General features: G+C 58.5%; 52 protein-coding genes and 1 tRNA gene (1 of these 53 only partly in view). 37 read left to right on the top strand and 16 right to left on the bottom strand.

Features of this window, described 5'->3' with window-relative positions:
* Positions 1-52: 52 nt before the first annotated feature.
* The 3 genes from QYQ93_RS20135 to QYQ93_RS20125 all read left to right on the top strand — a co-directional run bounded on the left by QYQ93_RS20135 (position 53) and on the right by QYQ93_RS20125 (position 2,224).
* Complete coding sequence (locus tag QYQ93_RS20135) at positions 53-1,216, top strand: MFS transporter (protein ID WP_338475347.1); 1,164 nt, start codon at positions 53-55, stop codon at positions 1,214-1,216.
* Entirely contained in the window at positions 1,213-1,743 is a 531-nt protein-coding gene (locus QYQ93_RS20130; RefSeq protein WP_338475346.1) for an acireductone dioxygenase, read from the top strand. Before QYQ93_RS20135 ends, QYQ93_RS20130 begins: the two co-directional genes overlap by 4 nt.
* Positions 1,744-1,954: 211 nt before the next feature.
* Positions 1,955-2,224 (top strand): response regulator transcription factor, encoded by a 270-nt coding sequence (locus tag QYQ93_RS20125; protein ID WP_043047637.1) that lies wholly within the window; start codon positions 1,955-1,957, stop codon positions 2,222-2,224.
* Positions 2,225-2,282: 58 nt separating this feature from the next.
* On the opposite strand, the gene QYQ93_RS20120 is transcribed toward QYQ93_RS20125, so the two are convergent.
* Positions 2,283-2,561: a DUF3509 domain-containing protein gene (locus QYQ93_RS20120; protein WP_003172952.1), complete on the bottom strand. Its 279-nt coding sequence runs from the start codon at positions 2,559-2,561 to the stop codon at positions 2,283-2,285.
* Between the two features lie 402 nt (positions 2,562-2,963).
* Here QYQ93_RS20120 and QYQ93_RS20115 point away from each other — a divergent pair, with 402 nt between their 5' ends.
* From QYQ93_RS20115 to QYQ93_RS20100, 4 genes are all read left to right on the top strand, one after another.
* Positions 2,964-4,790 carry a long-chain-acyl-CoA synthetase gene (locus tag QYQ93_RS20115; protein ID WP_338475345.1) on the top strand — a complete coding sequence of 609 codons (1,827 nt, stop codon included), beginning with the start codon at positions 2,964-2,966 and terminating at the stop codon, positions 4,788-4,790.
* A gap of 106 nt (positions 4,791-4,896) precedes the next feature.
* Positions 4,897-5,412, top strand: coding sequence for an ankyrin repeat domain-containing protein (locus tag QYQ93_RS20110; RefSeq protein WP_046071865.1), 516 nt, complete (start codon positions 4,897-4,899; stop codon positions 5,410-5,412).
* A gap of 40 nt (positions 5,413-5,452) precedes the next feature.
* On the top strand, positions 5,453-5,983 hold the full coding sequence (locus QYQ93_RS20105) for a hypothetical protein (RefSeq protein WP_338475344.1): 531 nt from the start codon (positions 5,453-5,455) through the stop codon (positions 5,981-5,983).
* A 68-nt stretch (positions 5,984-6,051) separates the two neighbouring features.
* Positions 6,052-6,243, top strand: coding sequence for a PLDc N-terminal domain-containing protein (locus QYQ93_RS20100; protein WP_003172956.1), 192 nt, complete (start codon positions 6,052-6,054; stop codon positions 6,241-6,243).
* 170 nt (positions 6,244-6,413) lie between these two features.
* Here QYQ93_RS20100 and QYQ93_RS20095 read toward each other — a convergent pair whose 3' ends face one another.
* Entirely contained in the window at positions 6,414-7,718 is a 1,305-nt protein-coding gene (locus QYQ93_RS20095; RefSeq protein WP_338475343.1) for an MFS transporter, read from the bottom strand.
* Positions 7,719-8,290: 572 nt separating this feature from the next.
* On the opposite strand from QYQ93_RS20095, the gene QYQ93_RS20090 reads away from it, so the two are divergent.
* The gene (locus tag QYQ93_RS20090) at positions 8,291-10,378 is read left to right on the top strand and encodes an LTA synthase family protein (protein ID WP_338475342.1); all 2,088 of its coding nucleotides are present in this window, start codon (positions 8,291-8,293) and stop codon (positions 10,376-10,378) included.
* A gap of 70 nt (positions 10,379-10,448) precedes the next feature.
* On the opposite strand, the gene QYQ93_RS20085 is transcribed toward QYQ93_RS20090, so the two are convergent.
* Entirely contained in the window at positions 10,449-10,601 is a 153-nt protein-coding gene (locus tag QYQ93_RS20085) for a DUF3309 family protein (protein ID WP_015885095.1), read from the bottom strand.
* A gap of 327 nt (positions 10,602-10,928) precedes the next feature.
* Here QYQ93_RS20085 and QYQ93_RS20080 point away from each other — a divergent pair, with 327 nt between their 5' ends.
* Both QYQ93_RS20080 and csrA read left to right on the top strand, forming a co-directional pair.
* Positions 10,929-11,744 (top strand): SDR family oxidoreductase, encoded by an 816-nt coding sequence (locus tag QYQ93_RS20080; protein WP_043047621.1) that lies wholly within the window; start codon positions 10,929-10,931, stop codon positions 11,742-11,744.
* Positions 11,745-11,871: 127 nt separating this feature from the next.
* The gene (gene csrA / locus QYQ93_RS20075; protein ID WP_043047620.1) at positions 11,872-12,075 is read left to right on the top strand and encodes a carbon storage regulator CsrA; all 204 of its coding nucleotides are present in this window, start codon (positions 11,872-11,874) and stop codon (positions 12,073-12,075) included.
* 10 nt (positions 12,076-12,085) lie between these two features.
* Here the strand turns inward: csrA and QYQ93_RS20070 are convergent, their stop codons facing one another.
* The 4 genes from QYQ93_RS20070 to QYQ93_RS20055 form a co-directional block, all read right to left on the bottom strand.
* Complete coding sequence (locus tag QYQ93_RS20070) at positions 12,086-12,313, bottom strand: YheU family protein (protein WP_003172962.1); 228 nt, start codon at positions 12,311-12,313, stop codon at positions 12,086-12,088.
* Between the two features lie 75 nt (positions 12,314-12,388).
* Positions 12,389-13,573, bottom strand: a complete 1,185-nt coding sequence (locus tag QYQ93_RS20065; protein ID WP_043047619.1) for an osmoprotectant NAGGN system M42 family peptidase — start codon at positions 13,571-13,573, stop codon at positions 12,389-12,391.
* Positions 13,574-13,744: 171 nt separating this feature from the next.
* Positions 13,745-15,490, bottom strand: a complete 1,746-nt coding sequence (ngg, locus tag QYQ93_RS20060) for an N-acetylglutaminylglutamine synthetase (protein WP_043047618.1) — start codon at positions 15,488-15,490, stop codon at positions 13,745-13,747.
* A gap of 3 nt (positions 15,491-15,493) precedes the next feature.
* Positions 15,494-17,266: an N-acetylglutaminylglutamine amidotransferase gene (locus QYQ93_RS20055; protein ID WP_043047617.1), complete on the bottom strand. Its 1,773-nt coding sequence runs from the start codon at positions 17,264-17,266 to the stop codon at positions 15,494-15,496.
* A gap of 310 nt (positions 17,267-17,576) precedes the next feature.
* Between QYQ93_RS20055 and QYQ93_RS20050 the strand changes: the two genes are divergently transcribed.
* Positions 17,577-22,394 carry an NEL-type E3 ubiquitin ligase domain-containing protein gene (locus tag QYQ93_RS20050; RefSeq protein ID WP_338475341.1) on the top strand — a complete coding sequence of 1,606 codons (4,818 nt, stop codon included), beginning with the start codon at positions 17,577-17,579 and terminating at the stop codon, positions 22,392-22,394.
* Between the two features lie 7 nt (positions 22,395-22,401).
* Here the strand turns inward: QYQ93_RS20050 and mnmC are convergent, their stop codons facing one another.
* Entirely contained in the window at positions 22,402-24,393 is a 1,992-nt protein-coding gene (gene mnmC, locus QYQ93_RS20045) for a bifunctional tRNA (5-methylaminomethyl-2-thiouridine)(34)-methyltransferase MnmD/FAD-dependent 5-carboxymethylaminomethyl-2-thiouridine(34) oxidoreductase MnmC (protein WP_338475340.1), read from the bottom strand.
* A gap of 153 nt (positions 24,394-24,546) precedes the next feature.
* Between mnmC and pap the strand changes: the two genes are divergently transcribed.
* From pap to QYQ93_RS20030, 3 genes are all read left to right on the top strand, one after another.
* Entirely contained in the window at positions 24,547-26,061 is a 1,515-nt protein-coding gene (pap, locus tag QYQ93_RS20040) for a polyphosphate:AMP phosphotransferase (protein ID WP_338475339.1), read from the top strand.
* Between the two features lie 241 nt (positions 26,062-26,302).
* Positions 26,303-27,487 (top strand): thiolase family protein, encoded by a 1,185-nt coding sequence (locus QYQ93_RS20035; RefSeq protein WP_338475338.1) that lies wholly within the window; start codon positions 26,303-26,305, stop codon positions 27,485-27,487.
* A 168-nt stretch (positions 27,488-27,655) separates the two neighbouring features.
* Positions 27,656-28,612, top strand: coding sequence for a DMT family transporter (locus tag QYQ93_RS20030; RefSeq protein ID WP_124401369.1), 957 nt, complete (start codon positions 27,656-27,658; stop codon positions 28,610-28,612).
* Here the strand turns inward: QYQ93_RS20030 and QYQ93_RS20025 are convergent.
* Positions 28,609-29,991 (bottom strand): class II fumarate hydratase, encoded by a 1,383-nt coding sequence (locus QYQ93_RS20025; RefSeq protein ID WP_124401368.1) that lies wholly within the window; start codon positions 29,989-29,991, stop codon positions 28,609-28,611. The two genes, QYQ93_RS20030 and QYQ93_RS20025, sit on opposite strands and share 4 nt — an antisense overlap.
* A gap of 195 nt (positions 29,992-30,186) precedes the next feature.
* On the opposite strand from QYQ93_RS20025, the gene QYQ93_RS20020 reads away from it, so the two are divergent.
* The 7 genes from QYQ93_RS20020 to QYQ93_RS19990 all read left to right on the top strand — a co-directional run bounded on the left by QYQ93_RS20020 (position 30,187) and on the right by QYQ93_RS19990 (position 37,894).
* The gene (locus QYQ93_RS20020; protein WP_043047610.1) at positions 30,187-30,705 is read left to right on the top strand and encodes a DUF2059 domain-containing protein; all 519 of its coding nucleotides are present in this window, start codon (positions 30,187-30,189) and stop codon (positions 30,703-30,705) included.
* A 6-nt stretch (positions 30,706-30,711) separates the two neighbouring features.
* A complete protein-coding gene (locus QYQ93_RS20015; RefSeq protein WP_043047609.1) occupies positions 30,712-31,008 on the top strand; it encodes a BolA family protein in 297 nt (98 codons plus the stop codon).
* Between the two features lie 118 nt (positions 31,009-31,126).
* On the top strand, positions 31,127-32,068 hold the full coding sequence (locus QYQ93_RS20010; protein ID WP_043047608.1) for a rhodanese-related sulfurtransferase: 942 nt from the start codon (positions 31,127-31,129) through the stop codon (positions 32,066-32,068).
* Positions 32,069-32,071: 3 nt separating this feature from the next.
* Entirely contained in the window at positions 32,072-32,707 is a 636-nt protein-coding gene (locus QYQ93_RS20005) for a DsbA family protein (RefSeq protein WP_043047607.1), read from the top strand.
* Positions 32,700-34,502, top strand: a complete 1,803-nt coding sequence (locus QYQ93_RS20000) for an ABC transporter ATP-binding protein (RefSeq protein WP_043047606.1) — start codon at positions 32,700-32,702, stop codon at positions 34,500-34,502. Before QYQ93_RS20005 ends, QYQ93_RS20000 begins: the two co-directional genes overlap by 8 nt.
* Before the next feature lie 71 nt (positions 34,503-34,573).
* Positions 34,574-37,036 (top strand): EAL domain-containing protein, encoded by a 2,463-nt coding sequence (locus QYQ93_RS19995; protein WP_338475337.1) that lies wholly within the window; start codon positions 34,574-34,576, stop codon positions 37,034-37,036.
* Between the two features lie 78 nt (positions 37,037-37,114).
* A complete protein-coding gene (locus tag QYQ93_RS19990) occupies positions 37,115-37,894 on the top strand; it encodes a TenA family transcriptional regulator (RefSeq protein WP_225924185.1) in 780 nt (259 codons plus the stop codon).
* 21 nt (positions 37,895-37,915) lie between these two features.
* On the opposite strand, the gene QYQ93_RS19985 is transcribed toward QYQ93_RS19990, so the two are convergent.
* Together QYQ93_RS19985 and lldD are read right to left on the bottom strand one after the other, a co-directional pair.
* Positions 37,916-38,842 (bottom strand): GGDEF domain-containing protein, encoded by a 927-nt coding sequence (locus QYQ93_RS19985; protein ID WP_338475336.1) that lies wholly within the window; start codon positions 38,840-38,842, stop codon positions 37,916-37,918.
* Between the two features lie 456 nt (positions 38,843-39,298).
* Positions 39,299-40,429 (bottom strand): FMN-dependent L-lactate dehydrogenase LldD, encoded by a 1,131-nt coding sequence (gene lldD / locus QYQ93_RS19980; protein ID WP_043047602.1) that lies wholly within the window; start codon positions 40,427-40,429, stop codon positions 39,299-39,301.
* 100 nt (positions 40,430-40,529) lie between these two features.
* Between lldD and QYQ93_RS19975 the strand changes: the two genes are divergently transcribed.
* A complete protein-coding gene (locus QYQ93_RS19975; RefSeq protein WP_338475335.1) occupies positions 40,530-41,453 on the top strand; it encodes a LysR family transcriptional regulator in 924 nt (307 codons plus the stop codon).
* A gap of 33 nt (positions 41,454-41,486) precedes the next feature.
* Positions 41,487-41,562 (top strand) — tRNA-Asn (locus tag QYQ93_RS19970).
* Between the two features lie 106 nt (positions 41,563-41,668).
* Here QYQ93_RS19970 and QYQ93_RS19965 read toward each other — a convergent pair.
* Positions 41,669-42,034, bottom strand: coding sequence for a BrnA antitoxin family protein (locus QYQ93_RS19965; RefSeq protein ID WP_043047600.1), 366 nt, complete (start codon positions 42,032-42,034; stop codon positions 41,669-41,671).
* Positions 42,035-42,037: 3 nt separating this feature from the next.
* A complete protein-coding gene (locus QYQ93_RS19960) occupies positions 42,038-42,307 on the bottom strand; it encodes a BrnT family toxin (RefSeq protein WP_422394028.1) in 270 nt (89 codons plus the stop codon).
* 2 nt (positions 42,308-42,309) lie between these two features.
* Between QYQ93_RS19960 and QYQ93_RS19955 the strand changes: the two genes are divergently transcribed.
* Entirely contained in the window at positions 42,310-42,759 is a 450-nt protein-coding gene (locus QYQ93_RS19955) for a hypothetical protein (RefSeq protein WP_338475334.1), read from the top strand.
* Positions 42,760-42,776: 17 nt separating this feature from the next.
* Here the strand turns inward: QYQ93_RS19955 and QYQ93_RS19950 are convergent, their stop codons facing one another.
* On the bottom strand, positions 42,777-43,661 hold the full coding sequence (locus QYQ93_RS19950; protein ID WP_338475333.1) for a LysR family transcriptional regulator: 885 nt from the start codon (positions 43,659-43,661) through the stop codon (positions 42,777-42,779).
* 288 nt (positions 43,662-43,949) lie between these two features.
* Between QYQ93_RS19950 and QYQ93_RS19945 the strand changes: the two genes are divergently transcribed.
* Positions 43,950-45,155 carry an MFS transporter gene (locus QYQ93_RS19945; protein WP_338475332.1) on the top strand — a complete coding sequence of 402 codons (1,206 nt, stop codon included), beginning with the start codon at positions 43,950-43,952 and terminating at the stop codon, positions 45,153-45,155.
* Positions 45,156-45,258: 103 nt separating this feature from the next.
* Here QYQ93_RS19945 and QYQ93_RS19940 read toward each other — a convergent pair whose 3' ends face one another.
* Positions 45,259-45,606 carry a hypothetical protein gene (locus QYQ93_RS19940; protein WP_338475331.1) on the bottom strand — a complete coding sequence of 116 codons (348 nt, stop codon included), beginning with the start codon at positions 45,604-45,606 and terminating at the stop codon, positions 45,259-45,261.
* A gap of 290 nt (positions 45,607-45,896) precedes the next feature.
* Between QYQ93_RS19940 and QYQ93_RS19935 the strand changes: the two genes are divergently transcribed.
* From QYQ93_RS19935 to QYQ93_RS19885, 11 genes are all read left to right on the top strand, one after another.
* A complete protein-coding gene (locus QYQ93_RS19935) occupies positions 45,897-46,571 on the top strand; it encodes a response regulator transcription factor (protein WP_043047594.1) in 675 nt (224 codons plus the stop codon).
* Positions 46,564-47,874: a HAMP domain-containing sensor histidine kinase gene (locus QYQ93_RS19930; protein WP_338475330.1), complete on the top strand. Its 1,311-nt coding sequence runs from the start codon at positions 46,564-46,566 to the stop codon at positions 47,872-47,874. The genes QYQ93_RS19935 and QYQ93_RS19930 overlap by 8 nt, the downstream gene beginning before the upstream one ends.
* A gap of 444 nt (positions 47,875-48,318) precedes the next feature.
* Positions 48,319-49,047, top strand: coding sequence for an SDR family NAD(P)-dependent oxidoreductase (locus QYQ93_RS19925; RefSeq protein ID WP_338475329.1), 729 nt, complete (start codon positions 48,319-48,321; stop codon positions 49,045-49,047).
* Positions 49,048-49,073: 26 nt separating this feature from the next.
* Positions 49,074-49,787, top strand: coding sequence for an SDR family NAD(P)-dependent oxidoreductase (locus QYQ93_RS19920; RefSeq protein WP_043047591.1), 714 nt, complete (start codon positions 49,074-49,076; stop codon positions 49,785-49,787).
* 22 nt (positions 49,788-49,809) lie between these two features.
* Positions 49,810-50,853, top strand: a complete 1,044-nt coding sequence (locus QYQ93_RS19915; protein WP_338475328.1) for a Gfo/Idh/MocA family oxidoreductase — start codon at positions 49,810-49,812, stop codon at positions 50,851-50,853.
* The gene (locus QYQ93_RS19910; RefSeq protein ID WP_338475327.1) at positions 50,834-51,844 is read left to right on the top strand and encodes a zinc-dependent alcohol dehydrogenase; all 1,011 of its coding nucleotides are present in this window, start codon (positions 50,834-50,836) and stop codon (positions 51,842-51,844) included. The genes QYQ93_RS19915 and QYQ93_RS19910 overlap by 20 nt, the downstream gene beginning before the upstream one ends.
* 21 nt (positions 51,845-51,865) lie before the next feature.
* Complete coding sequence (locus QYQ93_RS19905; protein WP_043047588.1) at positions 51,866-52,645, top strand: 1-deoxy-D-xylulose-5-phosphate synthase N-terminal domain-containing protein; 780 nt, start codon at positions 51,866-51,868, stop codon at positions 52,643-52,645.
* 19 nt (positions 52,646-52,664) lie between these two features.
* Complete coding sequence (locus tag QYQ93_RS19900) at positions 52,665-53,594, top strand: hypothetical protein (RefSeq protein WP_338475326.1); 930 nt, start codon at positions 52,665-52,667, stop codon at positions 53,592-53,594.
* A 3-nt stretch (positions 53,595-53,597) separates the two neighbouring features.
* Positions 53,598-54,419, top strand: a complete 822-nt coding sequence (locus QYQ93_RS19895) for a sugar phosphate isomerase/epimerase family protein (RefSeq protein WP_043047586.1) — start codon at positions 53,598-53,600, stop codon at positions 54,417-54,419.
* A gap of 3 nt (positions 54,420-54,422) precedes the next feature.
* Positions 54,423-55,217: an SDR family NAD(P)-dependent oxidoreductase gene (locus QYQ93_RS19890; protein WP_338475325.1), complete on the top strand. Its 795-nt coding sequence runs from the start codon at positions 54,423-54,425 to the stop codon at positions 55,215-55,217.
* Between the two features lie 2 nt (positions 55,218-55,219).
* Positions 55,220-55,657 carry an HIT family protein gene (locus QYQ93_RS19885; protein ID WP_043047584.1) on the top strand — a complete coding sequence of 146 codons (438 nt, stop codon included), beginning with the start codon at positions 55,220-55,222 and terminating at the stop codon, positions 55,655-55,657.
* A gap of 77 nt (positions 55,658-55,734) precedes the next feature.
* On the opposite strand, the gene QYQ93_RS19880 is transcribed toward QYQ93_RS19885, so the two are convergent.
* Entirely contained in the window at positions 55,735-56,391 is a 657-nt protein-coding gene (locus tag QYQ93_RS19880; protein WP_338475324.1) for a TetR/AcrR family transcriptional regulator, read from the bottom strand.
* Between the two features lie 122 nt (positions 56,392-56,513).
* Between QYQ93_RS19880 and QYQ93_RS19875 the strand changes: the two genes are divergently transcribed.
* On the top strand, positions 56,514-56,728 hold the beginning of the coding sequence (locus QYQ93_RS19875) for an MFS transporter (RefSeq protein WP_338475323.1). 1,003 nt of this gene lie beyond the right edge of the window; only the first 215 of its 1,218 coding nucleotides appear in the window; it begins with the start codon at positions 56,514-56,516; the stop codon falls past the right edge of the window.

Raw genomic sequence — 56,728 nt, 5'->3', positions numbered from 1 at the left:
GTGGCGACGAGCGAGCCTGCTCGCGCTGGGCTGCGAAGCCGCCACCCCTGAAATGACCCCACCACTCCCGTACTGGCGCCTCTCCAGCTTCTACCTGTTCTACTTCGCCCTGCTGGGGGCGACAGCGCCGTTCCTGGCGCTGTACTTCGATCACCTGGGGTTCTCCAGTGCGCGCATCGGCGAGCTGGTGGCCATCCCCATGCTGATGCGCTGCGTGGCGCCTAACCTGTGGGGCTGGATCGGCGACTACACCGGCCGGCGCCTGGCCATCGTGCGGTTTGGCGCGGTGTGCACCCTGGTCAGTTTCTGCCTGATCTTCGTCAGCAAGACCTACGCCTGGCTGGCGATGGTCATGGCCCTGCACGCGTTCTTCTGGCATGCGGTGCTGCCGCAGTTTGAAGTCATCACCCTGGCTCACCTGCACAAGCAGACCTCGCGCTACAGCCAGGTCCGCCTGTGGGGCTCGATTGGTTTTATCCTCACCGTGGTGATCATGGGGCGGCTGTTCGACTGGCTGAGCCTGGATATCTACCCGGTGGTGGTCGTGGTGATCATGGCCGGCATCATTGGTGCCAGCCTGTGGGTGCCGAACGCGCAGCCCACCAGCCACGGCAAGCGCCTGGCCGGAGACGGTTTCCTCAAGCAACTACGCAGTCCCGGGGTGTTGGCGTTTTATGCCTGCGTGGCGCTGATGCAAATGAGCCATGGCCCGTACTACACCTTCCTGACCCTGCACCTGGAACACTTGGGCTACAGCCGTGGTGTGATCGGCCTGTTGTGGGCGCTGGGGGTGGTGGCGGAGGTGCTGATGTTCCTGGCCATGAGCCGCATCCTTGCGCGTTTTTCCGTGCGTCGGGTGCTATTGGCAAGTTTTCTGCTGGCGGCGCTGCGCTGGCTGCTGCTGGGTTCATTCGCCGAGTTTTTCTGGGTGCTGCTTCTGGCGCAGCTGCTGCATGCTGCCACGTTCGGCAGCTTTCACGCGGCGGCAATTGCCTTTGTGCAACGCAGTTTCGGTGACCGCCAGCAAGGCCAGGGCCAGGCGCTGTACGCGGCATTGGCCGGCACGGGCGGCGCCCTTGGTGCCCTGTATTCCGGCTATAGCTGGAACCTGTTGGGGCCGACCCTGACGTTCAGTATCGCCAGCGCCGCGGCCCTGGCTGCCGCCATTATCATTGGCCTTCGATTGCAAGAGCCGAACCAAGGAACCATGCCATGAGTTATGTAGCCGTCTACCCCATCGCCACTGCAGATACCCCGAACAAGGTGCTCACCCATATCGATGATATCCAGTCGACCCTGGCCGAGCACGGCGTGCGCTTTGAGCGCTGGCAGCCCAGCCCGGTCGGGAAGGGCTCCAGTGATGTTGAAATGATCGAGGCGTACCGGGCGCAGATCGATGCCCTCGGCTACGCCGCCGTGGAAGTGATTCGCGTAGAGAATGACCATCCACAGAAGGATGAGTTGCGCACCCAGGGCCTGGCCGAACGAACCTACAGTGAAGATCACGTACGCTTCTTCGTCGCCGGCCAGGGGCTGTTCACTCTCCATATAGACGATTATGTGTACGGCGTGCGCTGTGAGAAACATGACCTGCTGATCATCCCGGCAGGTCTACCCCACTGGTTCGATATGGGCGAGAACCCGCACTGTGTAACGCTGCGATTGTTCGACACCGCTCAAGGCGCAGTCGCGCAATGCACCGGCGACGATATCGCCGCTCGTTTCCCGAAATTGGACGACTAAGCATAAAAAATTGAATGTTCAACCCAGGCAAGTTGGAATTTGCTGTGGGAAGAAACTTAATTAGTTGTAGGGCGAAGCTGTTTATTCTGTGCTTTACGCTTTCACTCCATTCGTTATGTAACTCTCTGTTCCGCGTCAATGTTTAAGCCATCTGTCAATAGGAGGAATCCGAAAGGTGGCAGCGCATCAGCAGATATCAAAGGAGAGAGCAATGAATGGCCCAGAGCAGACATATCGCCCGTTGGTGATCGTACCCACGGCTGTCAGGAAACGTCTGAGCTTGTCTGGCAAGCCCCTGACGCCGACGGAGCTGGAAATCCTGCGGTGGGCCTCAGAGGGCAAGACCGTCTGGGAGATCAGCCAGATTCGCGCCACCTCCGAAGCCACAGTGAAATTCCATCTGCGCAATATCTACGGCAAGCTGGATGTCACCAACCGTGTGCAGGCGATGAATGAAGCCTCCCGCCAGGGCTTGTGTTGAAGGCATAAAAAAGGGCCGCGACGCGCAAAAGCGCCGCGACCCTTTTCATGTCGATGTCTTAAGCCGAATGGTAAGTCGGCAGCGCAAAGCGGTTCTGGCTTTGCAGCATCGAAATCTGTGGCAGCTCACTGGCTTGTTCGGCCAGGTCGCGGCGAATGGCGCTGATTACCCAGGTCAGTTGATCAGCGGTGTGCAGCTGCTGGTAAGAGATCGAACGCTTGACCTGCTTACCTTCGCTGTTGCGCAGGGTCAACAGGATGCCGCCGTCTGGACGTGGTTGGGTGGTGACGTCGTAGTTGGAGAATACTGAAGCGAATTTATCTTGGATCAGGCTCATGTCTATCAGCTCCGTTGGCTCAAGTTGGCAAGCATGGAGTGATAGGTGCAGTGATTGTGCCAGTATTGTCCGTCTTAAAAAAACGTTATAAATCAGCTAGTTATAAATTTTCGCAGTTTTCATTTCCGTGCATTTTGCATGAAGGCCCATCGTGCATCCTGCATTTTGCGCTATCGGGTCGAGCAATTTTCACGCTGTGCCGTTTGCCCTTCACACTATTGACCACGATTTTTCCCAGAAAATTCCATCACCAATGGTCACCGTTGCCTGGGATACAAAACTTTTCAAATCCTGCGTGTACAGCCAAAGAATGGCTGACGTATTTTCCTGCGAGCCATTCGGCGAATTCCCATGGGGCCGTCGATGTTTCTGGACCAGACCAAGAATAAGAAAAGGGACGCCATGAGCCATCTGCAAAACGACCTCATCACCTGGAGCATGATGCTGCGCAAGGTGCCTGCTATCGTTCGAGCGCTGCCGCGAGTGGTGCGCGGCATGCGCGCTGCCAATGTCACTGACCCCAGGCAACCTTGCGGCTTGGGCTGGCATTTCGAGCAAGCCGCCGTGCGCAATCCTGACGGCGATGCCTTGCTGTACGCTGACAGCGCGATCAGCTATCGCGACGCCAATCAGCATGCCAATCGCATCGCCCACTACCTGCAGGCCCAAGGCATTCGCAAGGGTGACGTGGTGGCGCTGTTTATCGAGAACCGTCCCGAGTTGCTGTTGAGCGTGTTGGCCGTGGCCAAGCTGGGGGGCATCTGCGCCATGCTCAACACCTCGCAAACCCTGGCGCCACTGGAGCACAGCCTGACGTTGGTCAGCCCGGCAGCCATCGTGGTAGGCGCGGAGCTGTTGAGCGCCTATGCGGCAGTGCGCGACCAGATCGGGATCCCGGCCGAACGAACCTGGTTCGTCGCGGAACAGCCCGGCAGTGCGACACCCGCAGGCTATATCGACCTGATGGCCGCCAGCGCCGACGGCCCGGTAGACAACCCGGCGAGCTCCGCGCAGGTTTTCTTCAACGACCCCTGCTTCTATATCTACACGTCCGGCACTACCGGCTTGCCCAAGGCCGGCATCATGAAACACGGGCGCTGGACCAAGACCGCCGTGAGCTTCGGCAGCATCGCTCTGGACATGGGCCCGCAGGACGTCCTCTATTGCACCTTGCCGCTGTACCACGCCACCGGCCTGTGTGTGTGCTGGGGTTCGGCGATTATTGGCGCGTCCGGTTTCGCCATCCGGCGCAAGTTCAGTGCCAGCCAGTTCTGGGACGATGCGCGCAGGTTCAACGCGACCACCCTTGGCTACGTCGGCGAGTTGTGCCGCTACTTGCTCGACCAGCCACCCAGCGAGCAGGATCGCGATAACCGCGTGACCAAGATGGTCGGCAATGGCCTGCGCCCCGGTGTGTGGGCAACGTTCAAGCAGCGTTATGGGGTCGAGCATATCTGCGAACTGTATGCCGCCAGTGACGGCAATATCGGTTTCACCAATGTGCTGAATTTCGACAACACCATTGGCTTTTGCCTGCAGCATTGGGCGCTGGTGGATTACGCCCACGACACGGGTGAGCCGCTGCGCGGCAGCGACGGGTTCATGCACAGGGTCGCCACTGGCGGCCAGGGCCTGTTGCTGGCGCGAATCGATGAGAAATCGCCTTTCGATGGCTATACCGACCCCGCAAAGAACCGCAAGGTGGTGCTCACTGACGTGTTCAAAAAGGGCGACCGCTATTTCAATACCGGCGATCTGGTGCGTAGCATTGGCTTTGGCCACGCGCAGTTTGTCGATCGCCTGGGCGACACCTATCGCTGGAAGGGCGAAAACGTCTCGACCACCGAAGTGGAAAACGTCCTGCTGCAACACCCGCAGATCGCCGAGGTGGTGGCCTACGGTGTCGAGATCGAAAACACCAATGGTCGTGCAGGTATGGTCGCCATCACCCCCAGCGAGTCCCTGGCCGCCCTGGATATGCGTGAATTGCTGCAATTCGCCCACGGCCAGTTGCCACATTACGCGGTGCCACTATTTCTGCGGATCAAGGTGAAGATGGAAACCACCGGTACCTTCAAGTACCAGAAAGTGAAGCTTAGGGAGGAAGCATTCGACCCGGGCAAGGCCGGCAATGATCCGGTCTACGCCTGGTTGCCGGGCACTGACAGTTACGTGCCCGTCACTGGGCAATTGCTGGTACAGATTCAGGGCGGACACTTCCGTTATTGATTCTGGCTATGACGGCTTTTGACAAAAAAGCCATGACACGGGGGAACTCCCTCGCGACACTGAGCGCCTTATTCAGTTACATAAGCCGTCTCAGCAAGGAGCCCCCATGTCAGACCAGCCCAAACAAATGACCGAAGACGAAGCTGCCGAATTTGCCGAGCAGGTCTTCGACGTGGCCCGCCGTGGCGACGCCGCCATGCTCGCGGCGTTGTTGGCCAAGGGTTTGCCAGCCAACTTCCGTAATCACAATGGCGACACCTTATTGATGCTCGCGGCCTACCACGGCCACCCCGAGGCGGTAAAAGTATTGCTGGAGTTCAAGGCCGACCCCTTGATCGCCAATGACAAGAACCAGTTGCCGATTGCCGGCGCGGCGTTCAAAGGCAACCTGCCGGTGGTGCAGGCGCTGATCGACGGCGGCACGCCGGTTGAGGCGGCGTCGTCGGACGGGCGTACCGCGTTGATGATGGCGGCGATGTTCAACCGCGTTGAGATGGTTGATTACCTGCTCAGCAAGGGCGCAAATCCCAAGGCCACCGATGCACAGGGTGCCACTGCGCTGGCGGCGGCGAAGACCATGGGCGCGGTGGATACGGCGGCGCAGTTGCAGAAACTGGTGTAGGCTACGCGCCCTCGAAAACTCGCCCGCCATAGGATCGCCCATGAAAACCGCCCTCGTCGAACTCATCAGCAAAATCAGCGCCGGCGTCATGGGCGACGACGAGGTCGCGCGCATCGCCGATGAAGCGGCCCAGGCCTACGCGGACCCGGCGGCGTTCCTGGCGGCCAACCCGGATATCAACTACGACGACAGCTTCCCGATCCCACTGGGTGAATGGGTGGTGGTCGGTAGCCTGCCGGACACGGTGTTGTTCCAGGCCGATACCTATGTCGACCTGTTTGCCCAGATCGTCGCGTCGTTCGGCCCGGGCGTGGCGTTCAACCTCAAGCCCAAGCAATTGGCCAAGGCCGAAGACCTGACTGCGCTGAACCGTATCCAGATCCAGATGAGTGCCCTGAGCCCTGAAGACGGCGGTTATGTGCTGATGAACTTCAGCCAGTTGCTGGACGACGAGATCCAGGCGGTACTGGTGTTCGGCAATGACCTGCCACGGGTGCTGGAGTTGTGCGCCGAAGTCGGCATCAAGGCCGAGCCGTCCCTGGAAGCCTTGAAGATTGCCGTACACGTCTGAAAATAAAACGGAACCCCCGCCAGGCCTGGCTATCCTACAAGGGCATGCCCTCACTTAGGAGCGACACCATGGGTTCCACTTTTAATGGCCTGATTGGCCTGATCATCCTCGCGCTGGATATCTGGGCGATCATCAACGTGTTCAAAAGCGGCGCGAGCACGGGCGCCAAGGTGCTGTGGATCTTGTTGATCCTGTTGTTGCCGGTACTGGGCCTGATCATCTGGGCGATTGCCGGGCCACGCGGTAACGTGCGGATCTGAAGCCGCGTCAGAGACGGTTCACCGAGGCTGGGCCTACGGTGCGTCTGATGCACCGCAGGCGCAGCCGCGTTGCTGGCAGTCAGGCTGGCTGCGACAGACGGGCCAGCGCTCTGCGCAAACCTTCTACCGTGTTTGCATCCCGCGGGTTCTGTGGGTAATGACGAGGCGCATCAGCGCGCGAACGCTGCCGGGTATTTGTCCTGGTAGGCATCGTTCAGTTGCGTGTCCTGGGTGCGCATGAACGTTTTGAAGTCGGGTACCAGAAACACCAGCAATGACAACAGCAGCACCATGAAGCCCAGCAGGGTGATGGTCAGCGCGACGCCCAGATGGGCGATCAGGCTGGTCATCGCGAAACTGCCCAGGGGGCTTGCCGCGGCAGAGAGAAACGACACCGTGGCAAAGATCCGGTTGCGATGGAGCTTGGGGGTTGCCAGTAACCTCACGGCCGAGGTGGGGATGTTGATCAGCATCAGGCCGACGCCGCCGCAGAAAAACGCCACTGGCACCAGCAACGACGAAGACACGGTGCCGACCACCACCAGGTTGAACCCCAATAACGCAAAACCTGCCGATACACATAAGTCGCGGGGGATGCGTTCGGATAACCAGCCGATGATCTTGTAGCTGCCCGCCAGAATCCCCAGCCCGAAGCAGGAGTCCAGAAGACCGATGTAAGTGACCGGATAGTGGATCACGTCTTTGACGTAGAGTGGCAGCAGAATGGTGAAAAAGGGAAACAAGGCAAAGTTGATCAGCATCGCGACAATGGCCAGGTAAAATTCCACCTTCACGCCGTACACCACCTTGAAGCCGGAATAGATCATGCGCCAGCCGCTGGCGGCCGGGGCAGTGTCGCTGTGGCTGGTGGCGCCGACGGGGTTGGGTATGGTCGCAATCAGCGCCCCGGCGAAGAGAATCGCGACAAAATCGGCGGCAAACGCAAGTGTGACACCGAACCCATAGATCAACCCACTGGCCAAGACGGGCCCCAGCAGGTTCGAAAAGGACGACATCATGCTTTTGGTGCGAAAGGCCAGGGAGACTTTATCGTCGTGTGCAAATAAAGGAATGATCGACGCCTGGAGCGGATCACGTACGCCCACGATCGCACTGCTGATCATCATCAGCGCGCCCACCGTCCAGGGGTTGAAAGACCCCGTGGCAGACAGCGCCACCATCAGTAAGGCGGTGAGCAAACTGAGCCAGGAAGCCAGCTTGATGATCAGGATCTTGTTGTACTTGTCCCCCAGCCACCCCAGCAGGGGTTTGGCAAATACCTCGGCTGCGATGGAACAGGCAATCATATTGGCAAAATAGACTGCAGACCCGGTTTCCTGCAACGCCCACCAGGCCACCGCCAATTGATTGCAGCGCCCCCCCAGCACCATCAGCAAAAAGCTGAATTGCACTTTCAGCAGACGCCGGTCGATGCCGGGAAAACCCCAGGTGATGCCTGAAGAGTTGGCACTCATTGAGGCGCCTTTGATCCGCAGAGGATGCCTGCGCAATCAGCGGCGCCTTCGACGTGCTGGTGATACAGGGCGGTGGCAAAATCAGGTTGCAGATAAGTGGGCATTCTGTTTTACCGTCTTCGTCCATGGTTTCAGTTTAAGAAAATCGATCAAGTCCAGGCTTTTTATTCTGTAGGCCGAAAAGTTGGCCTGGGTGATTTGCTGCAGGTCCAGTCGACTCATGACCCCCATAATGTGGACGACTGCGCTGGGTAAGTCACTGGTGTAATTGACGGGATCACCGCGTGAGAATGACCGGGCAGTTCGCATTTTGTGTATCGAGATATTCGCTGCACAGAATTTTCACATTCCATCCAAGACAATTCGCCGGCTTTATTCGCCTGGCGAGGCTCTATCCCTGGGGCTTCTAAAGACCCAGCATCGTTGCACGTTCAGTAATTAATAGCCTTGCCGGCCTTGATCGGGCACCATTTGTGCCGCCGCGTTAACCGCCTACCCCAGCCAGCCTGGGCGAGGGACGGACGCCACTGCCTTATTTCGCAACTTAAACTTCCAATGGGTCCTAAAACGACATGGCAAACCCGGACGCCCTGAATCAGCAGCGAGCTGCAAATCGCCTGCTGCAACCGACCGTCAAATCCCATCTGGCTTATACGCTGCTGTGCGCACTGGTCATGATGGTGATGTTCTCCCTGCTGCGCCTGGCGTTGCTGGTCTACAACCGCGAGATGATCCTGGATACGCCAGCCTCGACGTTCCTGGAAGCGTTCGCCAACGGTCTGCGCCTGGACATCCGCCTGGTCATGTACCTGCTGATTCCGCTGTTGTTGGCGCTGTTCAGTGTGCGGGCCATGGCGGCGCGCGGGTTCTTCCGCTTGTGGCTGACCGTTGCGTCGAGCATCGCCTTGTTCCTGGGCCTGATGGAGATGGACTTCTACCGTGAATTCCACCAGCGCCTCAACGGCCTGGTCTTCCAGTATGTGAAGGAAGACCCGAAAACCGTGATGAGCATGCTCTGGTACGGTTTCCCGGTGGTGCGTTACCTGCTGGCCTGGGCCGTGGGCACGCTGATCCTGAGCATGGCTTTCAAGGGCGCCGACCGTGCAACACGCCCGCGTGGCCCGTTCAGCGGCGGCACTATCAGTACGCGCCAGGTGGCACCGTGGTACAGCCGCATCGCGGTGTTCGTGGTGTGCCTGCTGGTCGCCGTGGTCGCCATCCGCGGCACCCTGCGTCAGGGGCCGCCGCTGCGTTGGGGTGATGTCTACACCACCGATTCCAACTTCGCCAACCAGCTGGGCCTCAATGGCACCCTGTCGCTGATCGCGGCGGCCAAGGCACGCTTTGGTGAAGACCGCGCCAACATTTGGAAAGCCACTCTGGAACAGCCCCTGGCCACCCAGACCGTGCGTGACATGCTGGTGTTGCCACAAGAGAAACTGGTGGATACCGACACCGCCGCCGTGCGCCGTGACTTCACGCCACCGGCCGAGAAGACCCTGCCGATCAAGAACGTCGTGGTGATCCTGATGGAAAGCTTCGCCGGTCACTCGGTGGGTGCATTGGGACGTCCGGGCAATATCACCCCGTACTTCGACAAGCTGACCAAGGAAGGCTTGTTGTTCGATCGTTTCTTCTCCAACGGCACCCACACCCACCAGGGTATGTTCGCCACCATGGCCTGCTTCCCGAACCTGCCGGGTTTTGAGTACCTGATGCAGACCCCGGAAGGCAGTCACAAGCTGTCTGGCCTGCCGCAGTTGCTCAGCGCCCGTGATTTCGACGATGTGTATGTCTACAACGGCGATTTCGCCTGGGACAACCAGTCGGGGTTCTTCAGCAACCAGGGCATGACCAACTTCATTGGCCGTAATGACTTCGTAGACCCGGTGTTCTCCGACCCGACCTGGGGCGTGTCCGACCAGGACATGTTCAACCGTGGCCTGGAAGAGCTGAAAGCCCGTGAAGGCGGCAAGCCGTTCTATGCGCTGCTGCAGACCTTGTCCAACCACACGCCGTACGCACTGCCGACACCATTGCCGGTTGAAAAAGTCACCGATCGTGGCAGCCTCAACGAGCACTTGACGGCCATGCGCTACTCCGACTGGGCCTTGGGCCAGTTCTTTGAAAAGGCCCGTAAGGAGCCGTACTTCAAGGAGACCCTGTTTGTGATCGTGGGTGACCACGGCTTTGGCAACGAGCAGCAGATCACCGAGATGGACCTGGGCCGCTTCAATGTACCGATGCTGATGATTGCGCCGGGCATGCAGGAGAAGTTCGGTGAGCGTGATCATACGGTGGGCACCCAGATCGACATCGTACCGACCATTATGGGTCGCCTGGGCGGCGATACCCTGCACCAGTGCTGGGGTCGTGACCTGCTCAACCTGCCGGAAGGCGACAAGGGCTTCGGCGTGATCAAGCCGTCGGGCAGCGACCAGACTGTGGCGTTGCTCACAGGTGATCGTGTGCTGGTATTGCCGAAAGAAATGCCACCCAAGTTGTGGGAATACACACTGGGCGCCGAGCCGACCGGCAAGGTGATCCCGGAATCGCCGGACGAGGCTGCACTCAAACAGAAACTTGAGTCGTTCCTGCAAACCGCAACCAAGAGCCTGCTGGATAACACCGCGGGTGTCGTGGATGGTAAGCCGGACTAACTGACCGGCAATAAAAAAGAGGCCTTCTAGAAGGCCTCTTTTTTTGCTTGTTAAACGCTTGGCGCGGCGTTTATATCCGACCGAGCAACAGCAATACCAGCAGCACTACCAACACCACACCGAGGATACCCGACGGGCCATAGCCCCAGTTACGCGAGTGCGGGAACACCGGCAGACCACCCACCAGCAGGAGGATCAGGATAATGATCAGAATGAGGCTCATGGTTTTTTCCTTATAGGTCTTTGGTAAAGACCGGTTATTTACGATACCCCCGTCTATCTGATTACGGGCGCCTTACTAACTCCGACTCTTTGACTTCGCAGAAAATTCAGTGTTTTTTTAAAGCATTTTGCTCAGTTGCTTATTTCTTTTAACGTGTACGCAAAACCATCTTATTAGTTGAAGTTTATTGAACTTAGGCTATACGCAGGCGTCCGACCGAGCCCACGGTTTGCCTGGGGCATTCATCATTCTGATGGTGCGTGGGTACGGGAAAAACCTTCGCTACACTGCCGGTCACTTCTTTCGTGAACCACAAGGCTACTTCCTATGCAAAACCGCATGATGATCACTGGCGCCGGGTCCGGCCTGGGTCGTGAAATCGCTCTGCGCTGGGCCTGTGAGGGCTGGCAGTTGGCCTTGTCGGATGTCAGCGAGGCCGGGTTGCAGGAAACCCTCAGGCTGGTTCGCGAGGCGGGCGGTGATGGGTTTACCCAGCGCTGTGACGTGCGTGACTACAGCCAGCTCACCGCGCTGGCCCAGGCATGCGAGGTGAAGCTCGGTGGCATCGATGTGATCGTCAACAATGCCGGCGTGGCCTCCGGCGGGTTCTTTGCCGAACTGTCCCTGGAGGACTGGGACTGGCAGATCGCAATCAACCTGATGGGCGTGGTCAAGGGCTGCAAGGCGTTCCTGCCGCTGCTGGAAAAGAGCAAGGGCCGGATCATCAATATTGCGTCCATGGCCGCGCTGATGCAGGGCCCGGCCATGAGCAACTACAACGTGGCCAAGGCCGGCGTGGTGGCGTTGTCGGAAAGCCTGCTGGTGGAGCTCAAGCAGCAGGAAGTCGGCGTGCATGTGGTGTGCCCATCGTTTTTCCAGACCAACCTGCTTGACTCCTTCCGGGGGCCAACCCCGGCCATGAAGGCACAGGTGGGCAAGCTGCTCGAGAGTTCACCCATCACCGCGACTGACATCGCCGATTACATCTACCAGCGCGTGGCCGAAGGCGAATTCATGATCCTGCCCCATGAGCAAGGACGCATGGCCTGGGCGCTGAAACAGAAAAACCCGCAGTTGCTGTATGACGAGATGACATTGATGGCTGACAAAATGCGCACCAAGGCCCAAACCGTTAAAGGCTGATTCGGCCGAGGTCTGTCAGGTAAATTACCTACTTGTGTAGGCAGCGCCTGATTTGATCGCAAGCCATTGCCGGTCCATTTTCAAGGGCGCATGGTCAAGGTCCTGTCACTCGAAAAGGACAACCGCCATGCTGGTCTTGAGCCGCACCTTAGGCGAAGCCATCTCCATCGGCGATGACATCGTCGTGCATATCCTTGAAATAAACGGTACCCACGTGAAATTCGGCATCGACGCGCCAGAGGACGTCAAAGTGCACCGCGCCGAGGTGTACCGGAAGATTCTCAAACGCCAGGGGCCCGCCACCCATCCTGTGCCGGTCCCCAATCTCTAGGCGCAGGTGTTCAGTCGAATAGATGCTTGGGCACATCGTGCTTGAGCATCAGTTGGCATTGCTCGCTCTCGGGGTCGAAGACGATCAGGGCCTGGCCCTTGGTCAGCGCCTGGCGCACGCGCAGCACGCGGGTTTCCAGGGGCGTATCGTCGCCATTGTCGGTGCCGTCGCGGGTGACGAAGTCTTCGATGAGGCGGGTCAGGGTGTCGACTTCAAGTGCATCGTGGGGAATCAGCATACAAGCCTCGGGGGTAGAATCCCGGCGATGCTACTGCGCCGGGACCTTTGTTGCCAGTACCTGGAATTGCCCGTGTCAGGACTTCTGACCGACCAGGCTGTCCACTGACGGCACGCGGGTGTCGCTCTCCATTTGCGTTTCATGCTCGATCTGATGACTGAACCGGTCCAGGGAGCCCTGGGCCGGTTGCGCATCGCTGGCGAACACCGGTGGGCTAAGGATGTACGCGCCCAGCAAGCGACTCAGCGCGGCCAGGCTGTCGATGTGGGTGCGTTCGTAGCCATGGGTGGCATCGCAACCGAAGGCCAGCAGGGCGGTGCGGATGTCATGACCGGCAGTCACCGCCGAGTGCGCATCGCTGAAGTAATAACGGAACAGATCGCGGCGCACCGGCAGGTCGTTATCAGCCGCCAGACGCAGCAAGTGCCGCGACAGGTGATAGTCATACGGCCCGCCGGAGTCCTGCATCGCCACGCTCACCGCATGTTCGCTGGAGTGTTGGCCGGGGGCGACTGGGGCGATGTCGATGCCGACAAACTCACTGACATCCCAGGGCAGGGCGGCCGCGGCGCCACTACCGGTCTCCTCGGTGATGGTGAACAGCGGGTGGCAGTCGATCAGCAGCGGCTCGCCACTGTCGACGATGGCCTTGAGCGCTGCGAGCAGGGCGGCGACACCGGCCTTGTCATCCAGATGGCGAGCACTGATGTGCCCACTCTCGGTGAACTCCGGTAGTGGGTCGAAGGCCACATAGTCACCGATGCTGATGCCCAGGGAATCGCAGTCGGCGCGGGTGGCACAGTAGGCGTCCAGGCGCAGCTCCACGTGGTCCCAGCTCACCGGCATTTCATCCACGGCGGTGTTGAACGCGTGCCCGGAGGCCATCAACGGCAACACGCTGCCGCGAATCACGCCGTTATCGGTGAACAGGCTGACCCGGCTGCCTTCGGCAAAGCGGCTCGACCAGCAGCCCACTGGGGCCAGGGTCAGGCGGCCGTTGTCCTTGATTGCACGCACGGCGGCGCCGATGGTATCCAGGTGCGCGGAGACGGCCCGGTCCGGGCTGTTTTTCTGGCCCTTGAGTGTGGCGCGAATGGTGCCGCGCCGGGTCATCTCAAACGGGATGCCAAGTTCTTCCAGGCGTTCGGCGACGTAGCGCACGATGGTGTCGGTGAATCCGGTCGGGCTGGGGATGGCAAGCATTTCCAGCAGCACTTTTTGCAGGTAAGCGAGATCGGGTTCGGGAATGGTTCGGGTCATGGAAACTCCTGATGAGTTGGGGGCATCGATGGTTTCGATGAAAGGGTTGAGCGATTCGTTGCCTGTGCCGGCCTCATCGGGGGCAAGCCCCCTCCCACCCTTGATGTGTGAACACAGGCAAATGTGGGAGGGGGCTTGCCCCCGATAGCGGTTTCACATTCAACACAAGCCTCAAGCCGTCGGCTGACTGTGCGGAAACAACAAATCCACAAACTTTTCTGCGGTAGGTTGCGGTTCATGGTTGGCCAGCCCGGCCCGTTCGTTGGCTTCGATAAACACGTACTCCGGCTGGTCGGCGGCCGGCACCATCAGGTCCAGGCCGACCATGGGGATGTCCAGGGCGCGGGCAGCACGCACGGCGGCGTCCACCAGCGTTGGGTGCAGGATCGCCGTGACATCTTCCAGGCAACCGCCGGTATGCAGGTTGGCGGTGCGTCGCACGGCTAGTTGCACGCCCTGGGGCAGGATGCTGTCGTAGTCATAGCCAGCAGCTTTGAGGGTGCGCTCGGTTTCCGCATCCAGGGGGATTTTGCTCTCACCATCGGTGGCAGCCTGGCGACGTCGGCTCTGGGCCTCGATCAAGGCGCGGATCGAATGCTGGCCGTCACCGATCACTTCGGCAGGACGGCGAATCGCGGCGGCGACCACTTCAAAACCGATCACCAGAATGCGCAGGTCCAGACCCTCGTGGAAGCTTTCCAGCAATACGCGGCTGTCGAACTGACGCGCCGCCTCAATGGCTTGCTGCACCTCCTCGATGGTTTGCAGGTCTACCGCCACGCCCTGGCCTTGCTCGCCGTCCAACGGCTTGACCACGATGCGCTGGTGCTCGTCGAGGAACTCCAGGTTGTCATCGGCACTGCCCGCCAACTGCTGGGAGGGCAGTTGCAAGCCGGCGGCCTTGAGCACTTTATGGGTCAGGCTCTTGTCCTGGCACAGGGTCATGCTGATGGCGCTGGTCAGGTCGCTCAGGGATTCCCGGCAACGCACGCGGCGCCCGCCGTGGCTGAGGGTGAACAGGCCCGCGTCGGCATCGTCGACCTGCACATCAATACCGCGCCGATGGGCTTCCTCAACGATGATCCGCGCATAGGGGTTGAACTCCGCCTGCGGCCCAGGGCCGAGGAACAGCGGCTGGTTGATGCCGTTCTTGCGCTTGATCGCAAAGGTGGTCAACGCGCGAAAGCCAAGCTTGGCATAGAGGCTCTTGGCCTGGCGGTTATCGTGCAGCACCGACAGGTCTAGGTAGCTCAAGCCACGGCTCATGAAGTGCTCCACCAGATGGCGCACCAGCACTTCACCGACGCCTGGGCGCGTGCACTGTGGGTCGACGGCCAGGCACCACAGGCTGCAACCGTTTTCCGGGTCCTGGAAGGCTTTGTGGTGATTGAGGCCCATCACGCTGCCGATCACTGCCCCGGTGTCTTCATCCTCGGCCAACCAATACACCGGGCCGCCTTGGTGACGCGGGGTCAGGCGTTCGGCGTCGACGGGCAACATGCCGCGGCCTTGATACAGTTGGTTGACGGCCTGCCAATCGGCTTCGCTTTGCACCCTGCGAATGCGAAAGCCGCGAAACACCCGGGTTGCCGGGCGGTAATCGCTGAACCACAGGCGCAGGGTGTCGGACGGGTCGAGGAACAGCTGCTGAGGATCGATCCCGAGAATCTGCTGGGGCGCTGCCACGTAGAGCGCAATGTCGCGCTCGCCGGGCAGCTCATTGAGCAGTTCCTGGGCCAGGCTGGCCGGGTCCGGGAAGGTATGGCCGATCAGCAACCGCCCCCAGCCGCAATGCACGGCAATCGGCTCGGCGGCCAGGGGGCTGCCATCTTCGGCCAGGCGCGCCTGCAGGCGCTCGTAGGTCGGCGCCTGGCCCTTGAGTAAGCGTTGGCTGTACGCCGCGGCATTCGGTTTCATCGATCAGATTCCTTGTTCGCTGAGCCACAGGTTCAGCGCCGCCAATTGCCATAGCTTGGAGCCGCGCAACGGGGTCAGTTGGCCCTGGGGGTCGGTGAGCAAGCGGTCGAGCATGGCCGGGTTGAACAGGCCACGGTCCTGGCTCGGGTCCAGCAGCAGTTCACGCACCCAGTTCAAGGTGTCGCCTTGCAAGTGCTTGAGGCCAGGCACCGGGAAGTAGCCCTTTTTGCGGTCGATGACTTCGCTGGGGATGACCCGGCGCGCCGCTTCCTTGAGTACCTGTTTGCCGCCGTCGGGCAGCTTGAACTTGCCCGGCACGCGGGCCGACAGTTCCACCAGGCGGTAGTCGAGGAACGGCGTACGTGCTTCCAGGCCCCAGGCCATGGTCATGTTATCCACGCGCTTGACCGGGTCATCCACCAGCATCACCGTGCTGTCCAGGCGCAGAGCCTTATCCACCGCAGCGTCGGCACCGGGCATTGCAAAATGCTCGCGCACAAAGTCACCGGCGGCGTCGTTGGCGGTCAGCCATTTGGGCGCGACGGTGGCGGCGTAGTCGTCGTAACTGCGATCGAAGAAGGCATCGCGGTAAGCGGCGTAGGGGTCGCTGGCGCCGTCCACCTGCGGGTACCAGTGGTAACCGGCGAACAACTCGTCGGCGCCCTGGCCGCTCTGGACTACCTTGCAATGCTTGGCCACTTCCCGCGACAGCAGGTAAAAGGCGATGCAGTCATGACTGACCATCGGCTCGCTCATGGCGCGGAACGCCGCCGGCAATTGCTCGATGATTTCGCTCTCGGCGATGCGCAGTTGGTGGTGGCGGGTGCCGTAGTGCTTGGCTATCAGGTCCGAGTACTGGAATTCGTCGCCGCGTTCGCCACCGGCATCTTCAAAGCCGATGGAAAAGGTCGACAGGTCCTGCACGCCAACTTCACGCAGCAGGCCGACGAGCATGCTCGAATCGACGCCACCGGAGAGCAGCACGCCTACATCCACAGCGGCGCGTTGACGGATGGCCACGGCTTCGCGGGTACTGTCGAGGACGCGGTCGGTCCAGTCTTCAAGGCTGAGACTCTGCTCATCCTCATGGGGGCCGTAGGGCAGGGTCCACCAGGTTTTCTGCTCGGTCTTGCCGCTGGCATCGATGCGCATCCAGGTGGCGGGCGGCAGCTTTTCAATACCCGCCAGCAAGGTGCGCGGTGCGGGCACCACGGCGTGGAAATTCAAATAATGATTAAGCGCCACCGGATCCAGGATCGGGTTGATATCGCCGCCCTTGAGCAGCGCCGGCAAGGCCGAGGCAAAGCGCAGGCGCTGGCCGGTGCGCGACAGGTACAAAGGTTTTACGCCCAAGCGGTCACGGGCGACGAACAGGCGTTGGGCGTCACGTTCCCAGATGGCGAACGCAAACATGCCGTTGAGCTTGGGCAGCAGTGCTTCGCCCCAGGCGTGATAACCCTTGAGCAGCACTTCGGTATCACCGCCGGAATAGAAGGCGTAGCCGAGGGCTTCCAGCTCTTCACGTAATTCCGGGAAGTTATAGATCGCACCGTTGAACGCCAAGGACAGCCCCAATTGGGCGTCGACCATCGGTTGGGCGGAGCCATCCGACAGGTCCATGATTTTCAATCGACGATGGCCCAGGGCAATCGGCCCTTGGGCATGGAAGCCCCACGCGTCGGGACCTCGGGGGGCGAGGTGATGGGTGATGCGTTCTACCGCTGCCAGGTCGGCAGGTTGATGATCAAAGCGTAACTCGCCAGCTAATCCACACATAAGGTCCTTACCGGTTTTTCCGTTGGGGAGGGGTCGACACATCGCGCGCTGAACGCGCAGGTACCCTGAAACTGACCCAGGCATACCCGTGGAGTTTTAGAACGATAAGTTATAAGCAGTCGTGGCCTGAAGCGCGCATGGGCATTCACCGCCCGCCGCGGGCTGCGTGGCCGGGGCGTTAGATAGGTCAAGGTCGAACGCAAATTATGGGTCTGTAGCCCGCGCAAACCAGCAGTTATTCAAACCCATTCCCGGCAGCGGCGGGCCTATGGTGGGGCGTCATTATTCAAGGTTTTCATGGAGGTCATGGATGTCACAGGTAAGTGAGGTGGTTACCCCAAAAGTGTGGGCGCAGTTGCCCGGCAAGCTGCTGGAGGCCACCCAGGATCTGGATATAACTGATGTATTGCTCGACCGGTTGCCCGGCTGGATGGTCCATGCCGACGCTCGCAGCCTGGCCCATATCAAGCGCGAGCATGAGGACAGTGAGGTACTGCGCGAGACGCTCAATACACTGTTGAAAAACCTGGAACCGCTGGATGAGTTTTGCAGCGATCGACTTGAAGCGTTGCTGGCTTCCAAGGGGCAGCATCTGGATGTGAAGCATGATGTGCTGGAGTTGCCCCATCGCTCGATGATCAACGCCAACCCCGATCTGCTCGGGCCGCTGTTGATGACGGTGACGGTGGAGAAGCGCACGCTGCTGCACGCCGCCATGCAGAATTTCAGCGCCTCCCAGGCGGAGGATGGCGGCCTGGGTATCGGCGCGCAGGTGCGCAGCGTCGACACGGGGCTTGAGGTCGCGTCCATGAGTGCCGTCCAATTTGCCGGTTACTGCCGCGAGCTGGACCTGGGCGCGGCCTATCAGGCACATCTGCGGGTGGTCTTCGATTTGCCTGCCCCTGGCGAGGTGACGACGGCCGATGACTATAACCCGGTAGCCAGGGACATTGGCCGGCTCAAGTTGAGTGACATGCGCCTGGACCTGCATATCGCCATGGGCAAGGGGCATGTACGCCAGGAGACCGGCACGCTGTTGTTCAAGGTGCTCTGGTCGGGCAGCGACACTTATCCCACCCGCGAGCTGTTGCTGGACGGCCGCGCCCTGGTCTGGCATGGGTTGAACATCGACCAGGCTTGCGCCTGGAGCGTGCTGGTGTTTTCCGGGAGCGCCGAGCGGGGCCTGTCCCCGGGGCGCTGTGTGGTGTACATGCCCAACGATCCAGCCCGCCCATGGTTCGAGTACGACACCCTGGCGGCGTTCAAGGGTTATCTGTCTTCCAAGCTGCAGGAACCTGCCTATCGCGAATTCTTCAAGGGCTATCTGGATGAGTCCGAACGCGTGGACTTTTTCCAGCGCTTTGATACCCGCAAGGCCGTGGAAAGCCTGGAGGCGGTGTCGGCCCCGGTCAGCGTGTCGCGGTTTTTTTTCGATGCCTACGTGGGCAAGGCGCAATTGGATGCCAGGGTGTTGGCGGTGCCGGTGGCAGAGGTCGACGAGGAAGCCCGCCGATCACTGGCCGAGCGCTATGTGGAGCTGGGGCTGACATTGGCCAATATCGCCGGTTTTTTTGTGCCTGGGCTGGGCCAGTTGATGCTGGGGGTAGGAGTGGGTCAGCTGCTGGGCGAGGTCTATGAGGGCGTACAGGACTGGCAGCACGGGCATAAGACCGATGCGCTGGAGCACATGACCAATGTGGCCGAAGGCATTGCATCAATGGCGCTGATGACGGCTGCGGGCAAAGTCGTGGGCACCCTGTTCAAGGGCGCGTCGCGCACGCCGGCGAGTTATTTCGAACAGTTCGAGGCGGTCAAGTCCGCCCAGGGTGAGTCGCGCTTGTGGCGGCGCGATCTGCGCCCTTACCAGCAGTCGGTGGCTCCCGAGGTACTCGCCACGCCCAGCTACAAGGGCATCTATCAATATCAAGGGCGCTCTTATATTGCGATTGACGGCGCGATTTACCGGGTGTTTTTCGATGCAGGCGTCGGTCGTTGGCGGGTGCTGCATCCGGTGCGTCCAACGGTCTATAGCCCGCTATTGGAACACAATGGTTTCGGCGGCTGGCGCCATCAGGCCGAGCAGGTCGAGCAGTGGAACAGCCCAGCCTATGTGCTCGAACGCCTGGCGCCCGGGCTGAGATCACTGCCCGACGGCCGCCTGGACGAAATCATCAGCACCACCAACAGCCGGTTGCCCTGGCTACGACAACTGGCCAAGTACAACCTGCCCTTGCCGCAGCGGCTGCAAGACAGTGTGCTGCGTTGGCGGCAAGAGCAACTGATCCGCGACCTGGCCTGGCAACTGGAATTCCAGAGCCAGCCGGATGCGGGTACGGGCTGGGTGCAAATGCTGGCCTTGCCGATGCTGGAGGGGTGGCCCAAGGGGCGTTTTTTCGAGCTGCTGGACCCTCAAGGCAATTTGCTCAAGCGTTACCCCGACACCGCTCCATTCGATTACGAAGACATGAGTATCCACGTCAGCGAGCAGCAACTCCAGGAAGGGCAGGTGATGCCCACACTGCTCGAGAACCTTGACGACGCGGAGCGCGAAGGGCTGCTGGGGGAAAAAGCCGACCCCCTACAGGCACAGCGGCTGTTGAACACACGCCTGCTGGCGGGGGTGAAGCAGCATTATCAGGCGTTATTCGAACAGCTTTGCCATCACGCTGACCCGCCGGTAACGGGGATAACTGGCGTGCTTAAGCAACGCTTCCCAGAATTGCCTACCGGGGTGGTCCAGGAGCTTTTATCCCAGGCCTCGTCATTGGAACGTCTATATTTGCGCAACACCGCCAGCGTGCCCTTGCGCCTGTCCCAGCGCGCGGGGCAGGCATTGCGCGAATTACAGGAAGACCGTGCGGTGGCCGGTTTTTACTTGCCGCCGTTGGCCACCGAATCAACTCAACGCCTGGCAGTCAGCCTACTGGGCCGGTTACCGGGATGGCCGGCGCAACTGCGCCTGCAAATGCATGAGCAGGAGCTGGATGGCGCTTTGCTCGGCAAGCAGGAAAGTACCACCGCGACGCGCGTGCGCAAGCTGGTCAAGTCCACCCGCGGCTACCAGGCCTTCGACGAACAGGGCCAGGCCCTGCATGAGCCGTTGCCGGGCCCGCCGGGCTTCTACCAGGCACTGTTGAGCACGCTTTCAGCCACAGAGCGCACAGGCCTGGGGATTTACTCTACGGGTGAGCGCGGTGCCACACAGTTGCAGTTGAAATTGCGCTGGCTGGTCGGGGATGAACGCGACCTGGTGGCGGGCCATCTACGCAATGCCTCCGCCGAACCTTTGCCGTCGTGGCGCGAGGAGGGTTGCGTGCAGGCGTCACCGCCGCAGGTTACGCCACAACCGGCGGCACTGGTACGCAAGGTGAAAAAGCTCTATCCCATGCTGGACGACGCCCAGGCCTCTAGTCTGATCGAAGGCCTGGGGGCTGACCACATGGCCCGTGCCCAGGCGGTCAGGGGGTTGCAGAGCGATTATGAAACCCTGCGTTCAGTGCTCAACACCTGGCGCCATGACCGGGCCGCGCTGGCGAAAATCCCTGGCACGCCCGAGGACGCACGGTTCAGTCGCAGAATCATCGTGCAGCGGCTTAAAGTCTGCTGGCGGAGGATGACCGGCTTGAATGAAGAGGCCAGCCTGTCGCTCGACGAAATGGTCGGCGGCCCCTTGCCGACCTTGCCTGAGCAGATCAAGTTCGAGCATGTGCGCCAACTGTCGATGAAGAACATGGGGGTCGGTGATGAGGTGGCGTATTTCCTCAAGCACTTCACCGGTCTCACTTCCCTGCAACTGTCAGGCAACCGCTTGACCCGTCTGCCGGAGATACTGTCACACATGCCGCAGCTGGAAGCCCTGTATCTGGACGGTAATCAACTGGTACTGACCTCCTACACGCGCACCAAGCTGGCAGATCTGCGCAACCTCAGGATCATGAACCTGGCGGGCAACCCGCTGGTTGATCCGCCCAAGGTCGACCACCTGTTCGACCTGCACCAATTGATATTACGTGACTGCCGGCTCAAGACCTTTCCCGAACATTTATGGCGCTTGCCCTACTTGACCAGTGTGGACCTGCGCGAGAACGACATTACCGAGCTGCCGGCGTGGCTGTTCACGGCGCCTCGGCAACGTACCCAAGGTATCAACCTGCGCTACAACCCATTGTCGGGACCGACCATTCGGCAAGTGCTCGATTACCGTCGCCAGCGCGGCGTGGGCATGGGCTTTTACGAAGACGATATCGCGCGCTTGAACGAGCAGGCCGCTCGCGAGTTGTGGATGCCGGATTCGCGGCTGGCCGACTACGCGCAAAAAGAGGTGATGTGGCGGATGTTGAAGGATGACAGGTCCAGTGACGGCTTGTTCAAGTTGCTGGCCGAGCTGGGCGGGGCGGCCGACAGCGAGCATGTGCGTGAAGACATGGCCCGGCGCGTCTGGCGTGTCCTCGAGGCGAGCAGCCAGCGCGCCGAACTGTCCACCGAAATATTCGAACGCGCCGCCACCCCGTACAACTGTGACGATGGCGCGGCGGTGAGTTTCAGCGCCCTGGAAATCCTGGTTGAGATCAGCGATGCGCGCCAGCAGGTCGAGGGCGGCCAGTTGTCTGCCAGGCCGCTGTTGGCGTTGGGGCGCGGCCTGTATCGGCTTGATCGCCTGGAAAGCATTGCGCGCAACCACAGCATCGCCAACCCCGGCGGCGATCCGCTGGAAGTCAGCCTGGCCTACCGCACCGGCCTGGCCAGCCGTTTCTATTTGCCAGGGCAGCCTAGACACATGCGTTATGCCGGCTTGAGCGGTGTCACCCCGGCGGCGCTGAGCGATGCGCAAATCAAAATCAAGGCCGCAGAGGTGTCGCCCGAGCTGTTGCGTTTTCTCAATGACCTGCCGTTCTGGACTGACTACCTCAAGCGCGCCTATGCCGCCAGTTTCAGAACCCTTAACGAGCCGTTCGAGACGCGGATGCAAGAGGTGTTCGAACAAGGTGATGAACTTGAGGACGAGGTCTTCCGGTCGCGCATGAACGGCATTCTGCAGGAGCAGGCCACCGCCGAACAGGTGGCCTTCGAGCGCCTGACCCTGGCGGCCATGCGCGCTGACGAACTGGGGGTGTGCGAGATTCGCTAGGCACGACTCAAGGCGTTTGCCGGGGCTTGCCGCGAATCAATTCGCGCAAGGCAAAACGGTTGGGATGGCACGCCTGGGCGACGCTGGTGGGCAACGGCAGCGGTTCGTTATCCAGCCAGGCGGCCAACAGTTCTGCCGACAAGGGCGCGGTGATCAGGCCGCGTGAGCCATGGCCGCTGTTGATGTACACGCCGTCCAGCCAGGGGCAGGGCGTATCGGGCACTTGCCGGGCATCGCGGGAGAGTACGCCATAGGCTTGGGCGAAGGCCGCTGCATCGGCCAGCGGGCCAACGATGGGCAGGTAGTCGGGGCTGGTGCAGCGGAATGCCGCACGGCCTTGCAAGGTTTCCAGGGGCAAGGTATCGGCGTGCAAGGCATGCAGCAGCCGCGGGGAGATTTCCCGCAGCAGGGCCAGGTTGTCGGCATGTTCAGCCAGGGTGGGGGTCAAGTCGTCGCTGTTGAAGGCAAAACTGGCGCCCAGGGTATGTTCGCCCAGGCGTGCGGGGGCGACGTAGCCCTGGGCGCAGACCACCGTGCTCAAGTGCTGGCTTTCAGTGGTTTGCGGCAAACGGGTGATTTGCCCGCGAATGCGCTTGAGGGGCAGGGCGGCACTGAAAGGGAAGCGCTTGACCTCGGCGGCACCGGCGAGGATCACCACCGGTGCACTGGCGATCAGCGCCTCGGCGTCTCGGGCCTGCCATTGGCCGTCGACCTGCTGCAAGGTCAGCGCCTCATGATGAAGGCGCAACTCAACGCCTGGATGGCGGGCCTGCCACTCGCACAGTGCTGGCGGATGGACCCAGCCGCCCTCGGGGAAAAACAATCCGCCCTGGTCCAGCGCCACGCCAGCGAGGGCTTGGGCCTGGGCCACATCCACCGGGTGCAGCAGGTCCGCGGCAAAGGCCTGCGCCAGCTGTGCCTGGCGCTCGGCTTCCTTGGGGTTGAACGCCAGTTGCAGCACGCCGCAGGCATCCCAATCCACACCGCGCTGCAACTGCTCGAGCAGCCTGCGGGTGTAGCCGAAGCCGCTCACAATCATCTGCGACAGTGCGGTGCCATGGGCCGACAGCTTGAGGTACAGCACCCCTTGCGGGTTGCCGGACGCCTCCTGGGCCAGCGCTGCATGTCGCTCCAGCAGGCACACCTGCCAGCCGCGTGACGCCAGGCTGGCTGCCGTGGCGCAACCGGCCAGCCCCGCGCCGATCACCAGGGCGCGGCGTTCGGCGTGGTGGGTTGTCGGGCGGGCGAACCACGGCGGTGTGGCCGTGGGCCTGGGCGTGTCTTGCGGCCAGCCGACGAACTCACCGCGCAGGATTTCCCACTTGTGGCCGATGCCCGGGGTGCGCTTCATCTTGAAGCCTGCCGCGTTGATCAGGCGCCGCACCCAGCCAGTGCTGGTGAAGGTGCTGATGGTCGAGCCCGGCGCTGCCAGGCGCGCCAGTTCGGCGAACAGCTCGGCGGTCCACATATCGGGGTTTTTCGCCGGGGCAAAGCCGTCGAGGAACCACGCATCGATCTGTGCATCCAGTTGCGGCAGTTGCTCCAGGGCATCGCCGATCAACAGGGTCAGGGTCACGCGGCCGTGGCCCAGCACCAGGCGCTGGAAACCCTGATGGATGGCGATGTATTGCGCCAGGAGTTGCTCGGCCAAGGGTTGCAGTTCAGGCCAGAGGGCCAGGGCACGTTGCAGGTCAGTGTGGCTGAGCGGGTATTTTTCCACGCTGACAAAGTGCAGCCGTGCGCCGGCCACTGCGTGCTGCTCGAACAGTTGCCAGGCGCAGAGGAAATTCAAGCCGGTGCCGAAGCCGGTCTCGCCAATCACCAGTCGCCCGCCGGCAGGCAAGGCGGCGAAGCGCTCCTGCAGGCGGTTTTGCTCAAGGAATACATAACGGGTTTCTTCAAGGCCCGACTGGTCGGAGAAGTACACATCGTCGAACACCCGCGAGTGCGGGCGGCCTTGGTCATCCCAGTCGAGCTGGGCGTGGGTGATGGGGTTCATGGCGGCTCATAAAGGAAAGCGGGCAAAGACAAGGCGGCCATTCTAGCCGATCAACAGGGGTTGGATTGACCCACGACAAGCGCGGGTGGAATTTCCTGCCACAGGTCGTTGCCCAATCCGCTAGTCTTGAGCCATCTTGAAACGGAGCTGCCCATGTTCGAATCCGCCGAAATCGGTCACGCCATCGACAAAGACACCTATGACGCCGAAGTGCCAGCCCTGCGCGAAGCCTTGCTGGAGGTGCAGTACGAACTGCAGCAGCAGAAACGCTTCCCGGTGATTATCCTGATCAACGGCATCGAGGGCGCCGGCAAGGGCGAGACCGTCAAGCTGCTCAATGAGTGGATGGACCCGCGCCTGATCGAGGTGCGCACCTTCGACCAGCAGACCGACGAGGAACTGGCGCGCCCACCGGCCTGGCGCTACTGGCGGCAACTGCCGGCCAAGGGCCGTATGGGTATCTTTTTCGGCAATTGGTACAGCCAGATGCTGCAAGGCCGGGTGCATGGGCAGATCAAGGACGCTCGACTCGACCAGGCCATTGCCGGTGCCGAGCGCCTGGAAAAAATGCTCTGTGACGAAGGCGCACTGATTTTCAAGTTCTGGTTCCACCTGTCCAAGAAACAGATGAAGGCTCGTCTCAAGGCGCTGGCCGATGACCCGCTGCACAGCTGGCGCATCAGCCCGCTGGACTGGCAGCAGTCCAAGACCTACGACAAGTTCGTGCATTTCGGTGAGCGCGTGCTGCGCCGCACCAGCCGGGATTACGCACCCTGGCATGTGATTGAAGGCGTGGACAGCAATTATCGCAGCCTCACCGTGGGCAAGATCCTGCTCGAAGGCCTGCAAAATGCCTTGAAAATGCCCAGGGGCAAGGCCAGCGGCATGAACCCGGCGCCGCTGCCGTCGGCCGTGGACCAGGTAAGCCTGCTCAACAGCCTCGACATGACCCTGCGCCTGGACAAGGACGACTATGAGGAGCAACTGATCACCGAGCAGGCGCGCTTCTCCGGCCTGATGCGCGACAAGCGCATGCGCAGGCACGCGTTGGTGACGGTGTTCGAGGGCAACGACGCGGCGGGCAAGGGCGGCGCGATCCGCCGTGTCGCCGCGGCCCTGGACCCGCGCCAGTACCATATTGTGCCGATTGCCGCGCCCAGCGAAGACGAACGCGCACAGCCCTACCTGTGGCGGTTCTGGCAGAAGATCCCGGCACGCGGCATGTTCACCGTGTTCGACCGTTCCTGGTATGGCCGCGTACTGGTGGAGCGCGTCGAGGGCTTCTGCACCCCGACGGACTGGATGCGCGCCTATGGCGAGATCAATGATTTCGAGGAGCAGTTGCGCGATGCTGGCGTGATCGTGGTCAAGTTCTGGTTGGCCATTGATAAGCAAACCCAGCTGGAACGTTTCCAGGCCCGTGAAGAGATTCCGTTCAAGCGCTTCAAGATCACCGAGGACGACTGGCGCAATCGTGACAAGTGGGACGACTACCGTGCAGCCGTGGGCGACATGGTTGATCGCACCAGCACCGAGGTGGCGCCCTGGACCCTGGTGGAAGCCAATGACAAGCGCTGGGCGCGGGTCAAGGTGCTGCGCACCATTAACCGTGCGCTGGAAGACGCATTCGATAAAACCGACAAGCACGACAAAAAGAAAAAGAAATAGCGCGGATCAAACATTGGTCCAAATGTGGGAGGGGGCTTGCTCCCGATAGCAGGCTGTCAGTACCTGCATTTGCAACTGACCCACCGCTATCGGGGGCAAGCCCCCTCCCACATTGGATCGCCACACATCAGGTAGGCCGTGTGTTGGCCCCATGCTTTTGCATTTATGCAGTGAATGATCATCGCAGCCGGCCGGGCCTGGCTCTATCCTCGATCCACAACCACAAGATCGAGGTAAGCCCATGCGTGAAGTAGTGATCGTCGACAGTGTGCGAACCGGCCTGGCCAAGTCCTTTCGTGGCAAGTTCAACCAGACCCGCCCCGATGACATGGCGGCCCATTGCGTCAATGCGCTGCTGGCCCGCCATGGCCTCGATCCGGCCACGGTGGAGGATTGCATCGTCGGTGCCGGCTCCAACGAAGGCGCCCAGGGCTACAATATCGGGCGCAATGTGGCGGTGCTCTCGCAACTGGGTACCGGCACGGCGGGCATGACCCTCAACCGTTTCTGTTCGTCGGGCTTGCAGGCGATTGCCATCGCCGCCAACCAGATTGCCTCGGGCTGCAGCGATATCATTGTCGCCGGCGGCGTGGAGTCCATCAGCCTGACCATGAAGAGCGTCAACACCGACAACCTGATCAACCCGCTGCTTAAGGAGCAGGTGCCGGGCATCTACTTCCCGATGGGTCAGACCGCCGAAATTGTAGCCCGTCGCTATCAGGTCAGCCGTGAAGAGCAGGACCTCTATGCCCTGCAAAGCCAGCAGCGCACTGCCCAGGCCCAGGCCGAGGGCCTGTTCGAAGACGAAATCGTGCCAATGACGGTCAAGTACAAGGTCGAGGACAAGCACACCGGTGCGGTGCAGATCCTCGATGGCGTGGTGGATCGCGACGACTGCAACCGCCCGGACACCACCCTGGCCAGCCTGGCCGGGTTGAAGCCCGTTTTCGCTGAAGACGGTTCGGTGACGGCGGGCAATTCCTCCCAGCTCTCCGATGGGGCCTCGATGACCCTGGTGATGAGCCTGGAAAAAGCCCTGGCATTGGGGCTTAAGCCCAAGGCGTTTTTTCGTGGCTTTACCGTCGCCGGTTGCGAGCCGGATGAGATGGGCATTGGCCCGGTGTTCTCGGTGCCCAAGCTGCTCAAGGCCAAGGGCTTGCAGGTGGGGGATATCGACCTGTGGGAGCTCAATGAAGCTTTTGCTTCACAGTGCCTGTATGCACGCAACCGCCTGGAAATCGATAACGCCAGGTACAACGTCAATGGCGGTTCGATCTCCATCGGCCATCCGTTTGGCATGACCGGGTCGCGGCAGGTGGGGCATCTGGTGCGCGAACTGCAACGCCGTAATTTGCGCTACGGCATTGTCACCATGTGCGTGGGCGGGGGCATGGGCGCTACCGGGCTCTTCGAAGCTGTACGCTGATCAAAATGTGGGAGGGGTGGCTCCCGATAGCGGTGGTCCAGCCAAACCGCCATCGGGGGCAAGTCGAATCGTCGCACCGCCCCTCCCACAGTTGGTCATCCGCGTATCCGAATCTGGTCACTTACCCCTAGAATGGCTGCTCCTCCACCTCTGGTTTTTGGGGCACTCATGCACATCTCTTCCGGCCGCTGGGTCTACGGTTTCTTGCTGACCCTGCTGACCGCCTTTCTGTGGGGCATTCTCCCGATCAAGCTCAAGCAAGTGTTGCAGGTGATGGACCCGATCACCGTCACCTGGTTTCGTCTTACAGTGGCCGGCACTTGTTTGTTCGTGTACCTCGCCGCCACCAAGCGCCTGCCCAGCCGCAAAGTGCTCGGCCCCAGGGGCGGCTGGCTGGTGGCCATGGCGGTGTGCGGGCTGGTGGGTAACTACGTGCTGTATCTGGTTGGCCTGAAGATGCTCAGCCCCGGCACCGCTCAACTGGTGGTGCAGATGGGCCCGATCTTCCTGATGATCGCCAGCGTGTTTGTCTTCAAGGAGCGTTTCAGCCTGGGGCAGGTCCTCGGCCTGGTGGTGCTGATCATCGGCTTCGGCCTGTTTTTCAATCAGCGCCTCGTGGAGTTGCTGACGTCCCTGGGCACCTATACCGCCGGGGTGCTGACCATTCTGCTGGCCACCTCGATCTGGGTGTTCTATGCCTTGGGCCAGAAGCAATTGCTGACGGTATGGAATTCCTTGCAGGTGATGATGGTGATCTACCTGTTTTGCGCGGTGCTGCTCACGCCATGGGCGCATCCCCTGGAGGCGTTGCAGTTGAGCCCGCTGCAAGGCTGGCTGCTGCTGGCGTGCTGCATGAACACGTTGGTGGCGTATGGCGCGTTTGCCGAAGCGCTGGCCCACTGGGAGGCCTCGCGGGTGAGTGCGACCCTGGCGTTGACGCCGCTGGTGACCTTTGTCGCGGTGGCGCTGGCGGCGTGGCTGTGGCCGGATTATGTCCAGGCCGAAGAGATCAACGCCCTGGGCTACTTCGGCGCATTCGTGGTGGTCTTGGGGTCAGCTGCAGTTGCCCTGGCACCGTCGCTGCTCGCCGGGCTCAAGGCCCGGCGGCTGCGCATGGCGGTTTAGCTACCGAGCATGTTTTCCGGGCGTACCCACTGGTCGAACTCGGCGTCGGTGAGGTAGCCCAGCTCCAGGGCGGCTTCGCGTAGTGTCAGCCCTTCGGCGTAGGCTTTTTTGGCGATCTCTGCCGACTTGTCGTAGCCAATATGCGGGTTGAGTGCGGTAACCAGCATCAGCCCGCGCTCCAGGTGTTCGGCCATTTTCTCGGCGTCGGGCTCAAGGCCTGCGATGCAGTGCTCCTGGAAGTTGTTGCAGCCGTCGGCCAGCAGGCGGATCGATTCAAGCAGGTTGTGGATGATCACCGGCTTGTACACGTTCAACTGCAAGTGCCCTTGGCTGGCGGCCATGCTGATGGTCACGTCGTTGCCCAGCACCTGGCAAGCCAGCATGGACAGGGCTTCGCACTGGGTCGGGTTGACCTTGCCCGGCATGATCGAACTGCCCGGTTCATTGGCCGGCAACTTGACTTCGGCCAGTCCGGCCCGCGGGCCTGAACCCAGCAGACGCAGGTCGTTGGCGATTTTCATCAGCGCCACGGCCAGGGTTTTCAACGCGCCGTGCAGGGTCACCAGCGGCTCATGGCCGGAGAGGGCGGCGAATTTGTTTGGCGCGGTCACAAAGGGCAAGCCCGACAACGCGGCCAGTTCGGAGGCAATTGCCTCGCCAAAGCCGTGGGGCGCATTGAGTCCGGTGCCCACTGCGGTGCCCCCCTGGGCCAGCTCGCACACGGCGGGCAAGGCGCTGCGGATCGCCCGCTCGGCGTAATCGAGCTGGGCGATAAACGCCGAGAGTTCCTGGCCGAAGGTGATCGGCGTGGCGTCCATCATGTGGGTGCGGCCGGTCTTGACCAGCTTCATATGCCGCGCGGCCAGCTCCGCCAGGCCACCGGACAAGGTCGCGATGGCCGGCAGCAGTTGCTCGTGAACCGCCTGCACTGCAGCGATGCTCATGGCGGTAGGAAAGCAGTCGTTGGAACTCTGGGAACGGTTGACGTGATCGTTGGGATGCACCGGGCTCTTGCCACCGCGGTTATTACCCGCCAGTTCGTTGGCGCGGCCGGCAATCACCTCGTTGGCGTTCATGTTGCTCTGGGTGCCACTGCCGGTCTGCCAGACCACCAAGGGGAACTGGTCGTCATGCTGGCCGTCGAGGATCTCGTCGGCGGCCTGTTCGATCAGCCGGGCGATATCGGCGGGCAGGTCGCCGTTGCGGTCGTTGACCCGGGCGGCGGCCTTCTTGATCAGGGCCAGGGCATGCAATACCGCCAGCGGCATACGCTGCTCGCCAATTGCGAAATTGACCAGCGAGCGCTGGGTTTGCGCGCCCCAATACGCGTCATCAGGGACTTGCACTTCTCCCAGGCTGTCGGTTTCGATACGGCTCATCGGGCACCCTCCTTATCCAGTCGTGATTGGTCAGTTTAGGCCCTGGCGGCTGCCGTGGGTTCCCTAAATCCGCATTTGGGCCATCGCGCCCCGCAAAACCGGGGCCCGCCAGGGGGTGGGGTTGAGCCGCGAGGTTTTTTAGGCGCAGAATGGTCGCCCTTGGGGTCTTACCTCGCCTGCTAGAAAGGAAACTCGATGACTCGTCTTCGTGCCATCTGTACCGCGGTTGCTCTGGTTTGCGCCAGCGGCCAGGTTTTTGCCGATACCGCCAGCCACAACGCCAGTGCCGAAGCCTTCCTTACCCTGGCCCATGCTGACAAGCTGGGGACCCCGGTGTACATGCAAGTGCAGCAAATGTTCGCCCAGCGTTTCGAACAGACCAAGGCGCCTGCCGCCAAGCAGTCCGTACTGGACAGCTACCAGGCCAAGGCCAACGCCGCCCTGGACCAGGCAATCGGCTGGCCTAAGCTCAAACCCGACATGGTCAAGCTCTACACCACCAATTTCAGCGAGTCCGAGCTCAAGGACCTGGTTGCTTTCTATCGGTCGCCACTGGGCAAGAAAGTCCTGGAGAAAATGCCGCAGCTGACCCAGCAATCGGCCCAGATGACCCAGGCCAAGCTTGAAAGCGCCGTGCCGGTGGTGAACAAGCTGTTGGAAGACATGACCAACGAGCTGACGCCAAAAGCCGCCGCACCGGCCAAGAAGAAGTAAGCAGCGATGACCATGCAACAGCGTATCGAAACGGCGCTTGTCGCCCTGGCTCCGCAGCACTTGAATGTGCTGGATGAAAGCCATATGCACAGCCGTGGGTTGCAGACCCACTTCAAGGCCGTGCTGGTCAGCCCGGAGTTCGAGGGGCTCAACCGCGTCAAGCGCCACCAGAAGGTCTATGCCACCCTGGGTGACCTGATGGGCGAGTTCCATGCGTTGGCGCTGCATACCTACACGCCTGAAGAATGGGCGAAAATCGACGCAGCCCCGGCCTCGCCGACCTGCGCCGGCGGGCATGACTGATGATCGGGTGTCTCTGACCCCCGGCATTTGTTAGAATCCGCAACGCGCCGCTTAGCCGGCGCGTTTTTTTTGCATCCGGTTCACCCCTTACGAGGGTAGCCACCTGGAGAGAACACCCATGACTCAACCGATTGTCGTGGCGGCACTGTATAAGTTCGTCACCCTCGAAGACTACGTCGCCCTGCGCGAGCCACTGTTGCAGGCGATGGTCGATAACGGCATCAAAGGCACCTTGCTGATCGCCGAAGAAGGCATCAACGGCACCGTGTCCGGCAGCCGTGAAGGTATCGATGGTCTGATGGCCTGGCTGAAAAAAGACCCACGCATGGTCGATATCGACCACAAAGAATCCTACTGCGACGACCAGCCGTTCTACCGCACCAAGGTCAAGCTCAAGAAAGAGATAGTCACCCTGGGCGTTGAAGGCGTCGACCCGAACAAGAAGGTCGGCACCTACGTCGATCCGAAGGACTGGAATGCGCTGATCAGCGACCCGGAAGTGTTGTTGATTGACACCCGTAACGACTACGAAGTGTCCATTGGGACCTTTGAGGGCGCGATCGACCCGAAAACCACCAGTTTTCGCGAATTTCCCGACTATATCAAAGCCAACTTCGACCCCGCCAGGCACAAGAAGGTCGCCATGTTCTGCACTGGCGGCATTCGTTGCGAAAAAGCCTCGAGCTATATGCTCAGCGAGGGCTTCGATGAGGTCTACCACCTTAAAGGTGGGATTCTGAAGTACCTTGAAGAGGTGCCCCAGGAAGAGACCAAATGGCAGGGCGACTGTTTTGTGTTCGACAATCGCGTGACCGTGCGCCACGACTTGAGCGAAGGCGACTACGATCAATGTCATGCCTGCCGCACACCGGTGAGCATCGAGGACCGTGCATCCGAGCATTATGTGGCCGGCATCAGTTGCCCCCATTGCTGGGATAAGCTGCCGGAGAAGACCCGTCGCAGCGCGATTGACCGCCAGAAGCAGATTGAGCTGGCCAAGGCCCGCAACATGCCGCACCCGATTGGCTTCAACTACAAGCAAACCCCTTCCGAGGCCTGAACCATGTCAGCGCGCCTGCTCTATGTAATGGACCCGATGTGTTCCTGGTGCTGGGGTTTTGCCCCGGTAGCGCAGGCGCTGGTTGAGCAGGCCCAGGCGGCCGGCGTAGACGTGCACCTGGTGGTGGGCGGCCTGCGTACCGGCAGCGGCGCGGCGTTGGAGCCGACCACCCGGCGCTATATCCTGGAGCACTGGCAGGCCGTCACCGACGCCACCGGCCAGTTGTTCAAGCGCGAGGGCGCGCTGCCTGAGGGTTTTGTCTACGACACCGAGCCGGCCTGCCGCGCCATCGTCACAGCGCGCAGCCTGGCGCCGGATTGCGCATGGACGTTGCTGGGGCTGATCCAGCGTGCATTTTATGTCGAGGGCCGCGATGTGACCCTTGCCAGCGTGCTGGTGGAACTGGCGGAGCAGGCGGGCATACCACGCATCGAGTTTGCCGGTGCCTTCGACCGTGCCGAACAGCATGCGGCAACGGCGGCCGATTTTACCTGGGTGCAGGATTTGGGCATCGCCGGCTTCCCAACCTTGCTGGCCGAGCGCGATGGGCAGTTGGCCTTGCTGACCAATGGCTACCAGCCGCTGTCCGAATTGTCGCCATTGCTCGCCCGTTGGCTGGAGCGAGCCGCCTGTGTATGAGCAACCTCAACGCACCGACCGCCTGACCTGGGCCGAAATCCGCCGTCTGGCCCTGCGCCACAAGAAATCCCTGTGGCTTGCCAACGGTGTCGCCGTACTGGCGACCCTTTGCAGCGTGCCCATACCGCTGCTGTTGCCATTGCTGGTGGACGAGGTGCTGCTCGGCCATGGCGATGCCGCGCTCAAGGTGATGAACCACGCGCTGCCCCTGGGTTGGCAGAAAGCCGCGGGCTATATCGGCCTGATGCTTATGGTGACCCTGGCCCTGCGTTGTGGCGCGCTGGTGTTCAACGTGGTGCAGGCGCGCCTGTTTGCGCGCTTGGCCAAGGACATTGTCTATCGCATCCGCGTGCGTTTGATCGAGCGCCTCAAGCGTATCTCCCTGGGCGAGTACGAAAGCCTGGGCAGCGGGACGGTCACCACCCACCTGGTCACCGACCTGGACACCCTGGACAAGTTCGTCGGTGAAACCCTCAGCCGTTTCCTGGTGGCGATGCTGACCCTGGTCGGCACCTCGGCGATCCTGGTTTGGATGCATTGGCAGCTGGCGTTGTTGATCCTGTTGTTCAACCCGCTGGTGATCTACGCCACGGTGCAGTTAGGCAAACGGGTCAAGCATCTCAAGAAGCTGGAGAACGACAGTACCTCGCGTTTTACCCAGGCGCTGACCGAGACCCTGGATGCCATCCAGGAAGTGCGTGCCGGCAACCGCCAGGGTTTTTTCCTTGGGCGCCTTGGCCAGCGTGCCCAGGAGGTGCGTGACTACGCCATTCATTCCCAATGGAAAACCGATGCGTCAAGTCGCGCCAGTGGCTTGCTGTTCCAGTTCGGTATCGACATTTTCCGTGCCGCGGCCATGCTGACCGTGCTGTTTTCCGACCTGTCCATCGGCCAGATGCTCGCCGTGTTCAGCTATCTGTGGTTCATGATCGGCCCGGTGGAACAACTATTGAACCTGCAATACGCCTATTACGCGGCCGGTGGCGCGCTGACGCGCATCAACGAGTTGTTGGCGCGTGCCGATGAGCCGCAATACGCTGGCGGCGCAGATCCGTTCAGCGGGCGCGAAACCGTCGGCATCGAGGTGCGTGGCCTCGACTTCGGCTATGGCGAAGACCTGGTGCTTGACCAATTGAACCTGGCCATCGCACCGGGCGAGAAGGTTGCGATTGTCGGCGCCAGCGGTGGCGGTAAAAGTACCCTGGTGCAACTGTTGCTGGGGCTGTACACGCCGCAGGCGGGCATTATTCGTTTTGGCGGTGCAACCCAGCAGGAGATCGGCCTGGAGACCATTCGCGAGAACGTCGCGGTGGTGCTGCAACATCCGGCGCTGTTCAATGACACCGTACGCGCCAACCTGACCATGGGCCGCACGCGTTCCGACCAGGCCTGCTGGCAGGCGCTGGAAATCGCCCAGTTGGAGGCGACTGTCAAGGCACTGCCCCTGGGGCTGGACAGCGTGGTGGGACGTTCTGGCGTGCGTTTTTCCGGTGGGCAACGGCAGCGCCTGGCCATTGCCCGCATGGTGCTTGCCGAGCCAAAAGTGGTGATTCTGGACGAGGCCACCTCGGCGCTGGATGCAGCTACCGAATACAACCTGCACCAGGCACTGGCGCGGTTTCTCAGTGGACGTACTACACTGATCATCGCCCACCGGCTGTCTGCAGTGAAGCAGGCTGACCGGGTGCTGGTATTCGATGGCGGGCATATCGCCGAGGATGGCGATCATCAGCAATTGATCGCCGATGGCGGATTGTATGCAAAACTGTACGGACATCTGCAACAAGTGCGTTGATTTAGCTTAGGCTGTGCTATCGGAAGCGGATTTTCGCGTGCGTATTGAGCTGTGCATGTGCAAGGGACTTCATGAAGCAAAAGCGGACTCTCGGAACGCCACGGTTGTTGGGTATTGTCTGGCCCTTTATCGCCGTTGTCTTGTTCCAGGCATTGTTAGGCTGCGGTAGTCTCTACGTGCTTTCTGCGGTGCGTGGCTATGTGGCTGGTGAAAGCCTGTGGTCCAAAGGCCAGAAAGACGCGATCTACTACCTGACGCTGTATGCCGATAGCCGCGACGACGCCACTTACCTCAAATACCAGCAGGCCATTGCCGTGCCCCAGGGCGGGCATGAGTTGCGTGTCGCCCTGGACAGTGCCACGCCTGACCTGGCTGCCGCACGCCTGGGCATCCTCAAGGGCGGCAATCACCCGGATGACGTCCCCAGCCTGATCTGGCTGTACCTCAACTTCCGCCACTTCAGTTATCTGGAAAAAGCCATTGAGCTGTGGACAGTCGGCGATGGTTATCTGGAACAGCTGGATGAACTGGCCCGGGAGATGCACCGCGCCATCGTCAGTGATCAGGTCACGGACAATGAAGTGCATGGCTGGAAGAAGCGCATCATCGCCATCAACGAGGGAGTGACACCGGCCGCCAAGGCGTTCAGCGATGCCCTGGGCGAAGGTTCGCGGATGATCCTGCGGCTGTTGTTGATCACCAACCTGGCCACCGCCCTGGGCTTGATCATCCTGGCGCTGCTGCGCACCCACAAGTTGCTGGCCCAGCGCCACGCATTCGCCGATGCCCTGCAAGCGGAGAAGGAGCGGGCACAGATCACCCTGGAGTCAATTGGCGATGGGGTGATTACCACTGACGTTGACGGTGCCATTGCCTATATGAATCCGGCGGCCGAAGTGTTGACCCACTGGAAGTCGGAACAAGCCCAGGGCCTGCCGCTGGCGGCGTTGTTCAAGTTGTTGGATGAAAACGCCGAACCCGACGGTTTCACCTTGATCGAACACATCGTCAAGGGCCAGCTCAGTGGCGGCAGCGAGCATTCCAAGCTGATCCAGCGCCTGGACGGCAGTACCGTCTCGGTCACCCTGGTCGGCGCGCCGATCCGCAGCGCCGGCAAGATCAGTGGTGCGGTGTTGGTGCTGCACGACATGACCCAGGAGCGCCAGTACATTGCCAACCTTTCCTGGCAGGCGACCCACGACGCCTTGACCGGCCTGGCCAACCGTCGCGAATTCGAGTTCCGCCTTGAGCAAGTGCTGCAACAGGTTGCACGCCAGCAAAGTGGGCGACATGCCCTGATGTTTCTCGACCTCGACCAGTTCAAGCTGGTCAACGACACCTGTGGCCATGCCGCGGGTGACGAGCTGCTGCGTCACATCTGTGCGTTGTTGCAATCGGATTTGCGCGAGGGCGATACCCTGGCGCGATTGGGCGGCGATGAGTTCGGCATCCTGCTGGAAAACTGCCCGCCGGCGGTGGCGGAAAAAATCGCCGAAAGTTTGCGCCATACCGTGCAGAGCCTGCACTTCGTATGGAAGGGGCGGCCGTTCATGACGACCGTCAGTATCGGTCTGGTGCATATCTCGCAAACCCCGACTACCCTGGAAACGTCCCTGCGTGCCGCTGACATGGCGTGCTATATGGCCAAGGAAAAGGGCCGCAACCGCGTGCAGGTGTACCACGCCGATGACTCGGAGCTGTCTCTGCGCTTTGGCGAGATGGCCTGGGTGCAGCGACTGCACATGGCCCTTGAAGAGAACCGCTTTTGTCTCTACGCCCAGGAAATTTCGCCTTTGGGGCACACCGAACCTGGCAATGGGCACATCGAAATTCTCCTGCGTCTGCATGACGAGGCGGGGCGGATCATTTTGCCCAATAGTTTTATCCCGGCGGCGGAACGCTATGGCCTGATGACATCGCTGGATCGTTGGGTGGTAGAGAACGTATTCAAGATCATCGCCCGTTGCCTGAATGAACGCCCGGGCCGCCCCATGGCCATGTGTGCGATTAATCTGTCAGGCATCACCATTGGCGATGATGATTTCCTAGGGTTTTTGCGTGAAAAATTCGGCACTTACAACATACCCCCGGAAATGATTTGTTTTGAAATAACTGAGACCAGCGCTATCGCCAATTTGGGCAGTGCGATTCGCTTTATTAATGAACTCAAAGCCTTAGGTTGCCATTTTTCACTCGATGACTTTTGCGCCGGAATGTCCTCATTCGCATATTTGAAACATTTACCTGTAGACTTCCTGAAGATCGATGGAAGTTTCGTAAAGGATATGCTGGACGACCCGATTAACCGCGCCATGGTCGAAGTGATCAACCACATCGGCCACGTCATGGGTAAGCGCACAATTGCCGAGTTTGTTGAAACACCCCAGATCGAACAGGCTTTACTTGAGATCGGTGTGGATTACGCCCAGGGCTATCTGATTGAACGCCCGCGATTGTTTACCTTTGATAGCTTGCAGTGTCGACCTGCGCGACCGCAGCCCCTGTTATTCAAGGCGCCCGGCACCTTCCGCTGAAACATTTGCTGGTCTGTACAATCACACTTAAAAAGGAGCCCTACAGTGATCGACACATTCAACAGAACCGGCCCGCTTATGGAAGCCTCGAGTTACCCCGCCTGGGCGCAGCAATTGATCCAGGCCTGTAGCGAGAGCAAGCGTCGGGTTGTCGAGCACGAACTGTATCAGCGCATGCGTGACAACGCCCTCAGCGCCAAGACCATGCGCCACTACCTGATTGGTGGTTGGCCAGTGGTGGAACAGTTTGCCTTGTACATGGCGCAAAACCTGACCAAGACCAAGTTTGCCCGTCACCCTGGCGAAGACATGGCGCGACGTTGGCTGATGCGCAATATTCGCGTGGAACTCAACCACGCCGATTATTGGGTGCATTGGGCGCGTGCCCACGGTGTCAGCCTGGAAGAACTGCAAGCGCAAGACGTACCGCCGGAATTGCACGCACTGAGCCATTGGTGCTGGCACACCAGTTCGGCCGATTCATTGATCGTCGCGATTGCCGCCACTAACTACGCGATTGAGGGGGCGACTGGGGAGTGGTCCGCCGTGGTCTGCTCGACCGGTGTATATGCTGGCGCCTTCCCTGAGGAGGATCGCAAGCGCGCGATGAAGTGGCTCAAGATGCACGCCCAGTACGACGATGCCCACCCGTGGGAAGCCCTGGAAATCATCTGCACCCTGGCCGGGACCAACCCCAGCAAGGCGCTGCAGGAAGAGCTGCGCCAGGCGGTGTGCAAGAGCTACGACTACATGTACCTGTTCCTGGAAAGCTGCATGCGCCTGGAGAACGCGCAGAAAGACCAAGACCAGGCGCCGGCGGTTCGTGAACGCCCAATGCGCGTCGCCAGCGAGGCATGAGGTAAGTGTGATGGCGGGGGCCTACCCCGCCATTGCCAAGCGATTGCGGCCTTCGCGCTTGGCCACGTACAACGCGTTGTCTGCCCGGCGCAGCAGGCTTTCAGCCGACTCGGCCGCCAATAGCGTCGAGCAGCCCAGGCTCACCGTCAATTCGATCCGTGTGCCCTCCATCCAGTAGTCCTGGGCTTGTGCCGCCTGGCGCAGGCGCTCGCCGACCATCCTCGCGGCCTCGCGACCGGTGTTGGACAGCAGGATCAGAAACTCTTCCCCGCCAAAGCGGAACACCATGTCCACGTTACGCAACTGGCGTTTGATCGCCCCGGCCACGGCGCGCAGCACACTGTCGCCGGCGGCATGCCCGTGGGTGTCATTGATTTTCTTGAAATGGTCGATGTCCAGCATCAGCAACGACAAAGGGTGCAGGTGCCGCCTGGCCATGTCGATCTCCCGTTGCAGGGTCTGGTCCATGGCGACGCGGTTGCCGGTTTCGGTCAACGGGTCACGCAGGGCGCTGCGCGTGGCGGCGCGGTAGAGCAGGGCGTTGCGCATCGGGTAAAGCAACGTTACCAACAGCGCCTCGAGCTGGTGCAGCTCCTCTTCGATCAGGCGTTGGTTACGGCGCAATACCAGTTCGCCCAAGTGCTCGCCCTCGTGGCTCAAGGTATAGCTCACCGAATGGTGGCCACGATGACCGAACTCCAGGCGCAGGTCGCTGGCGACATGGCGATATTGCAACGCATCCAGTGGCACCAGGCGCTGTATTTCGCGAAAGAACAGACTGAGGATACGCTCCGGCTCAAGGCTGGTTTGCAGCTGCTGGCTCAATTGCTGGCGAAGTTCAGTGAGGGTCGCAGGACGGCGTGGGCGAAGGGAAGGCTGACCCAATCCCAGGCGCTGCAATTTGGCACTGTCGAAGTCAATTGCGTTGGTCTGGGTGGGTGTTTTCATAAACGAATGGCCTCTAAGCACTTGGCTGTCTTACAGGCGGGATGAGAGTGGCGAACGCCAAGCGTCTTACTGTTCCTTCAGTACCGTAAAACATTGGAAACAGTTTAAACCGCTTTGCCTCGGGTTATAACCCCAGGGCACTGCCGCACGTCTTGTCATCGCCTAACCTGCTTGGAAAGTATCAGGGCGAGATTCGTGCCAAGTTTATAGAGTCAATAAAATTCCTTATAAATCAATCGACTGTATTTGAGATAAGAAAGTCTGACAAACAATGGCGCCAGTTATTTGGCTGGTTGGAGCTGGAGTTGCTACAGCTTGCTCAGTTTTACTCTTTTTGCGGATCGGGTTGTTTGTCGAAAATAAAAAAGCCTGGATTAAGCCGCAAATACAGCACGGCTACCATCACGGTAAAATCCAGGCATACGTTAAGGCTCGCGCTATTGCCGATCAGCAGGGCTAGACCAGGGTGCTACGGTCGATCTGTGCGACTGAAGTGACTCCGGTCAAGGTCATTGCTACGCGCATTTCCTTGGCGAAGATATCCAGCAGGTTCTCCACCCCGTACTGGCCCTCGGCAGCCAGTGCATAGGCGGTGGCACGCCCGAGCAGGCATGCCTTGGCACCCAGGGCGAGCATGCGCACTACGTCGAGCCCGGAGCGAATGCCGGAGTCCACCAGCACGGTGAGGTCGTCGCCCACGGCTTCGGCGATTGGCGGCAACGCCTTGGCCGTGGACAGCACGCCGTCGAGTTGCCGGCCGCCATGGTTGGAGACCACGATACCGTCGGCGCCGAAACTCACCGCATCCCTGGCATCCTGTGGGTCGAGGATGCCCTTGATGATCATCGGGCCTTTCCAGAACTCACGGATCCATTCCAGGTCTTTCCAGCTGATCGAGGGGTCGAAGTTGTTGGCGAGCCAGCCGATGTAATCTTCCAGGTGAGTGGGTTTGCCCAGGTACCTGGAGATATTGCCCAAGTCATGGGGGCGACCCATCAGGCCCACATCGAAGGCCCATTGCGGCTTGGTGATCGCCTGCAACATGCGCCGTTGCGCCGCGTATGGGCCGGACATGCCCGAGTGAGCATCGCGGTAGCGCGCGCCAGGTGTCGGCATGTCGACGGTGAAGACCAGCGTGGTCACCCCAGCCGCCTGTGCCCGCTCCAGCGCGTTGCGCATAAAGCCGCGATCCTTGAGCACATACAGTTGGAACCAGATCGACTGCGGGCTTTGCGAGGCCACTTCTTCAATCGAGCACACCGACACCGTCGACAGGCAGAAGGGAATGTTTTTATTGGCCGCCGCCTTGGCCGCTTGCACTTCCCCGCGCCGCGCATACATGCCGGTCAGGCCCACCGGGCTGAGAATCACCGGCATCGCCAGTTCAGTGCCGAACAGCTCGGTGCCCAGGCTCAGGTTATCGACATTGCGCAGGATGCGCTGGCGCAGGCTGATCTCGGCCAGGTCCGAACTATTGGCGCGCAGCGTGTGCTCGGCATAGGCGCCGCCGTCGATGTAGTCGAACAGAAAGCGCGGCAACTTGCGCTTGGCTGCAGCGCGGTAGTCGGAAGCGGACGAGATGATCATCTACGGTGTCTCCACAGGGCAAAGTGCTACACCATAAGCAAAGTTGTGACATGATAAAAACAACTTTTATCACTGCTATCCAGTCGCAAAAGGAATACTGATGAACCTGCGAACCTTGCGTGCGTTTGTCGAAGTGGTACGTCAGGGCGGCTTTTCCCAAGCGGCCGATACGGTGGCGCTGACCCAGTCAACCGTCAGCAAGGCGGTCAAGACCCTTGAGGACGAGCTGGGCACGCCGCTGCTTAATCGCCTCGGCCACAAGAACGAGCTCACCGCCGCCGGCGAAATTGCCTACCGCCGCGCCCTGGTGATACTCGCCGAACGCAACGACCTGGTGGCTGAAATCAATGACCTGCGCGGCCTCAAGCGTGGTGTGCTACGCATTGGCCTGCCGCCCGTGGGATGCGGCGTGTTGTTTGCCGCCATGTTTGCCGCATACCGCAGCCGTTACCCGGACATCGATATCGAACTGACCGAATACGGCAGTAAAAAACTGCGCGAATGCCTGGAGGCGGGGGAGGTCGACCTCGCGGCCCTGCTGTTGCCGGTAGACGAAGGCTTCGACTACCAGCCGGTACGCAACGAACCCCTGATCGCCGTGCTGCCCATCAGTCACCCGTTGGCGCGTCGCAAGCGCATCGACTTCACCGACCTGGCGGACTCGCCATTTATCCTGTTCGAAGCCGGCTTCGCCCTCAACGCCAAGATCCTCAGCGCATGCGAGCGCAAGGGCGTGACCCCCAAAGTCACCGCCCGCAGCGGGCAGATCGACTTTATCGTCGACCTGGTCGCCGCCGGGCTGGGCGTCGCCTTCCTGCCACGCATGCTGGCGCACAAGCACCAACACACCGGCATCGCCTTGATCCCTCTGGACGAACCCCACACCGACTGGCACATCGCCCTGGCCTGGCGCGCCAGTGCCCACCTGCCACCCGCGGCCCGGGCCTGGCTGGATTTGGCCCTGGAGCCGGCGTTTTCAAGTGGACATGACGGTGAATTGCGGCGAGTGTCAGGGAAAGCTTGACTTCTTCTTTTTAATCAGTAACATACGGCGCATTCCGCGATAGCTCAGTTGGTAGAGCAAATGACTGTTAATCATTGGGTCCCTGGTTCGAGTCCAGGTCGTGGAGCCAGATAGAGAAAAGCCTGCAGAGATGCAGGCTTTTTTTTGCTTGGGATTTGACCCGGCAATCCAACCGCAGAGCGCGCTTCGCATGACGCCATCGCTAATCCTTCGGCTCAGATAGATTTGCTTTTTGATTTGGTAGGTTTTGGGCTGGCAAGCATTCGATCTAATTCTCCAGCAAGCGCTATCAACTGCTGTTCCAAGGCTTTTACCTCCGAGACGCTGATTCCATTGTTGATGACCTGCAGGGTTTTGGCTTGTTTCTTCGAGGCAGGCGCGAGGTTATGTGCATCCTGGGAAACCAACGCCTGTCGCAGCAGGTTGTTGATCACAGTTTGATAGCCGGTACCGGCATTTTCCGCACGTTCACGGGCAGCTTCGATCACTGCATCGTCCAGCATGATCGTAATGCGGGTTTTGCCTTTATTCTGCGCGATAGCGCCGCGCTTGGCGTCGCTGAAGTCGTATTCGTCTTTCATGATTCAAACCTCCAGGTACTGGCGCCGTTCATTTCTGGATGCAAGCCGGGCACTGATGATGCGTACGAAATTGGGATCACGATAGGTGTAGGCCACCACCAATACGCGGCCCTTTGCATCTGTGCCCATGATCACCCAGCGTTCTTCTCCGTGATCGTGGTCTTGCAGGGTCAGGGCTGCCTCGTCGTAAAACACCGGTTCTGCATCAGCAAGGCTTACGCCTCTGTGCTTGCGCTGATTGGAGATGCTTTTTGCGTTATCGAATTGAACCATGAATGTTTTTATTATGCATATTTTATATGTATAAAAATCGATTGAATGGATCGACGATCAAGGAAAAGATCATCCCGGACGGCTTTGTTGTGGATACGCTATTTCCCACTCGAGGCGCGTTGCGCGCAAGCGCAACCAGTTTGGCTGTGGGTGGCCACGCTGGTGACTTGGAGGTAAAAGTCCTCTACACACCCGGCAAGGGGATGCCTGCCACTGTGCTACCGAGCGTCGGGATCCAAGCAGTTGACCCTGCACAGCTTCCATCCGTGACTGCGTCTGGGCTGGTCTTCAGTGCCCTCAATGATCATGCCTCGTTTTTTGAAATGCGCACAGATTGCTTTAAAGGTGGGATGCAAGTCGTCAATGTTGAGGCCACGCACTTTCACCTTTTGAGCGAGCCAGGGATCAGCCCGCTCATATCGCATTTAGCCGAACATATTTCTTGCGATTGATTGCACGGTCAATTGGCTTAAAGGGGGAAAAGATTATCCACCATGAAATCGACGAATGCTCTCAGTTTGGGCGATAAAAGGCGGCTCGAAGGCCATAGAATCCGGAAGGTGGTCACGTCCTCGTTGAAGTCCTCCAACACTGATATCAGCGTTCCGTCGGCCAACTGACGCTTGATAGCGATATCCGGTACGCAGGCTATCCCGAGGCCATGTTCAACAAACGTGACCAAGGGTTCCAAGGTGTTGGTTATCATACTGACAGGCAGCTCAAGGTTGGCTGGTAGGCCCTGGCCCAAAGGCCAACTGGCCAACTTCCCGGTACTTCGGTAGCGATATAGCATGCAAGCATGCTGGCTCAGGTCTTCCGGTTTATGCGGCACCCCCGCACGTTTAAAATACGCGCTGGATCCGACAATGACACGTCGGTAGGTACCGACCTCACGGGCCATCAATCGGCAATCCGTTGGATCCCCTGTGCGGATAACCGCATCAAAGCCTTCCTCGATGACATCCACCAAGCGATCCGTGCAATCAATGTCCAGTTCGATGTCTGGATAACGCTGTTTAAACCTGGCAAACGTCGGCATGAACAGCATGCCCACGGACGGAACACTGACTCTTAACTTGCCATAGGGGGTGGCTTGCGAGTGCGACAATTCATTTTCTGCCGCTTCGACCTCGTACAGGATCCGCCTGCAGCGTTCTAGAAACTGCGCACCTTCTGGCGTCAGGCTGACGGTGCGGGTTGATCGGTGAAATAGCCTTACGCGCAATCGTTCTTCAAGACGCCCGATAGCCTTACTGACTGCCGATGCCGATATGCCGAGCTGTTTTGCGGCGGCGGTAAAACTTCGCGTTTCACCGACTCGAACAAAAACATCCAGTACACCCAAACTCTCCATACACCCTGCCTATTATTGACTTACCTGTCATATATGTTCGGAACTGTACCCTGTTTTTCATTCCCCCTACGTGGGCCACACTCATCTTTGCCAAATAGGATTCAGGTGGCCGGCATCGCTGAGTCTTCAATATTTTTTTAGAAGGAAAATCCCGATGGGTTATGCACATTTAGACGAGCCCGCGGCGCACCTGCTGCGTTGTGCGATCAGGCATGCAGCTGTACTCGCGCCACACGGCAACTGTCGGGAAATGGAAGTTGTTTGGGTGGTTAAGGGAGTGAAATCTCAATGACGACTAACAATAAGGCTGGTTTTTCCAGTCCAGACACCCTCAGCCCAGGTCTACCCCTGGCCGGTCTCTTGGCGTTGGCAATGGCAGCTTTTATCACGCTGCTGACGGAGATCATGCCTGCCGGGTTGCTCTCCTCGATTTCGCAAGGGTTGAGCGTATCCGAAAGCCTGGCGGGACAGTTCATCACCGTGTATGCGGTGGGCGCGTTGATCGCCGCTATTCCATTGACGATTTTGACCCAGGGCATGCGGCGCCGACCGCTGCTGTTGACTGCGATCGCTGGCTTTGCCGTGGTGAATTTGGTCACGGCGCTGTCTGACGATTACATGGTTTCGCTGGTGGCACGTTTCTTTGCGGGTGTATTTGGCGGCGTTGTATGGTCGCTGCTGGCAGGTTATGCGGTTCGTATGACGCCGAGTCACCTGAGTGGAAGGGCAATCGCTATATCCGGGGCAGGTGCTACGATCGCGCTGGTGTTGGGGGTTCCACTGGGAGCCCTGCTGGGGCGAGCAATTGGCTGGCAAGGCGCCTTTGGCCTGATGACCGTATTGGCGTTATTGCTCATCGTATGGGTGATCGCCACCGTGCCGGATTTTCCTGGGCAGACCAAGGAGCAGCGTCAGTCCCTTGTTAATGTTTTCCTGACGTCGGGTATTCGCTCAGTGCTCTTTGTTGTTTTCACTTTCGTTGTCGCCCACAACGTTCTCTACATCTACATTGAGCCATTCCTGGATACTTCAGGGCTGGCTGCAGAATTGGATGTGGTTCTGTTTGTATTCGGGCTAGGTTCCATCGTTGGCCTGTGGCTTGTGGGAGCAACAATTGATCGTCGGTTGCAATTTCTTATCGTGGCGAGTGTGCTTATCTTTGCTTTAGCGTCCCTGTCGCTTGGGCTTTGGGGCAGCGTCCCGGCGATGATCTATCCCTCTGTTGCGGTGTGGGGGCTGGCTGTCGGAGGATTTGCAACCATCACCCAGACGGCGTTGTCACGCTTGGCGGGTGATTCGGTTGATGTCGCCCAGTCGATGTACACCACGGCCTGGAACACTGCGGTTGCCGGTGGTGGGGTAGTGGGCGGTGTACTGCTGGCGCAGGCTGGATCGACGTCATTTCCGTGGGTCATAATCGCAATTTTGATTGTCTCGTTGGCAGGTGTGATCTTCTCGATGAATAAGGCGCTGCCTGCACCCCGTCGCGCTTGATCCCATGCAATAGACCTGGCTTCTTCGCAACGCTCCTGTTGTTGCGAGGAGGACAGGGGAGCAATCCAAAACCTTGATTAGCCGCGATTCTTCAGTTGGAACTCTAGAACATACGCGGTAATTCAACGGCAGGCAGAACGTATTCAAGCCATTTACTCCCACTTGACCCTGGAAGATCCAGCGCGTCATTGGTGTTTGTCACTTCTTCCTCTTCGGCTGTGTAACAACGGTCACTGCTACGTCTGCCATCAGGGTAGACAATAAAACCCCCGCGCCCGTTATGACATTCGTGCAGATACACCGACGCCAGCTCGCGTTGCTTATCAACATGGGCATTCAAGCGCGCGATATAGATACCCACCGCAACCGACACACACACAATCAGCACCACACAGGCGACCAACTGGTTGGTATAGCTGGCGCCGACGTCATCAGCATGCACGGGTGACATACCACGACTCTGAGTGCTCGATGTTGTGGCCAATCGGAAACCAGCTATTGCCTCCCATACGCACCCGCTGAGCTTGCGGTGGCAGGCAACCGACCAGCAGTGTGAGGAAAATCAAGGCTAGCAGGACGCCTTTGATCATCGAAGACAGGTTCATGGCGATGACGAGCTCTGGACTAGAGGAACCTCAGCTTAATCGGCGCTGGGTTAACGTCAGGTAAACACCCGCAGGGAACCGCTCGACTTCCGTTATCCTTCAAACCTCTGCGCACTACTTGTCTGAGGTTTCTTCCGTGCATATCCACTTGCTGCTGGTCGAGGACAACCTGGACCTGGCCACCACCGTCATCGAGTACCTGGAGATCAGCGGCATCGTCTGCGACCATGTCACTAATGGCCAGACCGGGCTCAACCTGGCCCTCAACCAGCATTACGACGTAATTCTCCTGGATATCATGCTGCCGCGACTGGACGGCCAGCAATTATGCGAGCGGCTGCGCCAGCAAGGCATCCAGACGCCCATCTTGATGCTGACTTCCCTGGACGCCTTGTCTGACAAGCTCGCCAGTTTTGCTGCGGGCGCCGACGACTACCTGGTCAAGCCGTTCGAATTGGCTGAACTGCTGGCCAGGATTCGTGCACTGAGCCTGCGCCGCAGCGGTCAGACCAGTCGCTTGCAAGTAGATGATCTGGTGATGGAACTGACTACCCGCAAAGTCAGCCGCGCGGGTCAGGAGCTGCATTTGTCACCCATTTGCTGGACCTTGTTGGAGAGCCTGATGCGCGCAAGTCCCCAACCCGTTTCCCGAGAACGCCTGGAAGCGAAGATCTGGGGCGATGAGCCACCCGACACTGATACGCTCAAGGTGCATATGCATCGGTTGCGCAAGGCCGTGGACAAGCCTTTTGGCCGGCCGTTGATCCATACCCTGGCGGGTGTCGGCATTCAGGTAAAACCCCATGCGTAACGGCCTGAGCCTGAAGTGGGTAATCAGCGGCAGTTTCCTGTGTCTGATTGCGGTGGTGCTGGTGATCTACAGTAAGCTGCTGCCTGAATTTACCGTGCGCGGCCTGTTCTATACCGCCAGCGCGATGATGGAGGAGGAGGCCCAGTATTTTCTCCGGCACTACAAACAGGACCCGACCACGCCGACGCCGCACAATTACTTCTATACCAGCGTCATCGGCAAGGAGGCATTGCCACAGGACGTCCGTGAGTTGCTCAATACCTCGCCGAGCTTGTCCTTCGGTGCGGTGAATATCTTCGGCGATCTCTATTCCGATGATGACGACGAGCCGTTCCAGATCATCCTCGAACAGCCCCTGGGTGATGGCAAAACCCTCTACATGTACGACATCGACCACGATAAGGAAGCCGGGGGTGAGGTCCAGACGCCGTTGTCTGACGCCTATTTCGACCAGGTCATAGAGAGTGTCAAGTTCATCAGCCTGGCTGTCTTCGTGCCGGCGCTGATGATTATTGCCTTGCTGGTCTGGTGGCTGGTTCGGCCGCTGGGGCGCCTGGTGCAATGGTCCGGCACACTCAAAGACCCTGATGCACTGGCCGGCCTACGGCCTGGTTTCAGCTTCAAGGAGTTCAATATGCTGGCCGATGCCCTGGCCAAAAGTGTCGAGCAGGTGCAGGCCGCCAGCCAGCGCGAAGGCCGCCTGTTGCGCTACACCAGCCATGAACTGCGAACGCCATTGGCGGTGCTCAAGGCCAATATCGAACTGCTGGCCCTGCAATCCGGCGGTGTCCTGCCTCCCTCCTTGCAGCGTATAGAACGCTCCGTGCTGAATATGCAGCTTATCGCCGAGACCTTACTGTGGATGAGTCGCGAGCATGCTGAATCGCTGCCGGAGGAGGACGTCAACTTGAGCGAAGTGGTTGGCGAATTGATTGAGAAGCACCGCTACCTGATCGGTAACCGGGACATCGAGCTGAGCATCGACATCCACGACGAACCTTGCCGACTGCCCCCTACCGCGTGCCGCATCGTGATCGGCAACTTCCTGCGCAATGCACTGCAATACGCCGAAGAGGGCGCAGTAGATATCAGCTTCAAATACCCTCGGCTGGTGATTGCCAATCACATCAGGGAGGTCAAGCCGCGCCAGGAATCCGACGACTATGGCTATGGCCTTGGGTTGCAGTTGATGCGGCAATTGTGCGCAAAGCTGAACTGGCAGATTAACGTGATCCGCGAGCAGCAACGGTTTACGGTCGTCCTCGATTTCACCCGCGTGAAGGCTGGGGAGTCAGCTGTCTAGCCTTGAGCAGGCAACCATCATTCACCTTCGTCAGCGAGCAAATCGACAGGCTTGGTGTTGAAAGCGCCTGGCTGGTAAATGACAGTTGCGCATCAATTTGCCGATGAGTCGCACACTATTTCATAGTCTCCAGATATGGCGCGGTGCGCGCAGGGATGGCATTTAGATATCAAGCGAAGATGTACTGAATGGGTGCCTTCTGTGAAAGGTGAATTTTTTATTTCTTATAATTTATTACGATAAACCCGGTGCTGTTTATTTGGCCTGCTTATAAAAAACATAAAAACCTCAATTAAATCAAACGATCATTGGATCCAATCCATTGTTTGACTTTTTTGGCTGAGGCCTTTAAAAATATAAGCACATAAGAAATCAAATAACTATATAGGTAGCAAGCTACCGATGTGGTTGGTATTTCTTTTTCTACAACAGGGAAGTTGAATTATGAAAGTTGCACTTGTCACGGGTGGGACGAGAGGTATTGGCTTATCTATCGTAGAGTTACTCGCACAGGAAGCAAACCTGAGGGTTATCACCTGTGGTACAAAACCGCAACCAGGGGTTGAATTCCCTGAGCAAGTTGAATATGTTCAGTGTGATATCTCCCATTCAAATTCCGTCACGGCGATGATCGATCAGATTATTGCTGTGCACTCTAAAATCGACATACTCGTCAATAATGCGGGTATCTCTCATGTCAAGCCTAATGGCCGTTTCTTGATCGAAGATCTTGAAGAGCAGACGTGGCATCAGGTCCTCAATACTAATTTGTCAGGCGCCTTTTACACCTGCAAGCAGGTGATTCCCCATATGAAAAAAAATCGATATGGGCGAATCATTAATATTTCCTCAGCTTCTGCCAGGTTTGGCGGGATACTCGCATCCGTCGACTATATTTCGTCGAAAGCCGGGCTGATAGGGCTCACAAAAGGCCTCGCTTACGAATTAAGAGGTTGTGGCATTACTGTTAATTCGGTGGCACCCGGTCGCATCGATACCGATATGATTGCCGACGCGAAACTAAGCGATGAATGGGCTGAACAACATGTTCCGCTCGGTCGGCTAGGCCGCGGAGAAGATATCGCCGGGGCCGTTTTGTTCTTGATTTCCAAACATGCTGACTATGTGCATGGGGCCACACTTGATTGTAATGGGGGGTGGGTCATAACTTAGACTTTCTATTTTAAAGGGGGATACTTATGTCCAGTAGAGTTGTTGTAATAAGCGGCGGCACCCGGGGGATTGGCCTGGCCATTGCAGAGAAACACGCCCTTTCTGGCGATACTGTTTTCTCGTTGTGCTTGAGCCCGGAGAAGTACACCAAAACCCATGCAAATATCCATGTAATAAAGTGTGATGTCCGAGACTTCAGGACCGTTACTGAGTGTATTGACCAGATCCTTCTGGAGGTGGGCAGGGTTGATACACTCGTCAACTGTGCCGGTATTCAGCAGCCGCCTTCTGAGGGGCTGGAGCACATTGATCTTGAGGATTGGCGCAACGTTCTTGATACGAATCTTGATGGTGTCTTCCATCTGTGCAAAGCCGTGATACCCGCTATGAAACGCAGGCGTGAAGGCGTGATCATCAATATGGCGTCAGTGGCCGCTACTGACGGGTACCCCATGGCCTGTGCCTATGCGACTTCTAAGAGCGCACTGATCGGGCTCACGAAATCCCTGGCCAAAGAGCTCGCCACGTACAACGTTCGGGTCAACGCCATCATGCCCAGCCTGACCATGACGGATGCCGCTTTAGGGTTGCCATCGACCACCCTGGAACGGCTGGTGAACCTGGTGCCCTTAGGTCGCATTGCACTGCCGGAGGATATCGCTGGCGTTGAATTCTTTTTGTCCAGCGCCGATGCCAGTTACGTCACTGGTGAACTATTCAGAGTGGCGGGTGGACGATAAACACAGCCAGGAGGCTCGACTCATGTTGAACATTGGTATCGTTGGTCGTAATCACGGAATGAAGCACCTGAAGAACATACAGCGCTATCATTCCAAGTCCGCCAGAGTTAAAGGCCTTACCTATAAGAACTCTTCGAAGCGTTCTGAAGTCGAAGCAGGCGTCCAAACGTACAGCAACTATAAGACCATGGTCGACGAGGGCTGTCTCGATGCATTGGTGCTGGCCGGCCCGCACAATTTAAATCGCGAAATAATTGAGTTCAGCGCTGATAGAATAAAATTTTTCTTGATTGAAAAACCAGTAGCCCATAATGCGTCGGAGATTTCCACGATAAAGGAAATGCTTCAAGAACATAAATGTACGGCGTTGATAGGCCATCACCGCAGGTTTTCATCTAAGGTGCAGGAGTTCAAAAGAATCATTGCGTCTGGCATTATCGGCAGGGTTATCTCTTTTGACTCGGTCTGGTGCATTAAAAAGAACGATGAGTACTTTAATAATGATGAGGCCAACTGGCGGATTCACGCCAATCAGGGCGGTGGGCCTTTAGCGATCAATGGTGTGCATGAAATAGACACTGTCAGGTATCTGTTTGGTGAAATCGGCTTGACCAAGGCGCTATTGGGTCAACGTAACAGGCGCCTGGCCGTCGAAGAAAATATCACGGCTATTTTTAAATTGAATAACGGAATTATCGGAACGCTGTTGATCGGCGATAACATTCCGTCTCCCTTCAATTACGAAAAAACCATGGATGAAAACCACTCATTCCCTAAGAGTAATGTGGACTTTCTGAAAGTCTTCGGGGACAAGGGCGCGATTTCTTTCCCCAGTTTTACCTTGTATCCATATGAAGGCTGTGGTGACTGGTTCTCGGCTTTTTCGGCAAGCACTGTGGGCTCTAATACGGTTGGCGAGGATCCCCTCAAGCTGGAAATGGACCATTTTATTAGAGTTATAGAAGGCAAAGATGTGCCCTTGGTCAATATCGACGATGCGCTGAGGAATATGGCTGTTGTAGATAAAATAAAACAGGAGATTAAAAATGAAAGCGTTGAGCTATGACGGGCAACAAGTCGTTTATCAGGACGTTGGCCACAGTGATACCGACGTCTATCCTCGTCCTGTAAAAATAAAAATCCAGTTAGCCGGAATCTGTTCGACGGACCTGAAGATCGTTGACGGCAAATATTATAATAAAGCGCTGTTAAGACCCAATGGCGTCCTCGGCCATGAGGGCTGTGGTCACATCGTGCAGAGCGCGCCCGGCAGTCCTTTCAAGGAGGGCGATCATGTGGTCTTTGAGACCGTCTTTCCCTGCCAGCAATGTGACTCATGTGTACAGGGCCTCACTAATTATTGTCGTAATTGGCTGCATATCGGCATCAATTCCAACGGTACATTTTCTGAGTACCTGACCGTTGACGAGTCAATGGTCCATAAAATCGGCGACGATATCCTTCCTCAAATCAGTGTGCTCGCCGAGCCTCTTTCCATTGCGCTGAACTCCATGGCCAGTATTTTCGACGGACGCCGGGATGAGGAAATGACGGTCGCCGTGGTCGGTCCTGGGATCCTTGGGCTTTTGCATACACTGCTGTTGGCGGAAAACGACTTCTCGGTCGATGTGTACGGTCTTGGCAGCGATGATCATCGCCTGGAGAAGGCGCTTGGCCTGGGGGCGAATAGGGTCTTCAAAACCGATGCTGCTTCGGTCTTCGAGCAGCAATACGACCTGGTCATCGACTCCAGCGATACCAGTTCCGGTGCGGTATTCGCACTCAGCCGTTGTAAACCCGGCGGACACCTCAGGGTGCTGAATCTTTCGACAGAGAAGGGCATCAGCTCCTCCGATGTGGTCAAGAGTGGGTGTCACATATCCACGAGCAAGGGCATACACCACAGTCATATGGTCACGGCCTGCAATTACATAGATTCCCGTGGTCACAAGCTGTCCGGGCTGACGACTCATTTATTTACGCCGGATGAATATCAACAAGCGTTCAGTTTTGCTCGCAACAAGCAAGGGGTCAAATCGGCGTTTAACTTCAACTGAACAGGCGCGGTGGGATTTCATATGGTTGGGCAAATTGAGAAAAATATCCGTTACCAGATCTTCAAACAGTGTCACGAATCGGGGGGAGGGCATATCGCCTCGTCGTTATCGATGGTGGAAATATTGTGGTCAATTTTTTCCGCGCATTATAAAGCACCGCACGACAGGTTTCTGCTGAGTTCCTGCCAGGGCGCGCTGGCATTGTATAGCGTGCAATATGCGCTCAAGCGTGAGGATTTCCAACTCTCTGACTTCTTGAAAGAAGGGTCGGATCTGACCATGTTCCCCAATACTGATCTTGCGTTTTCAGATATGACTTCGGGTTCTCTCGGGCATGGTATTTCAATGGCTGTTGGGATGGGCCTGCATAAGCGGTTTAACGCCGCGCAAGAGCATACTTTGTATGTTGTTGTCGGGGATGGCGAACTGGATGAAGGGAGCAACTGGGAAGGGCTCATGGCGGCAGCGCACTTCTCGATCAATAACCTTATTGTTATAGTCAACTACAACAAAGTTCAAATTGATGGTCCGACCGCAACGGTGATGAATATCGAACCGCTGCAGGATAAGTTGACTGCCTTTGGTTGTGACGTACTCAGTGTGAATGGGCATGACACTCAGGCGATCAGCGATGCCATCAGCACCCTCAAATGCAAGAAGACCCAAGGCCCTTCTGTCTTGATTGCACACACGGTTAAAGGGCACGGCATCAGTTTTTGCACCAAAGACCTCAGTTGGCATTATCGAATCCCTACGGCTTTGGAATTGGACTTTGTAAAAGACGAGTTGAATGTTCACTGAATGCCAGGGAGCCATAACGATGAAAAAGGATTTAAGGGACGTTATCAATAACTACATTGTGATGAACGCAGAAAGCGCTGATCTCTACGTGGTGGCTGTGGATTCGGCGATTTCTTCCAACCTTCAAGCGTTTAAAAGCAGGTTGGGCCACCGCTTTATCGACGTAGGGGTCGCTGAGCAAAATGCGTTCGATGTGGCTGCCGGGTTGGCTCGGGAAGGGGCTACGGTATTTGTGTTCGGTATTTCCACCTTCCTGCTTTATCGAGGTTATGAGCAATTACGCTCGGTCATCTGTGAGAATAAATTCAAGGTCATTTTTGTCGGACTTTGGTGCGGTCTTTATTATTCGGATCAGGGTTATACGCACTTGCAGATAGATGATATTAACGTTACTCGCTCACTGCCACATCTGAACATATATTCACCTTATAGCACTCACAGTACCCAACACTGCCTGGAGGATGCATTGATGCATGACGGGCCTTCCTATGTCAGGATTGAGAACCCGCTACCGGGCAGTGACTACCTTGATAGTGATGCATCCAACGGTCTGTCTAGAATTGGCGATTTCACCCAGCTGGCCATACTCGCAACCGGTCAGTCGGTCAAACGCAGTTTGCTGGCGTCCGACTATATAAAGTCGTCACGAGAGGTGGATGTTCCCGTGTATCCCTTGTGTGACTTGGATGTCAAACGCTTACGGTCAAGCACCCAGCACTATGTGGAAAATTACCAGCATCTGTTAATTGTGGAAGAACACTTGGCATTCTGTGGGGTCGGCGCCCATATAGGGTTTACCTCTTCCACGAATAAGGCCGGTAGTCAAATACACTGCCTGGGGGTGGGTGAGCTTGTTGTGCGTAATCAAACCTATGGCCGGGCATTGGAATATCACACGCTTGATACCCACGGCATTATCAATAAATGCCTGGATATATTGGAGGCTTAAGCAATGAAAGTTTATATTAACGAAGGTAGTTTTGGTTTTGCGATGTCACCTTTGGAAAAAATCGAACTGATTTCCGAGTCGAAATTTTCTGGCATCGGTTTGTGGTTCGAAAAACTCGATCTTTGGTTGCAACAGGAGCATGCCGAGCCTGAGAAGATAAAAGCGTTATTGCAGGAAAAAGCTGTCGATGTTATTGAGATTAACTTTATAAAAACCCTTTTTACTCATGAGTATGAAGACCCTCAATTACAGCACGAAATTGCGCGCGGTATTTTCTATGCAAAATTGTTCGACGCGCCTTTTTTAACGGCCGCGACGTTCGGAGAAAACCTCAAACCTTCTCTGTACGAAGAGAACATCAGAAAGCTGTCCCAACGACTGGAGCGCGAAGGGCTTTCTCTTGCAATCGAATTTCTTCCCTGGACCGAGATCCCTTCTATTTCAGCGTTGCAAGCGGTGCTTGTCGCAGTTGATCGCGAGAACGTCGGTATCTTGCTCGATACCTATCATTTCTTCATGGGCGATGCGGATCTGGCGGCTTTGGAGAGGGTGCCTGCGCAGAAGATCTTTCTCATTCACAGCAACGACCTGATTAAGCAACCTGATCTTTTCTCAACATTGTCATTGATTGAGATAACCCGTGGCTATCGGGTAGCGCCGGGTTTGGGGGACTTTCCTCTTGAGCAGTTTTTTAAAACCCTGCGGCAGATGGGAGTAAAAGCCCCGGTAAGCCTTGAAGTATTGAACAAGGACTCCACGTCTGAGCAGCACATCGAGTCTGTCCTCAACGCCTACACCTCTACAGTGCAGCAAATAGGAGCGTAAGCCATGTCTTCAGTAACATTGACAGCAGTGGTCACCGGCGCTGGGGGCACCATCGGCAAATGTTTCGCCTTATCCTTGGCAAGTATGGGTTACGACTTGGTCATCATCGATACTCACCGGGGTAATCTCGATGCGCTTCAAACCACGCTTCACCGTGAATACCCTGATACTCAAGTACTTGCGCTGGACGTCAATATCACTGACCCCCAGGAAGTGATGAGTGCCGCCCAACGGGTGCAGGCAAGGTTCCAAGGCATTGACCTGCTCGTCAACAACGCTGGCATTTCCCCCAAGTTGCCCACTGGTAAACGAATTCCGTTCCTGAACATCGAGGATGATGAATGGGACTTGGTCATGGAAACCAATTTGAAAAGCGTTTTTTTGATGTGTAAGTATTTTTTTGAGGGACTGAAGGCCAAGCAAGGAAAAATCGTCAATATTGCGTCGATGATGGGGGCTACGGGCTCTGGTGTTGATACCAATAAGCTGTTTCCTTACAGCGTGTCGGCGGCGCACTACAGCGCATCGAAAGCAGGGGTGATCAATTTGACCAAGTCCTTGGCGCGCGAATTCGGGGCATTGGGTATGCCGGTTTACGCCATCGCTCCCGGTGCGGTGGTTGGCGGGATGGGCAAATTCGATGAGAGTTTTATCCAGAACCTGAAGGAGCAGATACCCAGCCACCAGTTAGGCAACCCTGAAGAAATTGTCAACGCATTGACCTTTCTGCTAACCAGCGGCATGAGTTTGACCGGCCAAACCCTGCACGTTAATCATGGTTGGTTCATGGGAGGGTAGGCATGTCTGCTCTGACAGTTTATTCAGGAAAACACATCGTCATTAGTCACTGTCGGGACTGTGACATTCCTGGCTACATGATCATTTCGTTGCAACGGGTGGTCTCTGAGCTTGGCGAACTCGGCGGGGATGAGCGTGCAGAGTTGATGCTGGGATTAACGTATGCAGAGCGGGCCTTACACAGCGTGTTCGCACCTGAGAAGATCTACATAATGCGTATATCCGAGCTGGATCCGGTACTGCATTTTCATGTGTTTCCTCGATATGCCCAGGCTACCCAGTTGTATTTGGAGGAACACGCCGAGCCCGTTATTGATGGCGCGTTCTTTTTCAGCTGGGCACGAAAAAGGTTCAGCAGCGTATTGCCGCAGCCTACCCCCGACATAGGGCAGGCTCAGTCAATACTCCAGAAAACCCTTGGCACTTATTTTTTGCAGTGAGCCACATTGATGCGTTCAGTTCGGGCGATGACAGCGTGCTGAGTGTGTCACGCACAGGAAGGGGGTCCTTACGACGATCAATTTTTTAACAGCATTGGCGTGCCGTGACGAATGGGCGCAGCCGTAGAAGCGGCGATGTCCCAGGTCAACAGCAGATGGTTGATCGCTGCATCGATATGCTCATAGGGCGTGTTATCCCGCGCCTGGATCGACACGCCCTGCAAGAAGCAATCGAACACGGTCGCCATCGCCTCAACATTCAGCGTGTCCGGCAACTGACCGGCCTGGATCGCCCGCTGTACACACGCGACAATCCCCGCCCGGGTGCGCGCCCGGGATTGGGTCAGCGCATCCACCACCCGTGCGTGCTCCGGGCTCGGCGCGCTCATCACCCCCAATGTCACCATGCAGCCCTTGGGGTGGGCGTCGTCGCATTGCATGCGCGCTGACTGGCGCAATGCGGTTTCGACGGCCCGGCGTGGCGGCAGGTTTTCATCCCACAGGCATTCGGTGACCTGGGCGTAGGTCGCCAGGTAGCGCTGCACGCACTCATCGAACAGTGCTTCCTTGGAGCCGAACGCGGCGTAGAAACTCGGTGCGGAAATCCCGCCACCCAGGCCCGTCTTGAGTTGGGCGAGGGAAGTGGCGTCGTAGCCGTGCTGCCAGAACAGGTGCATGGCCTGTTCAACGGCCTGTTCTCGGTCGAAGCTGCGGGGGCGGCCCATTTGCGCCATGACGACAAACCTCTTGGGGAAGATGAGATAAATACTAGTCGATACATAAGTCGTTGACAATGCGGTGTCCCGCTGTGCAACATTTGTATCGATCAGTATTTAAGTCCGCCAAGGAGTTTCCCATGACACCCTCACTCAGCCTCTCGGCGTCGTCCGAACGCCTGCCCATCGGCGCGTTGCTCGCCCTGGCCATGACCGGTTTTATCTGCATCGTCACCGAAACCCTGCCCGCCGGGCTGTTGCCGTTGATCAGCGCAGGCCTGGGCATTTCGCCGTCCATGGCCGGGCAGATGGTCACCGCCTATGCGCTGGGCTCGGTGCTGGCGGTGATCCCCAT

It is taken from the genome of Pseudomonas khavaziana, from assembly GCF_036704165.1.
GTDB classification, from domain to species: Bacteria; Pseudomonadota; Gammaproteobacteria; order Pseudomonadales; family Pseudomonadaceae; genus Aquipseudomonas; species Aquipseudomonas khavaziana.
The sequence above is the reverse complement of the archived record's forward strand: the minus strand, read 5'-3'. Positions and strand labels throughout refer to the sequence as shown.

Excerpts from the sequence above, each read along its gene's own strand:
- csrA (WP_043047620.1), top strand. The coding sequence starts at position 11,872 with ATGCTGGTCTTGAGCCGCACCTTAGGCGAAGCCATCTCCATCGGCGAT.
- QYQ93_RS19890 (WP_338475325.1), top strand. The coding sequence starts at position 54,423 with ATGTCTTCAGTAACATTGACAGCAGTGGTCACCGGCGCTGGGGGCACC.
- QYQ93_RS19880 (WP_338475324.1), bottom strand. The coding sequence starts at position 56,391 with ATGGCGCAAATGGGCCGCCCCCGCAGCTTCGACCGAGAACAGGCCGTT.
- QYQ93_RS20105 (WP_338475344.1), top strand. The coding sequence starts at position 5,453 with ATGAAAACCGCCCTCGTCGAACTCATCAGCAAAATCAGCGCCGGCGTC.
- QYQ93_RS20090 (WP_338475342.1), top strand. The coding sequence starts at position 8,291 with ATGGCAAACCCGGACGCCCTGAATCAGCAGCGAGCTGCAAATCGCCTG.
- QYQ93_RS19965 (WP_043047600.1), bottom strand. The coding sequence starts at position 42,034 with ATGAAAGACGAATACGACTTCAGCGACGCCAAGCGCGGCGCTATCGCG.
- QYQ93_RS20085 (WP_015885095.1), bottom strand. The coding sequence starts at position 10,601 with ATGAGCCTCATTCTGATCATTATCCTGATCCTCCTGCTGGTGGGTGGT.
- QYQ93_RS19955 (WP_338475334.1), top strand. The coding sequence starts at position 42,310 with ATGTTTTTATTATGCATATTTTATATGTATAAAAATCGATTGAATGGA.
- QYQ93_RS19995 (WP_338475337.1), top strand. The coding sequence starts at position 34,574 with ATGAAGCAAAAGCGGACTCTCGGAACGCCACGGTTGTTGGGTATTGTC.
- QYQ93_RS19925 (WP_338475329.1), top strand. The coding sequence starts at position 48,319 with ATGAAAGTTGCACTTGTCACGGGTGGGACGAGAGGTATTGGCTTATCT.
- QYQ93_RS20055 (WP_043047617.1), bottom strand. The coding sequence starts at position 17,266 with ATGTGTGGATTAGCTGGCGAGTTACGCTTTGATCATCAACCTGCCGAC.
- QYQ93_RS19950 (WP_338475333.1), bottom strand. The coding sequence starts at position 43,661 with ATGGAGAGTTTGGGTGTACTGGATGTTTTTGTTCGAGTCGGTGAAACG.
- QYQ93_RS20010 (WP_043047608.1), top strand. The coding sequence starts at position 31,127 with ATGACTCAACCGATTGTCGTGGCGGCACTGTATAAGTTCGTCACCCTC.
- QYQ93_RS20050 (WP_338475341.1), top strand. The coding sequence starts at position 17,577 with ATGTCACAGGTAAGTGAGGTGGTTACCCCAAAAGTGTGGGCGCAGTTG.
- QYQ93_RS20110 (WP_046071865.1), top strand. The coding sequence starts at position 4,897 with ATGTCAGACCAGCCCAAACAAATGACCGAAGACGAAGCTGCCGAATTT.
- QYQ93_RS19960 (WP_422394028.1), bottom strand. The coding sequence starts at position 42,307 with ATGGTTCAATTCGATAACGCAAAAAGCATCTCCAATCAGCGCAAGCAC.
- QYQ93_RS20025 (WP_124401368.1), bottom strand. The coding sequence starts at position 29,991 with ATGAGCCGTATCGAAACCGACAGCCTGGGAGAAGTGCAAGTCCCTGAT.
- QYQ93_RS19920 (WP_043047591.1), top strand. The coding sequence starts at position 49,074 with ATGTCCAGTAGAGTTGTTGTAATAAGCGGCGGCACCCGGGGGATTGGC.
- QYQ93_RS20095 (WP_338475343.1), bottom strand. The coding sequence starts at position 7,718 with ATGAGTGCCAACTCTTCAGGCATCACCTGGGGTTTTCCCGGCATCGAC.
- QYQ93_RS19940 (WP_338475331.1), bottom strand. The coding sequence starts at position 45,606 with ATGTCACCCGTGCATGCTGATGACGTCGGCGCCAGCTATACCAACCAG.
- QYQ93_RS19885 (WP_043047584.1), top strand. The coding sequence starts at position 55,220 with ATGTCTGCTCTGACAGTTTATTCAGGAAAACACATCGTCATTAGTCAC.
- ngg (WP_043047618.1), bottom strand. The coding sequence starts at position 15,490 with ATGAAACCGAATGCCGCGGCGTACAGCCAACGCTTACTCAAGGGCCAG.
- QYQ93_RS20125 (WP_043047637.1), top strand. The coding sequence starts at position 1,955 with ATGAATGGCCCAGAGCAGACATATCGCCCGTTGGTGATCGTACCCACG.
- QYQ93_RS19975 (WP_338475335.1), top strand. The coding sequence starts at position 40,530 with ATGAACCTGCGAACCTTGCGTGCGTTTGTCGAAGTGGTACGTCAGGGC.
- QYQ93_RS20100 (WP_003172956.1), top strand. The coding sequence starts at position 6,052 with ATGGGTTCCACTTTTAATGGCCTGATTGGCCTGATCATCCTCGCGCTG.
- QYQ93_RS20030 (WP_124401369.1), top strand. The coding sequence starts at position 27,656 with ATGCACATCTCTTCCGGCCGCTGGGTCTACGGTTTCTTGCTGACCCTG.
- QYQ93_RS19990 (WP_225924185.1), top strand. The coding sequence starts at position 37,115 with ATGGAAGCCTCGAGTTACCCCGCCTGGGCGCAGCAATTGATCCAGGCC.
- QYQ93_RS20070 (WP_003172962.1), bottom strand. The coding sequence starts at position 12,313 with ATGCTGATTCCCCACGATGCACTTGAAGTCGACACCCTGACCCGCCTC.
- QYQ93_RS19910 (WP_338475327.1), top strand. The coding sequence starts at position 50,834 with ATGAAAGCGTTGAGCTATGACGGGCAACAAGTCGTTTATCAGGACGTT.
- QYQ93_RS20035 (WP_338475338.1), top strand. The coding sequence starts at position 26,303 with ATGCGTGAAGTAGTGATCGTCGACAGTGTGCGAACCGGCCTGGCCAAG.
- QYQ93_RS20080 (WP_043047621.1), top strand. The coding sequence starts at position 10,929 with ATGCAAAACCGCATGATGATCACTGGCGCCGGGTCCGGCCTGGGTCGT.
- pap (WP_338475339.1), top strand. The coding sequence starts at position 24,547 with ATGTTCGAATCCGCCGAAATCGGTCACGCCATCGACAAAGACACCTAT.
- QYQ93_RS20065 (WP_043047619.1), bottom strand. The coding sequence starts at position 13,573 with ATGACCCGAACCATTCCCGAACCCGATCTCGCTTACCTGCAAAAAGTG.
- QYQ93_RS20130 (WP_338475346.1), top strand. The coding sequence starts at position 1,213 with ATGAGTTATGTAGCCGTCTACCCCATCGCCACTGCAGATACCCCGAAC.
- QYQ93_RS19915 (WP_338475328.1), top strand. The coding sequence starts at position 49,810 with ATGTTGAACATTGGTATCGTTGGTCGTAATCACGGAATGAAGCACCTG.
- mnmC (WP_338475340.1), bottom strand. The coding sequence starts at position 24,393 with ATGAACCCCATCACCCACGCCCAGCTCGACTGGGATGACCAAGGCCGC.
- QYQ93_RS19895 (WP_043047586.1), top strand. The coding sequence starts at position 53,598 with ATGAAAGTTTATATTAACGAAGGTAGTTTTGGTTTTGCGATGTCACCT.
- QYQ93_RS19930 (WP_338475330.1), top strand. The coding sequence starts at position 46,564 with ATGCGTAACGGCCTGAGCCTGAAGTGGGTAATCAGCGGCAGTTTCCTG.
- QYQ93_RS20120 (WP_003172952.1), bottom strand. The coding sequence starts at position 2,561 with ATGAGCCTGATCCAAGATAAATTCGCTTCAGTATTCTCCAACTACGAC.
- QYQ93_RS19900 (WP_338475326.1), top strand. The coding sequence starts at position 52,665 with ATGAAAAAGGATTTAAGGGACGTTATCAATAACTACATTGTGATGAAC.
- lldD (WP_043047602.1), bottom strand. The coding sequence starts at position 40,429 with ATGATCATCTCGTCCGCTTCCGACTACCGCGCTGCAGCCAAGCGCAAG.
- QYQ93_RS20015 (WP_043047609.1), top strand. The coding sequence starts at position 30,712 with ATGACCATGCAACAGCGTATCGAAACGGCGCTTGTCGCCCTGGCTCCG.
- QYQ93_RS19905 (WP_043047588.1), top strand. The coding sequence starts at position 51,866 with ATGGTTGGGCAAATTGAGAAAAATATCCGTTACCAGATCTTCAAACAG.
- QYQ93_RS20115 (WP_338475345.1), top strand. The coding sequence starts at position 2,964 with ATGAGCCATCTGCAAAACGACCTCATCACCTGGAGCATGATGCTGCGC.
- QYQ93_RS20135 (WP_338475347.1), top strand. The coding sequence starts at position 53 with ATGACCCCACCACTCCCGTACTGGCGCCTCTCCAGCTTCTACCTGTTC.
- QYQ93_RS20005 (WP_043047607.1), top strand. The coding sequence starts at position 32,072 with ATGTCAGCGCGCCTGCTCTATGTAATGGACCCGATGTGTTCCTGGTGC.
- QYQ93_RS20020 (WP_043047610.1), top strand. The coding sequence starts at position 30,187 with ATGACTCGTCTTCGTGCCATCTGTACCGCGGTTGCTCTGGTTTGCGCC.
- QYQ93_RS19985 (WP_338475336.1), bottom strand. The coding sequence starts at position 38,842 with ATGAAAACACCCACCCAGACCAACGCAATTGACTTCGACAGTGCCAAA.
- QYQ93_RS19945 (WP_338475332.1), top strand. The coding sequence starts at position 43,950 with ATGACGACTAACAATAAGGCTGGTTTTTCCAGTCCAGACACCCTCAGC.